44 protein-coding genes, 1 pseudogene and 1 other annotated feature (1 of these 46 running past the window's edge) are annotated in these 57671 nt (G+C 51.1%); of the genes and pseudogenes, 12 read left to right on the plus strand and 33 right to left on the minus strand.

Annotation, left to right across the window (positions count from 1 at the left end; all coding sequences use genetic code 11):
• Positions 1-232: pseudogene (locus tag F456_RS24670) on the plus strand (IS110 family RNA-guided transposase); the annotation flags it as partial.
• Between the two features lie 620 nt (positions 233-852).
• Here the strand turns inward: F456_RS24670 and F456_RS0112370 are convergent.
• The 9 genes from F456_RS0112370 to murB form a co-directional block, all read right to left on the minus strand.
• On the minus strand, positions 853-1614 hold the full coding sequence (locus F456_RS0112370; RefSeq protein ID WP_018977351.1) for a hypothetical protein: 762 nt from the start codon (positions 1612-1614) through the stop codon (positions 853-855).
• Between the two features lie 178 nt (positions 1615-1792).
• Positions 1793-2911 carry a hypothetical protein gene (locus tag F456_RS0112375; RefSeq protein ID WP_018977352.1) on the minus strand — a complete coding sequence of 373 codons (1119 nt, stop codon included), beginning with the start codon at positions 2909-2911 and terminating at the stop codon, positions 1793-1795.
• The gene (locus F456_RS0112380) at positions 2904-4355 is read right to left on the minus strand and encodes a DUF5677 domain-containing protein (RefSeq protein ID WP_018977353.1); all 1452 of its coding nucleotides are present in this window, start codon (positions 4353-4355) and stop codon (positions 2904-2906) included. Before F456_RS0112380 ends, F456_RS0112375 begins: the two co-directional genes overlap by 8 nt.
• 391 nt (positions 4356-4746) lie before the next feature.
• Positions 4747-6384 (minus strand): GGDEF domain-containing protein, encoded by a 1638-nt coding sequence (locus tag F456_RS0112385; RefSeq protein WP_018977354.1) that lies wholly within the window; start codon positions 6382-6384, stop codon positions 4747-4749.
• Positions 6385-6571: 187 nt separating this feature from the next.
• Positions 6572-7336, minus strand: coding sequence for a GTP pyrophosphokinase (locus F456_RS0112390; RefSeq protein WP_018977355.1), 765 nt, complete (start codon positions 7334-7336; stop codon positions 6572-6574).
• 332 nt (positions 7337-7668) lie between these two features.
• Positions 7669-8796, minus strand: coding sequence for a hypothetical protein (locus tag F456_RS0112395; protein WP_018977356.1), 1128 nt, complete (start codon positions 8794-8796; stop codon positions 7669-7671).
• A gap of 60 nt (positions 8797-8856) precedes the next feature.
• Positions 8857-9849: a hypothetical protein gene (locus F456_RS23640; protein ID WP_018977357.1), complete on the minus strand. Its 993-nt coding sequence runs from the start codon at positions 9847-9849 to the stop codon at positions 8857-8859.
• A 253-nt stretch (positions 9850-10102) separates the two neighbouring features.
• Positions 10103-13069 carry a chitinase N-terminal domain-containing protein gene (locus F456_RS0112405; RefSeq protein WP_018977358.1) on the minus strand — a complete coding sequence of 989 codons (2967 nt, stop codon included), beginning with the start codon at positions 13067-13069 and terminating at the stop codon, positions 10103-10105.
• A gap of 157 nt (positions 13070-13226) precedes the next feature.
• Complete coding sequence (gene murB, locus F456_RS0112410) at positions 13227-14249, minus strand: UDP-N-acetylmuramate dehydrogenase (RefSeq protein WP_018977359.1); 1023 nt, start codon at positions 14247-14249, stop codon at positions 13227-13229.
• Positions 14250-14414: 165 nt separating this feature from the next.
• Here murB and trhO point away from each other — a divergent pair, with 165 nt between their 5' ends.
• Entirely contained in the window at positions 14415-15296 is an 882-nt protein-coding gene (trhO, locus tag F456_RS0112415; RefSeq protein ID WP_018977360.1) for an oxygen-dependent tRNA uridine(34) hydroxylase TrhO, read from the plus strand.
• A 324-nt stretch (positions 15297-15620) separates the two neighbouring features.
• On the opposite strand, the gene F456_RS0112420 is transcribed toward trhO, so the two are convergent.
• The 3 genes from F456_RS0112420 to F456_RS0112430 all read right to left on the minus strand — a co-directional run bounded on the left by F456_RS0112420 (position 15621) and on the right by F456_RS0112430 (position 18260).
• A complete protein-coding gene (locus tag F456_RS0112420; RefSeq protein WP_018977361.1) occupies positions 15621-15872 on the minus strand; it encodes a YolD-like family protein in 252 nt (83 codons plus the stop codon).
• A 243-nt stretch (positions 15873-16115) separates the two neighbouring features.
• The gene (locus F456_RS0112425; RefSeq protein WP_018977362.1) at positions 16116-17180 is read right to left on the minus strand and encodes an LLM class flavin-dependent oxidoreductase; all 1065 of its coding nucleotides are present in this window, start codon (positions 17178-17180) and stop codon (positions 16116-16118) included.
• A 60-nt stretch (positions 17181-17240) separates the two neighbouring features.
• Positions 17241-18260: an acyltransferase family protein gene (locus F456_RS0112430; RefSeq protein WP_018977363.1), complete on the minus strand. Its 1020-nt coding sequence runs from the start codon at positions 18258-18260 to the stop codon at positions 17241-17243.
• Between the two features lie 384 nt (positions 18261-18644).
• On the opposite strand from F456_RS0112430, the gene F456_RS0112435 reads away from it, so the two are divergent.
• On the plus strand, positions 18645-20762 hold the full coding sequence (locus tag F456_RS0112435) for a sigma-70 family RNA polymerase sigma factor (protein ID WP_018977364.1): 2118 nt from the start codon (positions 18645-18647) through the stop codon (positions 20760-20762).
• A gap of 802 nt (positions 20763-21564) precedes the next feature.
• Here F456_RS0112435 and F456_RS0112445 read toward each other — a convergent pair.
• From F456_RS0112445 to tyrS, 4 genes are all read right to left on the minus strand, one after another.
• Positions 21565-22092, minus strand: coding sequence for a DinB family protein (locus tag F456_RS0112445; RefSeq protein WP_018977366.1), 528 nt, complete (start codon positions 22090-22092; stop codon positions 21565-21567).
• 25 nt (positions 22093-22117) lie between these two features.
• Positions 22118-23086, minus strand: a complete 969-nt coding sequence (cysK, locus tag F456_RS0112450; protein WP_018977367.1) for a cysteine synthase A — start codon at positions 23084-23086, stop codon at positions 22118-22120.
• Positions 23087-23211: 125 nt separating this feature from the next.
• Entirely contained in the window at positions 23212-26331 is a 3120-nt protein-coding gene (lacZ, locus tag F456_RS0112455; protein WP_018977368.1) for a beta-galactosidase, LacZ type, read from the minus strand.
• A gap of 388 nt (positions 26332-26719) precedes the next feature.
• Complete coding sequence (gene tyrS, locus F456_RS0112460) at positions 26720-28018, minus strand: tyrosine--tRNA ligase (protein WP_018977369.1); 1299 nt, start codon at positions 28016-28018, stop codon at positions 26720-26722.
• A 57-nt stretch (positions 28019-28075) separates the two neighbouring features.
• Positions 28076-28325 (minus strand) — a binding site (T-box leader).
• Between the two features lie 182 nt (positions 28326-28507).
• On the opposite strand from tyrS, the gene F456_RS0112465 reads away from it, so the two are divergent.
• Positions 28508-30667, plus strand: a complete 2160-nt coding sequence (locus F456_RS0112465) for a 5'-nucleotidase C-terminal domain-containing protein (protein ID WP_018977370.1) — start codon at positions 28508-28510, stop codon at positions 30665-30667.
• A 389-nt stretch (positions 30668-31056) separates the two neighbouring features.
• On the opposite strand, the gene F456_RS0112470 is transcribed toward F456_RS0112465, so the two are convergent.
• Both F456_RS0112470 and F456_RS0112475 read right to left on the minus strand, forming a co-directional pair.
• Positions 31057-32037, minus strand: coding sequence for an aldo/keto reductase (locus F456_RS0112470; RefSeq protein ID WP_018977371.1), 981 nt, complete (start codon positions 32035-32037; stop codon positions 31057-31059).
• 57 nt (positions 32038-32094) lie between these two features.
• Positions 32095-32673 (minus strand): class I SAM-dependent methyltransferase, encoded by a 579-nt coding sequence (locus F456_RS0112475; RefSeq protein ID WP_018977372.1) that lies wholly within the window; start codon positions 32671-32673, stop codon positions 32095-32097.
• Between the two features lie 180 nt (positions 32674-32853).
• Here F456_RS0112475 and F456_RS0112480 point away from each other — a divergent pair, with 180 nt between their 5' ends.
• Positions 32854-33588 (plus strand): YoaK family protein, encoded by a 735-nt coding sequence (locus F456_RS0112480; protein ID WP_040925215.1) that lies wholly within the window; start codon positions 32854-32856, stop codon positions 33586-33588.
• A gap of 64 nt (positions 33589-33652) precedes the next feature.
• Here F456_RS0112480 and F456_RS0112485 read toward each other — a convergent pair whose 3' ends face one another.
• Positions 33653-34639 (minus strand): ABC transporter substrate-binding protein, encoded by a 987-nt coding sequence (locus F456_RS0112485; RefSeq protein WP_018977374.1) that lies wholly within the window; start codon positions 34637-34639, stop codon positions 33653-33655.
• A gap of 430 nt (positions 34640-35069) precedes the next feature.
• On the opposite strand from F456_RS0112485, the gene F456_RS22510 reads away from it, so the two are divergent.
• Positions 35070-36275, plus strand: coding sequence for an amidohydrolase (locus F456_RS22510; protein WP_018977376.1), 1206 nt, complete (start codon positions 35070-35072; stop codon positions 36273-36275).
• 170 nt (positions 36276-36445) lie between these two features.
• On the opposite strand, the gene F456_RS0112500 is transcribed toward F456_RS22510, so the two are convergent.
• Positions 36446-37225 carry a response regulator transcription factor gene (locus F456_RS0112500; protein WP_018977377.1) on the minus strand — a complete coding sequence of 260 codons (780 nt, stop codon included), beginning with the start codon at positions 37223-37225 and terminating at the stop codon, positions 36446-36448.
• 81 nt (positions 37226-37306) lie between these two features.
• Positions 37307-39127: a cache domain-containing sensor histidine kinase gene (locus F456_RS0112505; protein WP_169577843.1), complete on the minus strand. Its 1821-nt coding sequence runs from the start codon at positions 39125-39127 to the stop codon at positions 37307-37309.
• Positions 39128-39372: 245 nt separating this feature from the next.
• Here F456_RS0112505 and F456_RS0112515 point away from each other — a divergent pair, with 245 nt between their 5' ends.
• From F456_RS0112515 to F456_RS0112540, 6 genes are all read left to right on the plus strand, one after another.
• Positions 39373-40401, plus strand: coding sequence for an ABC transporter ATP-binding protein (locus tag F456_RS0112515; protein WP_018977380.1), 1029 nt, complete (start codon positions 39373-39375; stop codon positions 40399-40401).
• On the plus strand, positions 40398-41417 hold the full coding sequence (locus F456_RS0112520) for an ABC transporter ATP-binding protein (RefSeq protein WP_018977381.1): 1020 nt from the start codon (positions 40398-40400) through the stop codon (positions 41415-41417). The genes F456_RS0112515 and F456_RS0112520 overlap by 4 nt, the downstream gene beginning before the upstream one ends.
• Positions 41418-41456: 39 nt before the next feature.
• Positions 41457-42407 (plus strand): ABC transporter permease, encoded by a 951-nt coding sequence (locus F456_RS0112525; protein WP_018977382.1) that lies wholly within the window; start codon positions 41457-41459, stop codon positions 42405-42407.
• Between the two features lie 63 nt (positions 42408-42470).
• On the plus strand, positions 42471-43382 hold the full coding sequence (gene opp4C / locus F456_RS0112530) for an oligopeptide ABC transporter permease (protein ID WP_018977383.1): 912 nt from the start codon (positions 42471-42473) through the stop codon (positions 43380-43382).
• A gap of 74 nt (positions 43383-43456) precedes the next feature.
• Positions 43457-45094: an ABC transporter substrate-binding protein gene (locus F456_RS0112535; protein WP_018977384.1), complete on the plus strand. Its 1638-nt coding sequence runs from the start codon at positions 43457-43459 to the stop codon at positions 45092-45094.
• A 69-nt stretch (positions 45095-45163) separates the two neighbouring features.
• Positions 45164-46624 carry a M20 family metallopeptidase gene (locus F456_RS0112540; protein WP_018977385.1) on the plus strand — a complete coding sequence of 487 codons (1461 nt, stop codon included), beginning with the start codon at positions 45164-45166 and terminating at the stop codon, positions 46622-46624.
• Positions 46625-46682: 58 nt separating this feature from the next.
• On the opposite strand, the gene F456_RS24310 is transcribed toward F456_RS0112540, so the two are convergent.
• From F456_RS24310 to F456_RS0112605, 12 genes are all read right to left on the minus strand, one after another.
• Complete coding sequence (locus F456_RS24310) at positions 46683-46847, minus strand: hypothetical protein (RefSeq protein ID WP_018977386.1); 165 nt, start codon at positions 46845-46847, stop codon at positions 46683-46685.
• 38 nt (positions 46848-46885) lie between these two features.
• Positions 46886-47086 carry a hypothetical protein gene (locus F456_RS0112550; RefSeq protein ID WP_018977387.1) on the minus strand — a complete coding sequence of 67 codons (201 nt, stop codon included), beginning with the start codon at positions 47084-47086 and terminating at the stop codon, positions 46886-46888.
• Between the two features lie 45 nt (positions 47087-47131).
• Positions 47132-47743 carry an alpha/beta hydrolase gene (locus F456_RS0112555; protein ID WP_018977388.1) on the minus strand — a complete coding sequence of 204 codons (612 nt, stop codon included), beginning with the start codon at positions 47741-47743 and terminating at the stop codon, positions 47132-47134.
• Positions 47744-47820: 77 nt separating this feature from the next.
• Positions 47821-48774 carry a ring-cleaving dioxygenase gene (locus F456_RS0112560; protein WP_018977389.1) on the minus strand — a complete coding sequence of 318 codons (954 nt, stop codon included), beginning with the start codon at positions 48772-48774 and terminating at the stop codon, positions 47821-47823.
• Between the two features lie 105 nt (positions 48775-48879).
• The gene (locus F456_RS0112565; RefSeq protein WP_026293858.1) at positions 48880-49326 is read right to left on the minus strand and encodes a MarR family winged helix-turn-helix transcriptional regulator; all 447 of its coding nucleotides are present in this window, start codon (positions 49324-49326) and stop codon (positions 48880-48882) included.
• 420 nt (positions 49327-49746) lie between these two features.
• The gene (locus F456_RS0112575; protein WP_018977392.1) at positions 49747-52149 is read right to left on the minus strand and encodes an ABC transporter ATP-binding protein/permease; all 2403 of its coding nucleotides are present in this window, start codon (positions 52147-52149) and stop codon (positions 49747-49749) included.
• 133 nt (positions 52150-52282) lie between these two features.
• Entirely contained in the window at positions 52283-53341 is a 1059-nt protein-coding gene (locus F456_RS0112580; RefSeq protein WP_018977393.1) for a GGDEF domain-containing protein, read from the minus strand.
• 163 nt (positions 53342-53504) lie between these two features.
• Positions 53505-53795 (minus strand): DUF6509 family protein, encoded by a 291-nt coding sequence (locus F456_RS0112585; RefSeq protein WP_018977394.1) that lies wholly within the window; start codon positions 53793-53795, stop codon positions 53505-53507.
• A gap of 1 nt (position 53796) precedes the next feature.
• Complete coding sequence (locus tag F456_RS0112590; protein WP_040925216.1) at positions 53797-55749, minus strand: ATP-dependent DNA helicase; 1953 nt, start codon at positions 55747-55749, stop codon at positions 53797-53799.
• A gap of 176 nt (positions 55750-55925) precedes the next feature.
• Positions 55926-56516 carry a hypothetical protein gene (locus F456_RS0112595; RefSeq protein WP_018977396.1) on the minus strand — a complete coding sequence of 197 codons (591 nt, stop codon included), beginning with the start codon at positions 56514-56516 and terminating at the stop codon, positions 55926-55928.
• A 35-nt stretch (positions 56517-56551) separates the two neighbouring features.
• Positions 56552-57388, minus strand: a complete 837-nt coding sequence (locus F456_RS0112600; protein WP_018977397.1) for an ABC transporter permease — start codon at positions 57386-57388, stop codon at positions 56552-56554.
• A protein-coding gene (locus F456_RS0112605; protein ID WP_026293859.1) for an ABC transporter ATP-binding protein crosses the window boundary here: on the minus strand, positions 57385-57671 show its final stretch. 679 nt of this gene lie beyond the right edge of the window; the window shows 287 of its 966 coding nt (coding positions 680-966); its start codon lies beyond the right edge, outside the window — the gene reads right to left on this strand; it ends in the stop codon at positions 57385-57387. Before F456_RS0112605 ends, F456_RS0112600 begins: the two co-directional genes overlap by 4 nt.

Raw genomic sequence — 57671 nt, forward strand, 5'->3', positions numbered from 1 at the left:
TCGAATATCGAAACGGGGCTCTTCGTACCTGCGAACGGCGCTTTATCAAGCGACCGTAGCCGGCATTTCCAAGCAGATTCACGGTCCGCGAAATTCGATTCTTTTTCAATTTTATCAGCAAAAACGGGACGAAGGCAAACCGGCAAAAGTCGCGATTGTTGCAGCTTCGCATAAGCTTTTACGCATTATTTTTGGTATGTGGAACTCCGGATCGGCCTTTCAAGCTCATTAAGTACTGAAATTGGATATAGAATCCATTTTTATCTACCTTCCAAGGTAGGTTTATTTCAGTATGTTCCATTTGGACAGCTCAATGATTGTTTTATGAAAGGCTTGACTTTGATTAGCTGGTTTATGTGTTGCTTCTGTCTTCCTGCGTTACCCTCAAAGGTTCCTTCATCGCCGGGCATACTCCGGTTCCGAGTCCACTTCGTCTGCTTTACTCACCGCCGGGCGTGCTTCGGTTCCGAATCTGCTTCGTTTGCTCTACTCACCGCCGGGCGTGCTTCGATTCCGAATCTGCTTCGTTTGCTCTACTCACCGCCGGGCGTGCTTCGATTCCGAATCTACTTCGTCTGCTTTACTCACAGCCGGGCGTGCTTCGGTTCCGAATTTGCTTCGTTTGCTTTACTCTCGCTGGGCGCGCTTCGATTCCGAATCTGCTACATTAGTTTGATCAGCTCTTTAACAATTCTCAGCTTTTAAATTGCTCTTAAATCTGCCCTTAGAAGTTACACATAACGTTCCTGTATTCACGACTCGACGTATGTCGAGTGTCCGGCGTATGCCGGACCCAGGGCGTATGCCCGCAGCGTGAATATTATGTTATGTGAAGTCATTTCTTTATCTCCGCTATACTTCTTCAGTAATAAATATCGGATAGGCTAATAAATCATTAACTCTTGCTTCTTTATTGTTAAAGATGAAGCATTGCTCATTTGTAATATAACGTTTTCTATATAGGCAAGTAATCTTTTTAGTCGCCCCTCGTTTTGCTCCTAAGCCAACCAACTTATCTATCGGATGTCGTTTATCGCTACGTCCGAATTTCTCTTCTCCCGCATGCAATATGGTATTTAAAATCGGTCTTCCTTCTAAAAAGTTCACAATGGATTGGAGTGCAGAGCATCCTGAATACATATGCGAGTATTTTCCATTGTCCAACCACATTTGTGTTATATACAAAAAAGTCCCTGTGTAGTTATAGATCAAGTTGCCTTGCTGTATATCATCTGTATTAGGATCAGATATCCAAAGAGCAAAACCATCAAGGTAAGGTGTATCTATCAATGATTCTTTAGGAAAAAATATTTGAGTTGCTTTGGTTGTTTCAAGTACAAAAGCTTTTCTATTCGGGTTGAAACCATCGTGCATGTCCTTAGGCCTGCTTAAATCTAATTGTTCATTTTCTCTTAAATACTTAAGCAACAAATCGATCTTCTGAGTTTTATTCATCTCTAATTTGAAATCTTCTTCACTAATGTCTGTTCTAACTCCGGTAATACCAAACGATATTAATTTTTTCCTTCTATATTCTTTAGGAAAATATTTCTTAGGAAGTTGCTCCAAATATTCATTTAGTAATTCTTCATTAACAAAAGTATAATGTCTCATTGCTTATAATCCACCTCGTGTATATGATTTCACATAACGTTCCTGTATTCACGACCCGACGCATGTCGGGTGTCTGGCGTATGCCAGACCCAGGGCGTATGCCCGCAGCGTGAATATTATGTTATACGACGGAATCTCCTTCACTGATTAGCTAGACCCTTTCTTTTTACCTAAGCTTTTAATCAACAACAAACGTATCAGTTGTTGATTTTTCCTCATCGAAAAATCCTGCTACAAATTTCTCGAAATTGTTGTCTATTATTTCTACCAATTTTTTGAGTTTCATGTTTGTAAAGTTCAAATTTTCCTTTTTCAATTCTTCAAATATTTTATTTTCTAAATCATACTTTTTAATGGCCTCGTAATAACTCTTAAAGGCAACATCGTGTACTTTTGATTCATCAAAATTCCTATAAAAAACATGAGCAATTGCACATTTTAATAACATACTTGAAACTTCTTCATTCTCTCCAAAATTCGATGAAATTTTAAATATATATTTGAACGCGACTTCGAATCGTATATAAGGTATCAACTTATATTCCACGCTTAAAAGCAAAGTATCAAAGGCTTGAGCTAGGTAACCGAAAATAGTAAGATAAAAAACTTCCGCATCCGTAGCATCTTTTGAAATAGGTAAAATAGCTGAGGCTCTATAGGCCTCAAATCTATTTATAAGACTTAAATCACTCTCCTCTTTTTCTGAAAAAATAATGCTTTCTGCAATCCCATCCGATAGTACATTTTTAACTTCTTCAATCGTGCTCAAATTCTTATAAGTTTCTTTATTTATGTTTTCTTTAAACATGCTGAAAAACGCTTGATCCGCTGCCTCATAAACAAACTGGTTAGTTTCATTTAATAGTCGAAAAGGCAAGATATAAATGATCCCAAAAGCTTGCTTTATAATTTTCATATTATCTTTAAGGGTAGCAATAATTTGATTTTTCATCTTTTTCTCAAAATCCAAATTTATATTGTTGCTCCTAACCATTGTTACATACTTATATATAGGATCATCCCAAAGGTGATATTTCCCTAATGATACAAATGGAAAGTGTTCACCATCATCTATATCTAAAATTGTTGCTGATGTAAAAACATATGCACTATAAGGAGGAAATAAAAAGTGTAAAATATTTTGAAGAATTTTCTTATTACGTTCCCAAAATACTAAAATCTCATCAATTACTGCTTCTGAATCCTTCACATATATATTGTTCACTGCATTTTTCAGAACTTTATTGTATTCAAGCTGAATAGAATTCAACTCTTCTTCAAGCATGTTATTATTCATTATCATTCCTCCCTAATGCAAGATGTGTGGGAAGTCCATATATCCCCTCCAAAACAGAGAGTGTTTTATTCATTACTCCTACACAATCATCCCAAACACTTTTCAATTTTTGATTGTTCTCTATGTCTGGTATGCAATGATACTGGTGTGAAGGAGAGTTACATTTTACTAAAGAGCTTTCTCTGATAGCTCCCCATAACCCATGTTCAAAGGCAGAATCATAATCGTAGTAGTAATTAAAAAGATCTTGCTCGTCTACATCTTTAGCTTTTAACCGAACATTTTGTTTATTAAAATAAGATGTGTCCATATCGATAAAATCTTTGTTTTTGTATTCGCTGACTAACATATCCATATACTCATAAGAAACATGACTCGATGGTAACTCAACTCCTGATTGTCTATATCTTTCCACAATTAATTTGTATTGACCTATCCCATAGTATTGATACTCGGTCCAAATATCACGGTGTGAAGCTTCATGCTTGAGTAAATACTTCATCATTATATAATCCTCAATTAAAACACGAGTAATACTTCTGCCTGAAATAGTATGAAAAAGGTTATGCTCAACTAATTCTAATAATCTTTTGTACGAATAAGTTACTATCCCTAAGAGTACTAACATTTTATTATCAAGAGGATTTATTGAGGTGAGTAAGCTTGTATAGTATTCTAAAATCCTTTTTACCTGACCCATATAAATTTTACTATCAGGCGGGCTTTCGGTAAGATCAATATAATACAGTTCGCAATCACTCATTCTACTCACTGCCTCCCAAAAATAATCTAAATATTTAGCATCAAAATTTTCAAGTTCTAATAGTATTAACTCAGTTGCACGAACACGTGGACGAATGCTTCTCATTTCTTCATCTTCATGAGATAAGTGGGGATATTCAAGAATCGCTTCAATCGACGCAGAAGGCATTTTTAATTTCCCAGATATTAAATGAAAGTAAAGAACCATAAAACGAATATCAGTAGAAAAGTTTGTCTGATGATCACTTGCTTCTTCCATTAAAGAATTAATACATTTAACCCTCTCTTCAACTGATGCAGAAGACTGAAATTCACTTGAAAATATTGGATATTCTGTATAAGTAAAAATCGCAGTAAGTGGAGCTAACACTTGCTGATCTATGATCGTTAACATATCTTCAAATAAATATTTTTGAATGCTTATATCTAGATTCAATATCATTGAAAATCTAGGAGCTTCTAATTCAGGTGCTTTTTCTCTCAATATTTTGAAAATAGCATTGCATTTTTGCAAGCCCTCCCTTCTACCATAAAATCTTATAATTAGACCTATCCAAAAGTATTCTGGCAATCTGCCATGAAACCAAGAGTTCTCTCTGGTAACTTCGCTCAACAACTCATTCCATGGCGTAATGAATTTCCCTTTTCTAAAAGTGTGATCGGAAAGTTTGCTTTTCTCCATATGTATCCTCCTAATTCAAATTTTAAAATTGAATTTTGTAGTTTTTTATTAGTAGTTAAATGATTTCTCTATAAGATTCTGTCGTATAACGTCTTATTTACGAACTTCGTAAATCCCTTTCATCCTACGATATTCCCGAACTTCGTAAAATCTACTTTTCGCTGGGTATTCCCGAACCTTCTTTCTTCGCCTGCTCACTCAGTATATCAGTTGATGGAAAATTTGGAAATCCATATTGAACGACAAAAAGTCCGCCTCTCGTCATTCGAGAAAGCGGACTTCAGTTCATATATAGGGCAGATAAAATGTATGACTGACCGTACTTTTTAGAAAACTTGCGGAAGATATAGTCAAACAGCTTGATAAGTCACAAAATACCGAAAATAGGCTTCTATTCGTAACAGTCGCTGAATACAACCCGATCTTTGCCGCTCCGTTTAGCCATGTACAGTCGACGGTCAGCAATTTCGAGCAGTTCCGTAGAGCCGATCGATCCGCCGAAAATGGTGTGTACACCGATACTGGCCGTTACAGGCAGAGTACCGGTAATCGGACTCCAATCTGCGCCCCGGATCGCTCGGCACATCCGTTCAGCTAGCTCGACTCCCTGCTTCTCATCGGTACGTGGGAATATCGCGATAAACTCTTCTCCGCCCATCCGTCCAACGACAGCCGGCTCGGCTGCAGCTACCGACAAGATCTTGGCTACGTTGATCAATACCATATCTCCAACAGCGTGAGATAACGTATCGTTCACTCGTTTGAAGGAATCCAGATCGATAATTGCTAATGTGATCGGATCGCCGGATGTGCGCGCTTGGATCAACAGCTGTTCCAAATATTCGTCGATAAACCGGCGGTTGCGCAGACCGGTAAGCGGATCGCGCAGCGCCATTTCACGGAAAAGTTCGCTGCTCTTGCGCGCTTCTTCCGCCTCGAATACTGCCTGGAAGATGCGCGCTTTTACTTCTCGTTCGGCAGAACGCAGTGCTTCCGAATCAGCATGGTAACGTCTATACTCTTCGTACGCTTCCTTATAGAGATTCGCCGCTGCATACAATTCGGCTTGACGCAGTCTTACCTGTACGGACAACCTTGACAATCCGTGCGCTTCACATAGATGGCGAGCTTCGTCAAGCATTGCCTGAGCTTCGTTCAGCTTGCCTTGAATAAGCTGCGCTTGAGAGACAGTCAGCATGCACTCCGGCAGAGACGCCAACTCGCTTAAACGCCGCTCGGAAGGATCCGTAATAACCGGCAGCAGTGTTTTCTCGGCTTCCTCAGGCCGCCCCAACAAAATTTCCCCTTTGGCGATCGTATCAAGCTGCATCGCAATCAGCGGAAATCCATGACGCTCGGACAATCTGCGGATCTGCTCAATTAACTCTGCCGCTTTTTCAAGATCTCCCAGGTCGTAATAAGTGAACGCCATATTGTTAAAAGCAAACAGCTCAAACTGTACGTCCCCCGTTGCTCTGGCAATCTCCAGCACCTCGTCAAATCGCTCTTTCGCATCTTCGTGTGATCCGGCCTCATCAAGCGACAAAGCCAGCATCATAAGATGATCTGCACGAGTCGCCGGGGCCACGTCGGACGGAAGATGTTTGAGTCCGCGCAGGGCATTCTCGAGCGCACTGTCTTGATCACCCAACCGACGGAAAAAGCCGCCAAGCAGCCGGTGGCTGCGCGCCAAAATATATTCGTGTTCATTCTTCGCCGCCCAAGCATTGATTTCGCGAATCAAACGACCGCTCTCGGCAACTTGTCCTTGACGCCCCAGCACATCGGCATGGATAAGCCGAGCGCGCTGCGTTAGATCTTCGCGTCCAATTCGGGAAGCTGCACGGAGTGCCTGCTGAACCGGTACAATTGCAGAATTGATATCGCGATAAGGCTGTATTTCCAACAAATCGAGGACACGCCCAAAATCTTCCGGTGTACAGCCGTCCGATTCGAATTTGCGGGCGAGTAGGTTCCAGTCCGGCTGCTTGAACTGTGTCCCTTTATGGTACAAATGTTGATCCGGCATGGTGTCTCCCCCTTATAACAACAGCAATTCCGTCCACTCTGCCATATTTTTCCTGAGGCAAGTGTTCAAGTACATTTTATATTAAAGTGATACAGCGTTAAAATCAACATTTTTATGCATAATTTGGACTAGTCTATAGGAAAAAAGACTGAATGGTTCATTTTCCATTTCAGTCTTTTTGCGGATATTATCTTTGCCCCAATATGTCTAACAATGTGCCAGGAATTCGGAATTGCTGTCCATTGATATGAATCGTCTTGAGCATTTCGCTTTCTTCTGTATCATGTGCATCCTTAATTGCCTGCACTTCATGCTGAAGCCGTTCCATTTGCAGATCGAGCGAAGCGGCAGAATCAGCTGCAGCTTTTAATTCAGTCAGCAGCTCTTCCGGTACGTCTTTATTGTATTTATAAAAGATTTTGTGCTCCAAGCTGGCCCAGAAATCCATCGCAATCGTACGGATCTGAAGTTCTACGCAGACCTGTTCCGTCCGATCGGATAGGAAGACCGGTACTTCGATCAATAAATGAAGGCTGCGGTAACCGTTGGACTTGGGTGAGGTAATATAATCTTTGATCTCCAGCACCTTCAGATCGTTTTGTTTCTGAAGCATCTCGCTGACTTTGTAAATATCGGAAATAAACGAACAAGTGATGCGCAGACCCGCAATATCTCGGATATGGTGTTTGATCGATCCCAATGAAATCTCATGCTGTTTGCGAAGCAGCTTGTTGACGATACTTTCCGGCGACTTTAGTCGGGACTTCGTATGCTCAATTGGGCTGTAATCGTGCAGCGTCTGAAACTCCTGTTTCAGAATATCAATCTTTGTCTCCATTTCATCCAATGCAAACTTGTAAGTCATCATAAAACGCGTGACCTCATCGTGAAATGACTTAAGCTGCGCCATCGGAACATTTTTGTTACTCAAATCCAAAGTATTATTTTCCATGACATTCACTTCCGTTCCTCTCTGCAGGGGACAGCAGGACAAGCGTCCGGTTGCCCATCAAATATTCGTGAAGCCGAAGTATCCACGCAAAGGACGAGTCGGTTCCGGCAGGGACATACTCCGAGACCTTCGATTCATCATCGCCCGAATTTCCGAATCACATTCGGTTGACGCACCCGCGAATTTGCGTATATACCTTGAATATCGGTTATTTCAAGTATAGTAATTACCCCGAAGTTTTACAAACTGCCAAGCAGGACAATAAGCCCTGCCGAAAATCTCAACAGGGCTTCCTGACTAGTATGCACAAATTCGCAGTTACACAGGCTTCTTTATTCGGGCGTCAGAAGGAACTGTCGGAACTCTTCCAAACTTTTGAATTTCCGAATCTCGATGTCCCGGCCGCGCAAATAACGCTCAAGCGAGATTTCCAGCCAATGTGCCGCCGACTGCAGCGGGATCAGATTCGCTGGATCAAGCAGCGGAACAAGTGCAGGAAGTTTCGCCCGTTCAGCAATTGCCCGTCCTTCCTGCGCAGCTTCTTCTCCGGACTTCCGCTGCCCGGTTTCATAGAAAACGAGAAAACGATTCAATTCACTCTCTGCATGTACTGCTGCGAAGAATGCCCATTCGTAATCTTTTCGCTCGCAGGCAGTCTGCACTTTATCCAGCATTCCCTTAAACTCTTCAAAAAATCCGCTTCCGCGTTCCAGGTTCTCTGGCACTTCCGAATTCAGCTTACTGCTCTGCTGGGAGATTAATCGTTTGACGGAGTCAGTGAGTTCTTCGCAGGCTGCGACAATTTCCCTCGAATCGGCGCTGCGAAGAATTTGATTCAATATTCCTTCTAGATCCACAGGACGAATCGCAAGATCGTAGAGCTGCGTCAGGTTTTTGCCCCAACCTTTCAGAAGATAAGTGCGATTAAGAAGCACAATCGCTTCAAAAACAGGCATCATGATCTCAAAAGCCTGCAGTCGATAATAAGCCAGAGACTGCCCTGTTCCTGCACGCTTCAGTTCATAAAGTACGGGATAAATCTCCTGCAGCCGCTCCTCTGCACGGCGAATAAACACATCGTCTCCTTCAAAAGAGCGTATGTCCTTGATTTGCATCTTAAGATTATTGAATCGTTCCAAGTCTTCATCAGAGCGGACATAAAGCAGCTTGCAGTCGGCCAGTATACCGGCTTGCCCATCTTCCAGCCTTGCCATCTTCTCCGCCCTTTTCCAACTGATTGGCCAGAAATCGAAGCTGATCCCATTCAGTATAAAGGTCAGCCCTGCCCGGCAACCGTTCGGATTCGCCGGAATGAAGAAAAAGTCGAGATCGGAACGTTCTGTCGCTGTTCCATCAAGATACGAACCGTAATAAGCGGCTATCGCCACATCTTCAGCATAATCTCGCCGAATCCGCTCTATCAATGCCGAAGAAACATCAAATACATTCAATTTGTCCATGTTCCCTTATCCCCCGCCTCTCCGTTGTAGCCACCTGAATATTCAATTCCGTACTCCCTTTTATTTCGCAGATACCGTCATAGCTAATGCTTCGAGCGGCACTCGCTGCGTCTCGAGCGTATAGACAACGCTGCCTTGGTTCCAGGATATCCTATTTTGCACGGTATTGCCGCCCTGCTGATAATTAACTTGAACTCGGCCTTCATCGTCAGGAACAGGAAGCGAGTGACTTTCCAAATAGTTCACCATCTTTTTCGCAATACCGGCCTGGTCCATCTTATCTACACTTAGGGATTGGATTTGGAGTGCCCAACGGCCCTCTTTCCAGGTCAGATACTGGGTACCGGCAGCACCTTCCTTCATGCCCCCAATGCCGTGTCCCAGATCGACAGACATCTCGCTTGGAATGTTGGCCATATTGGGAGTATCGAAAAAAATATCTTCCTGATTCAGCGGATCTTCGTAAGTTTCAGCGTTCAGAACCGCAACAATTGGTGTTTCACCGGTGGGAGCCAAGGATTCGTCGCCGACCGGTACGGCTTCTTCTGTTTCGTAAAAGACGACATTGAATGCACGGTCCTCATTCTTCTCGATCGATGCAGTGAGATAATGCTCGTTTTCAATTTCAAATTTTGTCGGCAGTAACGCCTTAGTAAACTTCAGCTCTGCCCGCACCTGATCGATTACGCCTGCTTGATCCGGAATGTTTGTATCTTTCGGCTCGTTTTCGGGCTTTGATTGTTCAGTCTGGCCTGCTGTTTCATTTTCTTCCATCTCGCTGCCGGAATTAGTGTCCGTTGTTCCAGAGCTTTCTCCGAATGCATTTCCATCCGTTGCCGTACCGGTTCCGGGCAGAACGCCCGCACCTCCGTCTGCCGCCGCAGCCTCAGCCGGAGCATTCGCTTCGTTCGGTGCATGGTTCGACGAATTGGTGCAGCCGCCGAGTGTGAGCGCCGCGATAAGCACGACGGGTCCCGGCTTGATCAGTCTGCGGAAGCATGGCATCTGTATTCGGCGCTCACCGGTTTGCTGTCTGTACGGTCTTTGATTCATTATCATCGCCTCCTTGTTTCGTAACTTTTATTACCCGTAGGCAAAGACGGCGAAAAATACTCTTAGCTCAGAGCCCCTGCTGCCGAATCGTTATTGATCTGCAAACTGTAAACTTGTTCCTCGGCGTAGGGGACCTTACTGTTCGGCTGCACTTGGCGAAGAGATCAATTTTCATAAAAAAAGGTTCCTCGCTCCATCTTACGGAGCGAGGAACCTTTTGCATGTCGCGAATCCAAAACAGTTTCTTCACTGCTTAGGCTGCTTTGTTACCTTTATTGCCGTTACCGTTGCCATTTCCGTTACCATTGTTGCCATTGCCGTTTCCGTTGTTGCCATTTTTTCCGTTATTCTTCTTGGCGCCTTCCGTTACTTCAACTGTGATGTTCTGAGTCGAAGTCTCGCCTGCGGCATTTTTCAATACGGCTTGATATTCGTAGGTACCGACAGCTTTATCGGTAATCTTCGTTACCGCGCTCTGCGCGCCCGGCGAAGCCGCATTCAGGCTCTGGGTATCAATCAGTTGGCCGTTCTCGTACAGCTCGTACGAAGAAGCGTTCGTGCCCCACCAGAGGTTCATCGTAATGTTGTAACTGCCGTCGCGATCCCAGTTGTCATGGGACAGTACAGCTTTGGCAGGGGAAGCATCCGTAACATTAACCATCAGCGCATTGCTTTTTGTCGTGCCGAAGCGGTTCGTAAGTTCCAGTTCATACACGTACGTGCCATTCTTCTTGTCGCTTACCGGGAAAGTCAATTTCTGCGCACTTGGCGTTGCATCGGTCAGCAGACCGCTGTCGATCAGTGCACCGTTCTCGTACAGCTTGTACGAAGAACCGTTATTACCCCACCACAAGTTCATCGTTACCGTATAATTTCCATTGCGAAGTCCTGTATGACCGCTGTCGGAAGTCAGAGTCGGAGTTCCCGGAGCGGCTGTTGCCGGACCATAAACTGGAGGCTCTTCGACTGGCGGCTCTTCTACCGGAGGTTCTTCGACTGGTGGTTCTTCCACCGGTGGTTCTTCAACTGGCGGTTCTTCCGTTACTGTAGTAGGTACAACATCGGCTGCGCCGCGCGGCTTCAGCTGATAGCTGCCGCGGAAGATCGACGCTACACCTGTAATATCCAGCTTATCGCCTTCTGCATAAGCGAAATCGCTCTGCGTCAGACCGGTACGACCGTCTACGCGGATAAGTGTCTTCTGACCGCTTTCCGATACGGCATCAAATTCGAACGAGCCTGCCGGCGAAGCCGATACGATGTTCGATACTGTTACGTTCTTTAACTGGATCAGCTGACCCTGATTGGCGTCTGTTACAGTGTCGGCTGCAGCCGGCTGCGGCAGCTCGGCCGTTCCCGTCTTCTCGATTGATACGGGATCAATCAGTTCAAGCTCTGTGTTGTACAGTGCCAGCGGCGCTGTCACGCGAATCGTGTCGCCCTGCTGAAAACCGCTTTGGCTTTGGTAGACATAAATACCGCCCGTTGTGTCCTGCAGATAGAATGCCTGTCCGCCAAAAGCACCCGGCTGCGTCGTGACGACGCCTTCCAGCGTCACAACCGTACCTTCAGCCTGCGTACGAGCGGAAGCAATCGTGCTCAGCTCGGGAATCTGACTGCCCGGCTCTTCAATTGCGGGAAGAGGCTCTGCCGGTACATTGGCAAGGGTTACGCTTTTCGTCAGCAGATTGCTGCCGTTCTGACGCAGACGCAGGTTGGCTGCTCCTGATGTACCCGGCTTGATACGCACGGTCAGATCTTTATAAGCAACGCCATTGTCATCGGCCGTTGCGCCAAATGTCTGGCTGTAGCCGTAAGAGGTCGGCCAAGTGCCGTCTGCATTCTGGACCATGGCAACTTGTGTACCACCCGCCACATAGATTCCGGCACTGAATCCCGACACTGTCGAATTAGGCGCCAGGTTACCGATTCGCACGCGAATCTGGAATTCCTGTGCATTCGGCAGCTGATCCTGATGGATCAGGCTGTATTCAGGCTGAGTAACCGTGACGGACGAACCGTAAGAACCTGGCTTGAATGTGGAAGCATCCCACCATTTATAGCCGGCTGCAGGAGCGGACCAAGGTTCCTGCTGCGGTTCAGTTGAAGCCGCAGGCTCTTCGAACGGCAGCAGTGCCGTCGGCTGATCAAGCGTCAGATTTTCTACTTGTGTCAGGCTGGTGTAGTTCTCCTGCTCCGCAAGCCAGTCGATAATATTAAGCAGAAGGGTTGCATCGTCGGCTTCTTTGAAGCCGTCATATGTTGTCTTCTTCGTGCCCGTTTCTTCGCGCAGATATTTTGGCGAAGCGTCTTCGACCGGCGAAGAGTCACCAATGAATGCCGCTTTGCCCAGACCGACTTTCGAAACGGCTACGTAAGGCCCTTCCTCAACGCCGCCACCGTTGTATACGCCTTGGTCTACCGCATTGCCCCAAGCCGCGTTAGTTTTTGGCAGATACACAATACCTTTGGCTTTCTCAGGATCGATAATGGCCAGCGTCGAGCCCGCGTGCATCGCGACGCTCTGTACGCCTTCCGTAATACCGAACGACTGATCGGGAGCAACAATATTCGTCGCATCAATATTGCCCAGTGCATTGTAGCGAATACGCACGCCGAAATTCTCTCCCAGCCAGTCGGAACTGACGACATCCTGCATAGCCGCAGAGTTCCGCTCTTCTTCGCTCATTCCTTTGGCCGGATCTTCCCAAGCACCGCGGCGATAGCCGTTGATAGCCTCCGATCCGTCCCAACGGTTTTTGTTGCGATCCGCATTATAATGATCGGCGATGAAGAAAATGCTGCCTCCGTCTTCTACGTACTTAAGCATGGCATCCTGCTCGCTCGACTTGAATGGAATATTCGGTTCTGCTGTAACGAAGACATCATATTCCGCCAGATCCGCATATGTAATCGGCGTTGTTTTGCGCAGTTCTTTGACATAATAGCCGTTACCCGCGATTCCGTTGCCGAAGTCCGAGAAACCACCGTCAATAACCCAGTCTGCCGCTCCTGCCGTCTGTGCATGCGTATTGTCGAACAGTACTTTTTTGCCCGCATTGTCGTTAACGACCTTCGCTTCGATAAACGGTGCAGGGTCGCTGGCCGATTCAGCCGATACTGAAGATGCCGAGAACAATCCCGTCTCCATCGTTGCAATCACCGAAAGCGCCAACATCGCTTTTAACCCTTTAGACTTGAACAGCGAAAACTTTCCCACTTAACCGCCTCCTGTTTGGATCTGGTTTGAACACATTTTTTCGTACGTCCTGATTTTGGTATCAATCTGTCCGCTACTCATTTTAGCATGTGTCCGAATGGGAAAGTTCATTGCTGCGTAAAAGATTGAAGCAGAAGTGTAAAAGTCTCGTAAAACATTAAACGATAACGAGTTCCGGTTCCGGTACAAATCCGAACTCGCCTTCCACCTTCTCCTGAACAAGCTTCACGAGATCGGTTACGTCGCTCGCTTTTGCCCCGCCGCGGTTCTGAATGATGTTGCCGTGGTGATCGGAAATCATTGCTCCGCCGCGTACGGTTCCGCGCAGTCCCAGCCGATCCACCAGCTTGCCCATCGGTTCTCCAATCGTATAATTATTTTTAAATACGGAACCGCAGGAGGGATAGTCAAAATGTAGTTTGCCCGAACGATCCGCAATGACATCAAGCAGTTCCTGACGCACATGAAATCCTTGTTTTGCCGCGACATTCAGCTCGTTTGTATAATGGCGGAAATAATCGGGAAGCATGGAAGAAGGCAAGTTTTTCGAACGAAGCTTGGCGAACAGCTCGTTCGTTTGTTCAGATGTCAGCTTCGGATCTTCCGGCAGTTTGAGATCGGCGCCGACGACAATCCACGGTCTGCGCATGAAGATCGACGTCTTATAACCGTACTCGCAGCTGCTCAGCGGAACGGAAATGATGCCTTTTTCCGGATGTTCCTTATCGATGACATAAGCCGTTTCCAGCACATCGCTGATCTGATGGTTGAAATATTTCGCATTCATGTAAATCCCCGCTCCAAGCGTTCCCGGCAGCAGGAAAGTGAAATCGAACGAATCGATGCCCGTGTACAATCCGAACAGCGACAGCAGCGTCATCGACGTTCCTGCGGATACGAACAGGCGCCCCGGGAGCAGCTTGAACTCGATATGCTCCTTCAGCGAGAAAAACAGCATTTCGTCGTCAGGATGATCCGGGAACAGCGTATTGGAGCCCATTCCGAACAGGAAAGGGTTCAGCCCTTTGGACTTAGCGCCTTCCAGCATGGCCGCCACTTCCTCCAAGGTATGCGGAAGAGCCAGATGCCGGGCCTCTCCTCCAATCTCATATGTCGAATAGTCCGCCAAGTTCACGCGGCTGCGGCACAAGCGATCGAATAACTGGTTTTGCGAAGTCATATTTCTTAACTCTCCTTCTCGAATTTCCCAATTTCGGAATTCCTCTATGAATAATCAGCGTTTCGCATTGACGAAAGCCGATAAAACGTCTAAAATTTTAAGTTGCACGCAAGCATCCTACAGGAAGCTGCGGCAAAAATCAATGAAATCTCGGGTGATAAAATAATGGAAACACAGCCTTATCGCATTTTGCTTTTTTATAAATTCGTTCAGATCGACGATCCGGAAACGTTCACGGCCCAACATTTGCAGTACTGCAAAGACCTTGGTGTCAAAGGACGCATCCTGATCGCCGGCGAAGGAATTAACGGCACCCTGTCCGGTACGTATGAACAAACCGAGCAGTATATGAAAGATCTTCTGTCCGACGCGCGTTTCGAAGGTACTGTATTCAAGATCGACGAATCGGAAGAGCATGCATTCAAAAAACTGTTCGTGCGCCACAAAGAAGAATTGGTCACTTTCCGTTACGAAAAGGAACTCGATCCGAATGTGTTGTCCGGCAAACGGCTGTCTCCAAAAGAATTCCACGAGCAGCTTCAGCGGGACGACGTAATCGTGCTTGACGGACGCACGGATTACGAATACGATCTGGGCCATTTCCGGGGCGCGATTCGTCCGGATATCGATTCGTTCCGCGAGTTTCCGGAATGGATTCGTCAGAACATGGCCGAACACAAAGACAAAACGATCCTCACTTACTGCACAGGCGGTATCCGCTGCGAGAAATTGACCGGCTTTATGCTGGAAGAAGGCTTCGCGGACGTTGCACAGCTGGAAGGCGGTATCGTCACATACGGCAAGGACGAAGAAGTTCAGGGTGACCTGTTCGACGGAAAATGTTATGTATTCGACGAACGCATTTCGGTTCCGATCAACCATGTGGCTCCGAGCGTCGTCGGCAAATGCTATCATTGCGACGAACCGACCGACGTTTACGTTAACTGCCCGGTATGCAATCTGCAGCATTTGGTATGCGAATCCTGCGCGGACGAGCACAGCCATTACTGCTCGGACGAGTGCAAAGAATCCGTAGCGGCGGTGTAAAAGTTTCGCGGGGACGCTTGGAGACGCTGCGAGGCGGGGGAGCTTTCGATCGCTGTCAAAATCGGATTTCCTCTATTGAATTAGACGAGTCTAAGGTGGGAAATCCGATTTTAAAGGCGAACGCTACGCTACTCCAACTTCCCCCGCCCCTCCGCTGCGTATACGCGTCTCTGCTCTCTTTTGTTAAAATCTATAAGAAGCGGGCACATAGAACTCCCGCTGCTCAGAAAAAAAGGCTCTATCCGAGATGATCGGGCAGAGCTTTTTTTATTTCGCAGACTTGTTCTTCCGCGGTGCAGGGCACCTGCAAGATGAATCTAACCGTCAGTCGCGCGGATAGTTCACAGCCATAATGTCCATAAAAGGAACTTTTTGCGTTTCTTCTTCCTTCTCAACGTGCACTCTTCCGGTTCTTGAATCGAGCTTAACAATCATGCCTCGAACCGCCTCTTGTACTCCCCAGACCGTCAATTCCACAACGGATTTTTCCTGGTAGGCCTCAGTCAGTTGATTCCCTATTTCTTCCAGAACAAATTCGTCGCGGGTCGGCCGCTTTGCTACTTTTCCTTTTGCCAAACCGCTGCCTCCTTGCCTTACGCGTGATTTATTAATTATAACATCTTTATTCGTCAAAATCGCGTAAAAAAACGAATTTGATTGAACATTTTGCGTACATATGTTCCCCGTTGGTGTTCAAGCGAAATCCACTAAGCGGTACATGCGAATTAAAAAAGCCCCAGCCTCACCGAGCCGTTCAAAAGCAGGCTCCCGACTCAGCAAGCTGGGACTAAAATCGCTGCAAACCCTATCGCTAATTGGCTACAGCGCCGATTGGCCTGAAGGAATAGCGATATCCGCCAAAATTTCGTAAGAATGCAAACGCTCATTGTGATCATAAATACCGCTGGTTACAATCAGCTCATCGGCCTGCGTACGGGCCATCAGTTCGTGCAGGCGACGCTCGACCGTCTCTCGGTCACCGACGATCGAAGATTCCATTCGCTTGCGCACAGCGGTCAGCTCAAGCGGATCAAGCTGCAGCGACAAATCTGCAGGAGGCTGGATTTTGCCGGGACGACCTCGGGTCAGCGCAACGACCTGCTGCTGCATCGTTGTGGACAGCATTTCCGCTCTCTCCTGCGTATCCGCGGCAATTACCGAAACCCCTAACATGACATAAGGCTTGTCCAGCGTATCCGAGGGAGTAAATGTGTTCCGATATACGTTTAGCGCCCGGTCCAGGTAATCCGGCGAAAAGTGTCCCGCGAATGAGAATGGCAGCCCTAAACTGCCGGCAAGCCGCGCACTAAAATCGCTGGAGCCCAGCAGCCAGATCGGAATATTCAGGCCTTCGCCCGGCACGGCGCGGATCGGTGCATGATACGACGTCTTCGAAGTGTCGAAATAATTCCGAAGCTCTTCCAGCAGCTGCGGAAAATCTTCTCCGCTGTTAATATCGCGCCGCAGCGCGAGCGACGTCCGCCGGTCACTGCCGGGCGCACGGCCAAGACCCAGATCGATCCGGCCCGGATACATCGATTCCAGTGTGCCGAACTGCTCGGCAATCACGAGCGGTGCATGGTTCGGCAGCATAATGCCGCCTGCTCCGACGCGAATGGTCGACGTGCCCGCCGCCAGATAGCCGATCACCACTGAAGTAGCCGAACTCGCCACCCCCGGCATATTGTGATGCTCCGCTACCCAGTAACGATGATATCCCCACTTCTCGGCATGCTGCGCCAAATCCAGACTATCCCGGAAAGCATCGGCTGCAGTATGCCCTTCCAGCACTTGGGACAGATCAAGTACAGAAATCGGAATCTCTCCAAGCTTCTTTTCTGTATTTTCCTGTTCCCGATTTATCGGTTCATTCGATTGACTCATATTGATCTCTCCTTGTTCCTTCAAAATGTATAAGGTCGCTTCGCGATCAGGACTGCATATTTAACGTTGGACTTCCGCACCCTCGTCGGCGTCTTGCTTTTTGTACAAGCGGTCCAGCTTGGGTTCGAGCAGCCAGCGGAAGCGGCTGCGAATGAAACCGGAAGACAGCAGAGCCGTCAGCAGAATCCCGAACGGAATCAGCAGCAGCATCCATCGGGTATCGCCGTACACTTCATAAAATCCGGTCGCAATCAATCCTCTGACCAGAAACCCGTGCAGCAGGTACGCATACAGCGTATTGCGACCCAACCTCGATAACCCTCGAATATTCCGGCCCGTCATCAGAATCATTATTGCGCCGCCGATCAAGACTGCTGCTGCATAAGCCGCAAGACGGTAAATACCGGCACTCCATTCGGGATGCCCCAGATCGCGGTACGGCAAACTGCCGTAAAACCATTCGGTGCGAAACCCGTTCCCATAGTTTATCATAATGACGGCCGCCATACCCAATATAACCGCCGCAATTCCTTTCATCAGAGGTGTTCGCAGCCGGTCGACATCCGCTTTATCCAGATAATATCCGGCCAGGAAAAACGGGAAAAAGACAATCGTACGCGAAATGCTCGCATAGTATTCCGCATCCGCCGCATAACCGGCCAAAATTGCGATCGCAAACGAAATGGGCAGCGCCCAGCGGATCTTCACCGCGTACGGCAGCAGCATTTTCCAAATGATCATGCTGAAGATGAACCACATCAGCCAATACGGCGTAAAATACGAGAATCGCAATTTCTGCGCGCCCAACACGTAATAATCAAACAGCGAATAGAGCGTTTCGAAAATCAGATAAGGTACAATCAGCGAACCGACTACTTTAATTCGGTAATCGCCGCTCGTGATTCTTTTGCAGAAAAATCCTGAAATCAGCACGAACAGCGGAATATGGAACGAATAAATGAACAGATACAGCGGGCGAAAAATCTCGCTGCCGCTCAACGGTTCGATCAGATGGCCGACCACAACCAGCGCAATCAGCAGAACTTTTATATTGTCGAAATAAGCGTCTCTTTGCTGCATTTCATCTTCTCCTTCCCTTAGGCGAAAAGCCTATGCAGGGCGGCGGTATTTGGATCTGAATGGTTTGGAGACCTTATACCCGGAGCATTTGTGAATGAACCTCTATGTATGCCGTAAGCGGCGGGGAACGCTAAGCGAAAACGTCTCTCTATAAAGTGGTAAGCATCCATTCGTCGAAAGCGTTCATTCAATGAAGCAGCTCTGTTAATGGCCATATTTATCAGGAATAATGCTGGAGAGTCATCTTTTAAATCATGAGGACAGGTTACGGACAAAATGGACAAAGACATCAATTCGCATACCGAAAAAAGTTCGACGCCTAAAACTTTTTAAGACTTTGAACGGTCCAATGAACGTAAGACGCTTTGAAAGGAGAGGAAGATCTTGAATCCCTTTGAACTTGAAGCTGCGGTCAAAGCTGCCGCAGACGGGGACGCTTCGGCTTTTGCACAGCTGATCGAAGCCGAACGGACGCAAATGCTGCGAGTAGCCGGTTATTACGTCCGCAATCACATCGATGCCGAAGACGCTGTACAGGAAGCAATCTGCCGGGCTTTTACCGCGCTGCCGACACTCCGTGAACCCAAGTATTTTCGCACCTGGCTGACACGTATCGTAATCAACACTTCGATGAGCCTGCTTGAACGCAGCCGTAAAACGATTCCGACAGGTGGTGCAGAAGCGGAATACCTGACGGCCTCACACAAAGATACGGATGGGACGCTTGATCTGCTGCAGGCTGTGTCGGCGCTGCCGCCCAAAGTCCGTAGAGTGATCCTGTTGAAGTATATGCACGATCTCCGCTTAAAAGACATTGCGGAACTGCTGGAACTGCCGCTGGGCACTGTCAAAACCTATCAAAACAAAGGACTAAACCTACTGAGAACGTATTACCGGGAGGAGATTGAAGAGCGCAGACGCGCCGTAGAACCAATCGCTGCCGATTCGGCCGCATGGGAGGGAAAAGATATGGAGTCCGAACTGTCCGAAATGCTGCATCGATCGAGAGAACGTGCAAAAACACTGTTTGAGAATCAATCGGCAGTCGCGAGCGCGGAGCTGAAGCCTTTTATCGAAGATGTTTTCCGTCACGGAGATCAGGTACGCGAGCTGCTGTTTATCTGGACAAAGCCCGGCACTGAGATCGGAATATCCGTAACGCTGAGTCCTGACGGAGACCTCATCGATTACTCGGTCGATATGGAACTGTATACCGAACAAGAGAAATGTCTGCATCTGCCGCCAGAAGAACTGTTTGCCATCGGCGAGCGTTTTGTACGCGATCATTATCCCGATGCTCCAGATCAATTCAGTGCGCTGGAAATCGAAGACCGCGGCGATCGCGTCTTTTTCAGCTGTTCTCAATATGCGTCCGGCATGCCTCTGCCCCGTTCGGGCTTCTGGATTGACCTGCACCGTTCAGGGTTCGTCACTGCCTTCAAATATTTCGGATCCAAGCCAGAGCCGGTCATGCCGGATCATATACTGACGCCGGAGGAACTGCTGGAAGAGGTTGCGAAAGATCTCAGCATGAAACTGTACTTTATGAGACTGCACGAATCCGTTCATTCGCAGGGCGACGATCGGCTCCATCTGGTTTATATGCCCCAACCTTATCTGATCAATCGACCCGCGGTACCAGAATCCGGCGAATCGAAAAAAAACGCTCAAGCAAAAGACGACTACGATCCGTGCGCAGGTGCGAACGAGCCGATCTTGGAGGTGCTGCGCCGAAACGAACCAGGTGTACCGGCAGATCCCGAAACACTGCTTGAATCGTTGGGCATCAGCGAAGCCGAATACGAGGTTTTGCGCGAAGTCGACATGGGGAGCGAACGGGGCGTCGTCTACCGGCGCAGAGAGGCTGTTCCCGCAGCGGAAGCGGTAGATTCCACAGATCCTTACACGCTGTACCGATATATGCAGGCACGAAACGAAGAAACAGTTAAGGTCCGGTTTGATCGTGACAGCGGGCGAATCAGCAGCTTCATCGATTTTCGTGAAGAAACCGGCATCCTGCAGCTCGATGATCGTGCTTGCCTGGAGATTGCGCTGAATCTGCTGCATACGGCGGATCCGTTTGTTTTTCCCCATCTGCGGTTGAATCTGGAGGAAGAAGAGGACAAAGAAACGGAGCAGCCGAGCCGACAGAACGCAGGGTTTAACTTCTCGGTATGCAAAGACAGTGTTCCCGGATTTTCACATCATGTATCGGTTTCCGTCAATCGGACGACAGGACGTATCAACCATTATATGAGCGCAGATCTGGGCATGGAAGAACTGGAGAAGTTGTCGTTGGTTCCTTCCTTGCCGCTGGAAGAAGCGAAACGCCGGCTGATTGCAGCTCTCGAACCGCGTTTGATATGGGAACTCGATTATTCCGATGACCGCTCCGGCGATGGGCATTATATGCTTCGTTATAAGCTGGTCGAACGAGAATCGGGACTCAGCGTTCGCATGATTGAAGCTCATACGGGGCAGATTGTAACTGATAATTTTTAACGATTGTTGATGCTTAAGATTATTTATGTGCTTAAGATCGTTTATGTACTTAAGATCGTTTATGTGCTTAAGATCGTTAATATTCAGCTATTGTCGAAAGCTTATAGTGCATTTAAAGCTGCGGAAAAGTTCGTGTTCAAGAATTATATTCAAAATTTCATGTTCTATGTTCTATGTTCTATGTTCTATGTTCTATGTTCTATGTTCTATGTTCTATGTTCTATGTTCTATGCTCTATGCTCTATGCTCTATGCTCTATGCTCTATGCTCTATGCGCCAACCTATCTCAGCCAGATCCGAAAGAGTCTATTGCAGATGTAAGAGTGGAAAAAAGAAAAATAAATGCGCATATACACTTATTTTTCTCAAATTTTTGACTTTCGCTGAAATAAGTGCTCTCATACACTTATTTTAGCGTTTTTGCGTTTCTAACCATACTTCCCTGTTGAATAGTTGTACCGGTGCACTTATTGTACGATTTGGCGAGCTTTTCCGGAAAATAATTGCATATAAGCACTTATTGGACTTTACGTCGAATCTTATTAATTAAATCTTGTTAATTAAGTCTTATTAGTCGCATCTTATGTATCATTCCTTATTGAACACGTCCTATTACGGCGTATGCGCAAACCAATAATCGACTTCGTATTTTATGTTCAACGGCTTCATTTAAATTGGAAAACCGGACCTCTAGGCGTTAAAAGCATCTTCTATTCGAAAAAGTTGATGAGTTTGCGTACACGTCCTAGTCAAACAGCCCGTCCTCTTCGCGAAGGCGGGCTGTTTACAACAAAGTTCGATTTTAACGTCTGCGCAGTGTACCGAGTATCCGGAAGATTTGTCCGCGATGATGGGCTTCGTGTTCGATCAGATGATAGACGATCCATTCCGGAGTCACATCGTATTCGCCCGGCAAACTGCGGAACGTTCGCCAATCCTCCAGATCGACTGACCGGAGTTTTTCCAGAAAATCGCTTCTCACGACACTCAGCCGATTCAGATGATCTTCCAGACTTTCGCCTGGAGGAGAATAGATTTCTCCGGATTCGCTGCGCGCTGACCGGGGAAACCAAGGTTCGATATGGGGGGCCAACTTCTTCTGTTCCAGCAGATCGAAATACAGCCAGCTCGTTTCTACTTCGGCGATATGATAGAGCAGCGAAGCAATCGTTGAAAGGTTGTCATCAAGCGGCGTATCCAATTCTTCCTGCGTAACATCTTGAAGCTTGTGCAGCAGATCGCGGCGTACATCTTCCATCATCCACAGCTGACGTCCGATCTCTTCCGGATAGTCCGGCAAAGCGGAGATATACAGCTTTTTTTGTTCCATTCCTTGTCTCTCCTCTGCTCTTTGTTCAGTCGAAAATTCCCATGCTTAAGTAGCGTTCGCCGGTATCGGGTGCAATGCAGACCACTCGTTTGCCCGGACCGAGACGTTTCGCTACCTGCATCGCCGCATAGACTGATGCTCCGGAAGACGGACCGAGCAGCATGCCTTCAAGCCGGGCCAGATCGCGCATCGTACCGAGCGCTTCGTCGTCCTGAATCCGAATGATTTCATCGTACACGTCCGTATTGAGGATTGACGGCACGAACCCGGGACTTGTGCCCACAAGCTTATGCGGTCCAGGCACGCCGCCGGACAGCACTGGTGATCCCTCCGGCTCGACGACCGATATGTGCAGGTCTGGCAGTACACTTCTCAGCATCTCGCCGGTTCCGGTAATAGTGCCTCCGGTTCCCGCCGTCGCGACAAAAGCATCCAGCCGTCCTTCCATCTGCTCCAAAATCTCCATAGCCGTCGTCCCCCGATGGGCATCCGGATTGGCCTGGTTCTCGAACTGCTGCGGAATGAAGCTTCCCGGGATCGAAGTCTGCAGCTCAAGCGCTTTGGCGATTGCACCCGGCATCCGCTCGGTGCTGGGCGTGAGCACCACTTCGGCTCCGTATGCCTTGAGCAGATTGATCCGCTCGCGCGACATATTGTCCGGCATGATCAGAATCGCCCGATAGCCGCGTGCCGCCGCGATCATGGCCAAGCCGATGCCGGTATTGCCGCTCGTCGGTTCGATGATTGTGCTGCCCGACGCAAGTCTGCCGTCTCGCTCTGCCGCTTCGATCAATCCGCGTGCGGCGCGGTCTTTAACGCTGCCGGACGGATTGAAATATTCCAGCTTCACATAAATTTCCGCCGCGTTTGCCGGAGCCGTTCGTCCGAGACGAACCAGCGGCGTACCGCCGATCAGGTCGACGATACTGTCGTAGACTTTCGGATTCGGTGTGCCTCCAATTGATCCGTCAGTGGATGATTTTTCTCTTTTCATGACAGTTCCCCCTTCCTGCTTCATCCTATTGTACAACGCAGCGGCACAACATAGTATTACGTAAAAAGGAGCGGCCGAGGCCGCTCCTTTGTAAACGATCAAATGGTTCGACCTCAGTCGAATCCTTACCGCCCCGAAGACAAACCGCGCAGCGAAAATCCGTACGTATACGTCGTATTTGCAGGAAGCGTAAACTCTTCATGCGTCTTCGCCTGCCAGCTGTCGTCGCCGCCAACGCCCATTTGCCGGTGATTGATCCGCAGAATGGTCCGGTCTGACTTCGGCAGTTTGTAACTGTGGTCGCAGGCCTCTAATGTTGCCGGCGTGTAAGGCAGTGCGTTCAATTCGATTTCCGGCAAACCTTCCACACGCAATCCGAGTCCGTTCTCGCCGGTCAATTCCGCCCAACGTACGCCTGTTTTGTTGCCGGCTTCCTGCGGTCGCAGGTACGGAGTGAGCTGCTGGGAAACGAGTCCCGAATAGATGCCCAGACGCGCTCCCGTATGACGATCCCAGTAGTTCTCATGCGGTCCGCGGCCGTACCATTTCAACTGTTCCAGCGTTCCGTCCAGCTCCAGCAGCACGCCGATTTCCGGAATCTCCGGCAGACCCGCTCCCGGTTTCAGCGTCAGCGATACGCCGACCTCGCCCGAAGACTGAACTTCATAGCGCATTACCGCTTCGGATACCGGCACAGTCGGCAGTTCCAGCAGAGCTTCTACCGTCACGCCATTTTCCGCACCGGACACATCGAGGCTGCGCAGCTTGCGCTTGCTTCCCGCTTCGCGCCAGATGCCGCTGCGTTCTTCAAGCTTGTTCCCCCGGTCGTTATCGGTCAGCGCACGCCAGAAGTTAGGCCGTACCGGAGCCAGCAGCAGTTCCTGCCCGTTTAGAAGCAGCGAAGACAGATCACCACTTTGCTTATTGAACGTGACTGCAAATCCATCGCCCGATACAGTCAACGACATGCCATCGTCTTCCGACTTGAGCGGTGTTCCCGCAGCAGTGCCCGAAGCGGATACAAACGAAGCTTCTTCGACTTTTTGCGCCGGAAGCACAAACTGTCCGAATGCGACTTCATGTCCTTTTGCCGCCCAGAAACGATCTTCCCGCTCTGTGAAACTCAACGTCAGCGTATGCTCGCCCTGCTGCGTCGGCACTGTAAACGGCACTTCCACTTCCGCCGATTCCCCTGCGGCCAACTGTAAAGGCAGCGTTCCGCGCTCGACGACTTCGCCTTCTCGTGCAATTTCCCAGTTCAGTTGATAACGGTCCAGATCCGTAAACAGGAAATCGTTTAGAATACGAACTGTGCCTTTTTCCAAATTCACCGCTTCGAAGCGTACATTCTGGTAACAAGCTTTAAGCTCGTCCAATTTCGGCGAAACCTTACGATCTGCAAAGATTAAGCCATCGCCGCAGAACGTGCCGTCATGAGGCGATTCGCCGAAATCTCCGCCGTAGGCCAGATACTCGACGCCGTCCGCGGTTTTCGTGCGAATGGCTTGGTCAATCCAATCCCAGATGAATCCGCCCTGCAGCACCGGGTATTTGTATGTCAGATCCGTGTACTTGAACAGGTTTCCGCAGGAATTGCCCATAGCGTGGCTATATTCGCACAGGATGAACGGCTTTTTCGGATCGTTCTGCGCGTACTTCTCCACGTTCTGAGGCGTCGTATACATATGGCTCTCGATATCCGTCGCATCTTCCCATTTGCGCGCATGGAACGTTCCTTCGTAATGCACGAGACGGGTCTTGTCGACGGCGCGGAAGAAGTTCGCCATATGCAGGAAGTTGTCCCCGCCCCACGACTCGTTGCCGAGCGACCAGATAATGATCGAAGGATGGTTTTTGTCGCGCTGATACATGGAGTTGGCCCGGTCGAGTACGTTGGCGCGCCAGTGCGGCTTGCTGCCCGGCACCGTGCGCTCGACTTCTTCGGTCTGCCCGTATTCCCAGCTGCCATGCGTCTCCAGATTCGTTTCGTCGATCACATACAGCCCGTATTCGTCGCACAGTTCGTACCAGCGTGTCTGGTTCGGATAGTGGGATGTCCGCACTGCATTGACATTATAGGCTTTCATCAGTTTAATATCGGCGATCATTTCTTCTTCGGTCACCGCACGGCCTCTGTCGGCGCTGAATTCGTGACGATTGACGCCTTTGAATACAATTCTTCTGCCGTTAATTTTCATTACACCGTCTTCAATCGCGAAATGCCGGAAACCTACCCGAAGTTTAACCGCTTCGACTTCGCCCTGTTCATCGGATAAGGTCAGCACAATTGTGTACAGGTTCGGAGATTCAGCCGACCACTGCGCCGGCTTCGGTACGGATGTCGACAGGTCGGCGGCATACAGCGTATCTTTGAGAATTTCGATCTCGCTTGACATACGCTCTACCACTTCGCTGCCCGAAGCGTCGAGCAGACGGGCTTCGATCCGGTAGACGCCGGCTTTCTTGCCCAGCGGGTTACCGATCTGTACACCCAACTGCAGGTATCCGTTCTCGAAGCGATCATCCAGCTCGGCTGCTGCCAGCACGTCTGCGATCTGAACTTTCGGTTTGCTGTACAGATACACGTCGCGGAAAATGCCGCTCATCCGCCAGAAATCCTGATCCTCCAGCCAGCTTGCGTCGCACCAATGATAAACCTGCACCGCCAGCTTGTTTTCCCCTTTTTGCAAATACGGAGTCAGCAGGAATTCGGCCGGTGTAAAGGTGTCTTCGCTGTAACCGACCAAATCTCCGTTCACCCATACATAGAAGCAGGACTCGACGCCCTGAAAGCTGATGTAGACCGGATCTTCTTCCCAATTCTCCGGTACGGTGAACGTCCGCACGTAAGAACCGACGGGATTGAATTCGGTCGGCGCGAATGGAGGTTCAATCTTCTCCCGTTCTTCCCACGGATAACGGACGTTGGTGTAATGAGGATAATCGTAGCCGTGCAGCTGCCAGTGGGCAGGAACCGGAATATCCGCCCAATCCGACGTATCGTAACCGGTTTCATAAAAGTTTTCGGGACGATCGGCTGGCTTGTCCACATGATGGAACTTCCAAGTTCCGTTAAGCGATTGAATGCGGCTGGAGCCTTTCTCGGCGCGCAGTGCTTCTTCCGATGTCGCGTAAGGAATCAAGCTCGCATGAGCATCCAGTCGATTAAGTTGAAAAATTTCGGGATTATTGTTCCATTCCGGATAACCATTTTCGGGAGCTGTGTACTTATATTTTTTGAACATTCCTCTTCACCTCGCCTGCAAAATGAAAGCCTTTTCCTGATGACTGAAACTGTGTCTTAGGCTTAGTGTACACTGTCTTCGAACAAAAAGAAAAGCTCTGTCTTAAAGCTGCGTTTCACGCACTTTTACGAAAACGTAATCGGATAAAAAAGTTGGACATAAATTTCCGTATTCTTATATGTCTATCAAAAAATAAAGATTAAATCTTGTTAAAAAGGCGCTTGTGTAATTGTACAAATTATAGATTTCGGTAATTTTTTTATGCTTTTTTAATGTGATAGTCTTCTTAAAATGAGTTCCCCTTTTTCTCGGTGATGAAAAAAGAGCATAGAAAAAGCGGATAAGGCGCTGCTGCGCCCTACCCGCTTATAGTTAAACTTTTATTCAATCAGTCTTCGAATTTGACGACGAAGTAATTCTTTTTGCCGCGGCGCAGAACCAATGTCTTGCCGTGCAAACGATCCTCGGAAGTAATGACCGTTTCGATCGAAGTGCGCTTCTCGCCGTTAACGGAGATTGCACCGCTCTGAATATCTTTGCGCGCTTGTCCTTTGGATGGAGCGGCTCCAGCTTCGACCAGCAGGTCGATCAGCAGCGGCTCGCTCGATGCGGCAGCAGAAGTTGTCGGCATATCGGCCAAAGCTTCGTTCAAATCGACTTCGTTCAATTCAGCGAAGCTTCCGGAGAACAATGCTGCCGTAATTTTCTCCGCGCTTTCCACCGCTTCGTCGCCATGAACCAAGCTCGTTACGCGTCGTGCGAGTTCGCGCTGTGCAATCCGCTTTTCCGGTGCTTCCAGATGCTGTGATTCCAATGCTTCGATCTCTTCACGATTCAGGAAAGTGAAGTACTTCAGGAACTTGATTACATCAGCATCATCCGTATTGATCCAGAACTGGTAGAACGCGTATGCGCTTGTCTTGCTGCGGTCCAGCCAGATCGCGCCGGACTCGGACTTGCCGAACTTTTTGCCGTCGCTTTTCGTCACGAGCGGCATTGTCATACCGAACACGTCTCCGCCGCCTGTCTTGCTAATCAGGTCGAGGCCTGCCGTAATATTGCCCCACTGGTCGCTTCCGCCGAGCTGCAGCTTGCAGTTCTCTTCCTTATTCAAGCGCTGGAAGTCGTAAGCCTGCAGAATCATGTAGGAAAATTCGGTAAACGTAATACCGTTCGCCAGACGGGAGTCGACAGAATCTTTGGCCAGCATGTAGTTGACCGTGAAGTTTTTGCCTACATCGCGCAGGAAGTCGATGAATGTGATTGGACCGAGCCAGTCGTAGTTGCTGACCATCTTCGCCGGCACCTTTGCGTCGCCTGTGCCGAAGTCCAGGAAGCGCGACAGCTGGTTTTGCAGCTTTTTCGTCCAGTCTGCGACTGTCTCTGCCGTGTTCAGCGAACGTTCAACCGAACGGCCGCTCGGATCGCCGATCATTCCCGTACCGCCGCCTACTAGAGCGATTGCCCGGTGTCCGGCGAGTTGAAAGCGTCTCATTGTCAGTACAGGCAGCAGGTGACCGATATGCAGGCTGTCCGCCGTCGGATCAAAGCCGTTGTACAGCGTTACCGACTCTTCGTTCAGCGTTTTCTGCAGTTCCTCGCGGTGTGTAACCTGGTAGATCAGTCCTCTATACTCCAGATCGTCCATCAGCGCATTGGCTTCGATCGGGTTTTGTTCATTTGTCATGTTCGGTTCCTCCTTCGGAATGTGGAAAAATAAAAAAGACCCGGCCTGCTGCATTTCTGCAGGGACGAGTCTTAATCGCGGTACCACCCTTAATTGGAAAGGCGCTTGCATTTGGAGCATCTGCGCGTTTCCCACTTTGAGGTCCGATAACGTGGACAATTCCGTCCCGTTCCTTCCGCTCTCGCGGTTTCGGAAACGGGAAGCTCCGGGACGTAATTCATATTCATTCGTCTACCGACTCGCACCAACCGCCGGCTCTCTGAAAGTACAGATCTGAATACTACTGGATTCCCTTCAATGCTTATTATGGCGCTCCGCAGGCCGGGCGCTTGCTGATTCCTTTTATAACACGACTGCATCAAATCTGTCAAACTCATTCCTCCAAAACAATTTAAAATATATTTAACATAGCGTTTACACAATCTTCGATTTCAAAAAATTTCATGTGATACAATGTGACGGCACGAATTCATAATCTGGGAGGAATACATGTTCATGAATTGGAAAAATTGGAGAAAGCCCTCTGTTGGCCTTGCAGCGGCTGCACTGCTGTCGGCACAGCTGTTCGGGACTGCAAGCACCGTATCGGCGGCTCCCGGCGATGTAGAAGTTCACCTGCTCGGCATCAACGATTTGCACGGCCAGCTTGATACGACTTCCACTGTTGCTGACAAACCGGCAGGTACAGCGGCCATTCTCGCTACATATTTGAAAGAGGCTCAGGCCAAATACGAACATTCACTTCTGTTCCATAACGGCGACTCGGTAGGTGCCTCCGCTCCGGTCTCTTCGCTTGAGCGCGACGAACCGACCATTGAATGGATGAACATGATGGGCTTCGACGTCGGCTCCCTGGGCAACCATGAATTCGACCATGGGATTGCAGCACTCAAGGCTCAGCTGAACGGCGGACTCGATCCGAAAGACGGCAAAGTTATGCACGGGGGTTCGAAATTCCCTTATGTAAACGCCAATGCGATTGAAGAAGCTACAGGCAAACCTCTAGTCGATCCTTACGTAATCAAAGAAGTCGGCGGCGTGAAGATTGGCTTTATCGGTCTCGTCACAAAGCAAACACCTTCCAAGGTTTCGCCTGCAGGTACGGCCGGCGTACGCTTCCTGAGCGCAGCTGAAGAAGTCGCTGCCGTCAATAAATATGCGAAAGAACTGCAGGAGCAAGGCGTAGAAACAATCGTTATCCTCGCACACGATCCGGCTTCCACCAAGGAAGGCGTAACGACAGGCGAAGCTGCGGATCTCGCAAAAGCTCTTCCGTCAGACACTCCGGTCGACGTAATCGTGGCAGGCGACAATCACGCTATGGCCAATGGCGAAGTCAACGGTATTCTGATCGTACAAGCGTACTCTTACGGTACGGCTTTCGAAGATATCAAACTGTTGATCGATCCGAATACAGGCGATGTAACGGAAAAGTCGGCAACTGTGACTACCACTTTCCAGGAAGGTGTAAAGCCTGACGCGGATACGGTTGCTCTCGTTAAAAAGTACCTCGATAAGCACCCGGAACTGACCAAGCCGGTCGGCACAACGGACGGTTCGGTAACACGGACAGATGCTTACAACAATGAAGCTGCACTTGGCAACCTGATTGCCGATGCCATGCGTTCAGCCGACTTTGGCGATAACGCGGAAGATGCTGACTTTGCTTTCATGAACCCGGGCGGTATTCGTGCGGACATGCCGAAAGGCGATATCACATTCGCCGATCTGGCGAAGATCCAACCTTTCGGCAATACGCTGGTAAAACTGACGCTGACAGGCGACCAAGTGAAGCAGCTGCTGCAGCAGCAGTGGGGCACTAACGCTGACGGCACGCCGAATACGAAGACGCTGCAAATTTCGGGACTGAAATACAGCGCCGACATGAACAAGCCGGTCGCTCAGCGTATCACCTCGCTTACGCTGGCTGATGGCACACCGATCGATCCGAAGAAGTCGTATACAGCAGTCGTGAACAACTTCATGGCAGGCGGCGGCGACAACTATAAGGTCCTGACCGAAGCAAGCGAGTCTCTTGCGGGCCCAACAGACCTTGACGTATTCTATTCGTACATCGTGGATACGTTCAAAGGCGGCGCCATTACGGCAGCAGTTGAAGGACGCATCACTAACACACCTGCAGCCGGCGAAGAAAAGCCGGACGCCGACGGTCCTGCAACAGGACGCCCTGCGACACCGACAAGCGAGTCTATCTCCCGTGCGGACTTTGTGTCCATGCTGGTCGAATCGCTTGGACTGAACCAAGCTTCCACATCCGCAGTATTCACCGACGTAGCGGCTGATGCTCCTTACGCCGATGCAATTGCCGAAGCGGTTAACGCCGGATTCATCAAAGGCTACGGCGCAGGCAAATTCCATCCGGATCGCTCGATCACTCGCGAAGAGATGGCGACAATTCTTGCCGCTGTTCTGAAGCAGCAGCTTCCGACTGTTAATGCGACATCCGTATTGGGTACGTTCGAAGACGCTTCGACAGTAGCGGCTTACGCTAAAACTCCGGTTGCCCAGCTTGTACAAATGGGTATTCTGGACGCAGCCGAGCCAGGTAGCTTCCTGCCGAAAAATGCGGTTCTGTCCACTGAAGCAGAATCCGTAATCGAACAGGTTCTGGCGGCTTCCGCTTCGTAATTTAGATTCATAATTCGAATTCGTAATTCGGAACATGTAATAAGAATGTCGGAATTCCAATTGGCTGCCGGATCTGCCGTAAGCCCATAGAGTACGATCATCCGACGAAAAAACGTCCCGCTCCATTCCCTTTCGAGGGAAGAGGAGCCGGGACGTTTTTTCTTGTATGCGTCCATCCTGCTTCTTACTACAGCGCTCTATAAGTTTTACAGCTGGCTGCAAAACTTATAAAGGCTCTCTAGAAGTTTTACAGCTGGCTGCAAAACTTATAAAGGCTCTCTAGAAGTTTTACAGCTGGCTGCAAAGCTTATAAAGGCTCTCTAGAAGCTTTTAGAAGCTCTCTACAGGAGTTCTACAGGCACTCTGCAGGCTTTTTGTGAGCTGTTCATCTATCTATGCCCGATTACCGAATGAGGCACATAGGGTTCCTCCAGCCGCCGGATCTCTTCGTCTGTCAGTTTGACCGACAGTGCGGCCGCAGCATCCTCCAGATGATGAGGCTTGGTTGCGCCGACAATCGGAGCCGTAATCGGCCGCTTCTGCAGCACCCAAGCGAGCGCAATCTGTGCACGCGGTACGCCGCGTTCTTCAGCCACTTCGGCTACAGCTTCGACAACGCGGCGATCGGCATCCGCCGTCTTGTCATACAGCGTCTTGCCGAACTCATCCGTCTCGGAACGGGCACTGCTCTCTTCCCAGTCCCGTGTCAATCTGCCGCGTGCAAGCGGACTCCAAGGGATAACGCCGACGCCCTCCGCTTCGCATAACGGCAGCATTTCACGCTCCTCTTCACGGTAGAGCAGATTGACGTAATTCTGCATGCTGACGAACTTGGTCCATCCTTGCCGTTCAGCCGTATGCTGTGCTTTCAGAAACTGCCAAGCATACATCGATGAAGCGCCGATATAACGAACCTTGCCGGATTTGACCACATCATGCAGCGCCTCCATTGTTTCTTCGATCGGTGTATTGGGGTCCCAGCGATGAATTTGATATAAGTCGACATAGTCCATACCGAGCCGGCGCAGACTGTGATCGATCTCCGCCATAATGACTTTACGCGACAGCCCTCCGCCATTCGGTCCCTTGCGCATAATGCCATGCACTTTGGTCGCCACTACGACTTCGTCTCGATTCGCAAAATCCTTCAACGCACGGCCGACAATTTCTTCGCTAGTACCATCCGAATATACATTCGCCGTATCGAAAAAGTTAATGCCCAGTTCAAGCGCTTTTTTAATGAACGGACGACTCTCTTCCTCGCCCAATGTCCACGCATGTGATCCACGATCAGGCTCTCCATAGCTCATGCAGCCGAGACATAACCTTGAGACATCAAGCCCTGTTTGACCCAATTTGACATATTCCATTGATTAATCGCTCCTTTGGTTTGAACATCATTGGATAATCTCCTGCAGCTGAACCTCTTATACCCGCACATCCAATGGATGCCGGTTGACTCTATACACATACACTTTGGTTCGGTTCATATCGCCGCATACCTCCACTGATTCCGGCTCCCAGTCTTCCAGAGCAAAAAATACACTCACAATTCGCGATCCGTCCTTCGCCCGCTCTTTAAGCACCGGGGTCAAACGACGCATTGCCGCAGGATGCAGGTAGCAGACGACCAAATCCGCTTCTTCGTACGGATACTGAAAAAGGTCGCCGCGCCTAAATTGCAGCCGCGACTGCGGAAGCCGATTCGCCCATTGAAGCAGACGTGATGCCAGCAGCGGGACGAGCGAATTTTCGATTCCGGTTACCCGGCACATAGGGAATCTCCGCGATAGATTAAGTGCCAGTGTACCGAAACCCGAACCGGCTTCGACGATCTCGCTGCGATCTGCCAATATTCCGATCTCACGCATAACGGTTCGACGTACCGGCCGACTCGTTGGCATCGGCGTAATTCCGTTGCGTATGCTCGAACCTACAATGAGAAGCAGAAGCAGCAGAACGATAGCGGCAAGTGTCCAGCTCAGAATCAGATACAATTCATGCAAAAGCAAGCCTCCCTTCCGACATCCAGACACCTTGTGCTCTTTTTTGGTTCTCTCTAAATCATAACCCTTTTTGCTCCAATTGCCTTCCTTTCGAATTCTTTTACTTTCTTTTCTGTATTTTCTTGAATTCCTGACGTTTTCTTGCGAAAATCGGATAGGGGTTCAAAAGATCGGAAAGGAATGAATATATTGCACGTCAAAACTTGGCGCAGCGGCATTCTTATGCTGCTGTGCATGTCGGCCGGCATCGTCGACGTTATCGGCTACATTCATCTGGGCCGCGTCTTCACAGCAAACATGACCGGCAACATTGTCATTCTGGGCATGTCTTTCGCCCACGTAGCTGAACTCTCCTTCCTACGTGCGGCATTGGCCTGCCTCGGCTTTATCGCAGGCAACGCTGCCGCAGCCATGCTGCTTAGCGGGAACAAAGCCAAAGGATTTTGGCCGGCACGAATTACATTGATTCTGCTGATTGAGTTAGTGTTCTACCTCCTCTTCGCATGGCTGGCGGGTCCAGTTATGAGCGAAACGCTGCTGCATGTGCTGATTATCCTGCTTAGCAGTGCGATGGGCATGCAGACGACCGCAGCCCGCAAGCTCGGTATCGCAGGAATTTCCACAACCGTACTGACTAACAATTTGGCGAGCGTAATCGAAGATATTGTCGCCTACTTCCGCAAACGCTTCGGCGCTTCGGAGAAAACGGTCAAGATCAGCGGCGATACTTGGCTTCGCTTTATCGCCGTCCTTATTTACTGCTTAGGTGCTCTAGTCGCCGGTGTTGCTGAAGTTACCCTCGCTTTCAGCGCAATCTGGATTCCAATTCTGGTGATGGTGATCATCCTGATTATTGCCCTGAAGCTGTTCCGCGGTCTTGATGAGAACGGGGACCGTATTCCTCCTCATTCCTGACCTAACAAAAAGACGAAGCCACAAGGCTTCGTCTTTTTGTTGTTCGTCTAAATATTCGATTCTGTTATTTCGACTCTCCCAGGAACCCTTTTTCAAAAATACCGAGCAGGTTCTCAAGTGTTGTCGGATCACTGTAGGAAGCGGCTCTCGTTTCAAATTCGATCACGTGGCCTTCTTTGACAGCAGGAATTTGTTTCCAGACTTCGGAGTTCATCATTTCGCTGTCCATATCCAATCTGCGGCTGACCGCGATGAAATCTCCCATATATTCAGGCAGCACTTCGAGCGACAATGCATAGTATCCGTCCGCCGATACAGCTTTACTTACCGGCTCAGGCATCTTCAGATCCATGGCCTGATACAAAATCTCTGTACCGCGGGCCCAACTGTCACCCATTACATAAGCGCTTTTTCCATCGACTTCGATAACAGATACGGTTACATCATCGCCATACTTGGCTTTGACCTTATCGCCAATATCCGCGGCTCTCTTCGAGAAATCATCCACCCATTGACGGGCTTCCTCTTCCTTGCCCAAGAGCTTACCAATTTCCACCTGCTGCTCCAGATAATCCAGTTTGCCCCAAGTGTATACGACCGTAGGTGCAATTTTGTTCAACTGATCCAGATTCTTAGTCGTCGAACCGGCAATGATCAGATCGGGAGTCTGAGCAGCTATGCTCTCCGGCTCTTCTTCCGATACGACTGCCACGTCTTTGAGCATATCCGTGAACAGCGGATTGGCACCCGTCCACTGATCGACACCGACCAGAGGAACGCCCAACGACAGTACGTTAGGCGCACTGCTCAACGCTACGATCCGAGTCGGATTGGCTGGGATTTCGACCGGGCCTGTCTCGGACTCGTAAGTAACGGTTCCCGACTGCTCGGCTGCGGCATCTTTGTTCGTCGATCCTGTCGAAGCCGATGCTTCCGTACCCGTTTCCGTGGATGCTGTGTTTGTTCCATTCTGCGCAGCACTGCCGCAGGCGCTCAGGACGAGCATGAACAGCAGCACAAAAGCTGCCGCCAAGTAAGATTTCTTTTTCATTAGCAGGATGTCCCCCCAAAATTTTGACTGTATGTATCTGAAGCGATGATAATGATTATCACATTCACTAGAAGTTTAGACTTCCCGGTGTCTAATGTCAATAAAGAAACAAAAAAGAGCATCTATGTGGTGTCTTATGTATTGAAATGAACCGTCAGCCAAACAAGACTTTTACAGGTTCCTCTTTTATGTCAATCACACACCCCTTTTCCAAATCATTCACCCCCTCTACTTTCGCTTTCGCAAAATCACAACAATCAAGGACACGAAACTCAAGCAAAAGCTATTTCGTCTTCCTCCCGCTGCTTTTACACTAGAGTCATGGAAGCCTTCGGTTTTCCGATCCAGACTCTATGTATCGATTTGAATGGTACATGAACCTGTAGGAACCGGCGGCCGAACCATCCAACTTGGTGGAAAGGGTGATCTCATGGAAAAATGGAACGCAAGACTGGCCGAGCTGGAAGAAACGATGATCGAATGGAGACGTCATCTGCACCGCAATCCGGAAATCTCGTTCCACGAAACGGCGACCGCCGCTTTCGTCGCGGAAACGCTGAACGGCTTCGGCGGCATCGAAGTCCGGACGGGCGTCGGCGGAAATGGAGTCGTCGGTACGATCCGCGGCGCCAAGCCGGGACGTACCATCGCCCTGCGCGCCGATTTCGACGCCCTGCCGATTCAAGACGAGAAGGACGTGCCGTATAAGTCGACGGCTCCCGGCGTCATGCACGCCTGCGGACACGACGGCCACACAGCCGCGCTGCTCGCGGTCGCCAAAGTGCTGAGCGAGCATCGGGACGACCTCGAAGGCAATGTGGTGCTGCTGCATCAGCATGCGGAAGAAGCCCCTCCGGGAGGCGCCAAAGCGATGATCGAGGACGGCTGCCTTGACGGCGTGGACGAAGTGTACGGCATCCATCTCGCTTCGCTGCAGCCTTACGGCACGATCGGCTATAAGCACGGTTACCTGACGGCCAGCGCGGATCTGTTCGAAATTCTTATTCAAGGCAAGGGCGGCCACGGCGCTTCGCCGCATCAGACGATCGATGCGGTCGCGCTCGGCGCCCAGCTGATTACCGAACTGCAGCTGCTCGTCAGCCGCAGGGTCGATCCGATTCATCCAGCCGTACTCACCGTCGGCTCGTTCCATGCCGGTTCGGCGCACAACGTAATCGCCGATCAGGCCAAGATGACCGGAACGGTCCGCACCTTCCAGGAAGAAGCCCGCGACACGATCGAACAGGGGATCCGCGCGCTGTCCGAAGGACTATGCGGCGCTTTCGGGGCCAGCTGCGAAGTGGCATATATGAGAGGCTATCCGGCAACTTTCAATCATCAAAAAGAGACGGACGAGTTCATTCGCATCTTGAGCGAACGTCAGATCGGTAAGCTGATCGAACTTCCGGCCATGATGGGCGGCGAAGACTTCTCGTATTATCTGCAGCACAAACCGGGCTCTTTCATTATGGTCGGAGCCGGATTCGACGACCGGGAGAACTTCCCTCATCATCATCCAAAGTTCGACTTCGACGAGCGCGCACTCATGGTATCCGCAAGGGCTTTCCTTGCCCTCGTAGATGAACGCTTAAGCGCGGAGTACGCGCCAGAAGAAGCCGAAGCGGCTTCGGTATAATAACGGAGAACCTGCCGGCAGCGGCCGCATAATCGAATTCTTTATTGAACGCGCAGCGGCCTAACTTTAACGCAAAAAAACCGGGACATCTTATGTCCTGGTTTTTTGCATCATTGAAGATAGATAAGCTTCTGTCAATAGATGGATAAGCTTCTGTCAATTCTTCTTGCTTACCTTTTCAGCTCGAGGCTCAAATCCTGACGAAATTCCCGCGGTGTCTTGCCGAAGCGGCGCTTAAACGAACGGGTGAAATTTTTCGGATTCTGGTAGCCGACCGCCTCGCTCACTTCATACGTGCGGCAGTCGCCCTGCTCCAGCATCCCTGCCGCCCGCAGCATTCGCACGTCGTTCAGATATTCCGAAAAGTTAATTCCTGTTTTCTGTTTGAAATATTTGCTTACGTAAGTCGGATTCATCCGTACGGTCAAGGCCGAGCCTTCCAGCGTCGCTTCCGGGCAGTTCTCCTCAATATAGCGTACGATCCGCATGATGATCGGGTCGGCCGCCCCTTCCCTCAGAGGAAATACCGGTCCGTTTTCTCGCACAGGCTCTTCTGCAGCCCCCGATTTTAGCTCCCGGTCCATCGTTTCTTTGAGCGTCGTGAAAATATCCTTCAGTTCCTGATACCTCGTCGGCTTGAGTATGTAGCTGCGCACTCCAAATTCCATCGCCCGGCAGGCCGCGTCGAAATCCCGGTGCGCGCTTAAAAAGATGATCCGCGTAGGAGATTTTTGTTTATGCAAGTATTTGGCCACCTCGATTCCGGTCATGACCGGCATCATCACATCACACAGCAGTACGTCGACCGAATGGCAGCCGATATACTCCAATGCTTCGAGCCCGTTCTGCGCGAATCCGTCTACTTCGAACCCCAGCTCTCCCCATGGAAAGTAATTTCCCAATCCATGTCTGATTTCTGCTTCGTCATCCGCAATTAGCAGCTTATACATGCATCAACCTCCCTTTTTTGAGAGATTATATAACACCGTTAACAATTCTTCAATAACTCCATATGAAAATTACAGAAAAATTTACACAGCCTTTTCACCTTGATCCTTTTTATTCCCTGTCCTCCCTTCCTCTACTCGGCCTGCTGCGGGAATTTCGACTTTGACCAACGTTCCTACCCCCGGCTTGCTGTAAACGCGCAGTCCCGAACCCGGCCCGTAAGCCAAAAGCAGCCTTTTATGCGTATTGAATACGCCGATATGCGCCGACTGGCCGAACGGACCGTTTAGATTGCCGCGAAGCTCTTCCAGGCGTTGAAGGGACATGCCCTTTCCGTTATCGGAAACCGATAAGCAGAGCCGGCCTTCCCGTTCGTAAATTTTAATCTTGATCAATCCGTCGCGTCGTCCGTGAAGTCCGTGGACAAGACTGTTTTCAATCAGAGGCTGCAGCAGCAGCTTCAGGATGCGAATCTCCTTTCCCTGCGCCCGGCAATCCCAGCGGACGTCGAATGCTTCCCCGATCCGCATGCGCTGAATAGCAATATAAGATTCGGTATACCGGATTTCTTCTTCTACAGTAATATACTTTTCCTCCAGATCGAGTGCGCCTCTCAGAATACTGCCCAGCTGCTCGATCATTTCCGTCAGGTCGTTGTCCATTCCTCCCGCCAGTGCCGCGGCTTTCCATTTGATCGACTCCAGCGTATTCAGCAGAAAATGAGGATTCAACTGCGACTGCAGCGCGCTCAGCTCCATCAACTCGTTCAAAGCCTGCCGCCTGTCGAGCTGCGTTTTTAAGTACTTTTTTTCCAAGAAATTCGCCAGAATCTGCTGCACGATATAGCCGTTTACGTCGTCCTTGCCTGCACGCGCCGCCGGTTCCGTCCCCTGCTCGGCGTCATGCAGCATATCCACGATATGCCGGATGCTTCGAACGTTGCGCCGGGCGAAATGCAGGCTGACGCTTACCGCCGCCAGAATCGAGAGCACCGATGCCAGTACCATGTAAAGCGCCAGCCGGATTGGCAGTTCGTACAGCGCCTTGTTCGGCGTGACCGATACGAAGCGAAGACCATAGTCCGCCGACCGCAGTTCGCTGACATCGTACCCGAGCACCGATTCGCCGTAAAGCAGCTCCGGGCGCTTTGGATCAAACGCCGCCCGCCCTGCGCCGGAATTGGCCAGCCCTTCTTCCTGCGCGATGATCCGCCCGTCCAAACCCGCGATCAACAGATGCTGGTCCGTCGAAGTCGGCAGCAGCGCCAATTTTTCCTTCAAATAATCGAGGCGAACATTAAGCACAATGACCGAGTCGTTTTCCCCCTCGATGTCAAGCATCTGATACAGCGAAATGATGTCCGTGCGGAAGCTGGGCAGCCCGTACTTGTCAAAAGAACGGGATTCGGTCCACTGCTTCTCGCCGGTGCCGCCGCGATGCGCCGCATAGCTTTCGTACCAGCCTGCATCATAGGTATCTTCGAATGCCATCATGCCTCCGGTCGTAGAAGAAATAAAGCGTCCGCGCCCGTTTTCCACATACACGTAAATCGATTCGATATAAGGACGGGCAATGGCGGGCGAATCGATGAAATTTTTGAAAGAAGCCAACTTGCGGTAGTCTTCGGCTTCGGGCAGCGGCTCGTTCAGCATCTTCCTTAGCCGGTCGAATTCCAGCGCGCTCGATACCGCATGCATATGGAGCGTATCCAGCTCTTCAAACAGCAGCTCCACATCGGCCTGCATACGGTTCAGCACGTTCCGATTGGCGGACTGCGCTTCAATGCCTACATATCGCTGAATAATGCCGATCGACAAGCCGCCCAACATGACGAGCGGGATCAAAACCGGAAGCATGAATGACGAAAGGTTGCGAATAAAAAAAGTTCTGTAAATTTTCTTCACATAAACCTCACCTTTCATTTGTCGTTTCATGACGCTTTAAGTCGATTATATCTGCTTGCGCTGTAACGTTAAAGGATAAAAAACGATCCTTTTCTAAAGAAACGAACCCTTTTTCCACGATTTCTTTCATATCCTCTGCAAACCAGGACCCAAAAACCAATCCAAATCACTTTCAGAAAAGATCATCTCTCCTTACAATGAGGACAACAACGAAAGCTATCCTGACATAAGAGAGGAGCAACCCGATGAACGATCTGCTTGAAGTGGACGGTATTGAAACGGTATTTCGTACGGAGCGAGGAGAAGTAACGTCCGTCGACGGCGTCAGCTTTCGGCTGAAAGCGGGCGAAACGCTCGGCATCGTCGGCGAATCCGGCTGCGGCAAAAGCGTGACCTCGCTTTCCATCATGCGGCTGCTGGGCAAAAACGGCTCGATTCGCAAAGGCGAAATTCGACTGAACGGCCGCAGCATCACCGGGCTTGCCGAATCGGCCATGCGACGCATCCGCGGCAGCGAGGTATCGATGATCTTCCAGGATCCGATGACGTCGCTCAATCCCGTCTATACGATCGGCAGCCAGCTGACGGAGTCCATCGCGCTTCATCTCAAGCTAAAGGGCAAGGAAGCTCGGAAACACGCCGTCGACATGCTGCGCAAGGTAGGCATCTCGCGGCCTGAAGAAATTATGAACGAATATCCGCACAAGCTGTCCGGCGGCATGCGGCAGCGGGTGATGATTGCCATTGCTCTCTCCTGCAAGCCGAAGCTGCTGATTGCCGACGAGCCGACGACGGCGCTCGACGTAACGATCCAAGCGCAGATTCTCGACCTGATGAAAAAGCTGCGCGAAGAGACCGGCACCGCAATCATGCTCATCACCCATGATTTAGGTGTCGTCGCCGAAATGGCCGACCGGGTCATCGTCATGTACGCCGGCCAGGTCGTCGAAGAAGCGGACGTATTTACGCTGTTTGACAAACCGCTGCACCCGTACACGATAGGACTCATGGGATCGATTCCTCATCTGGATGCGGACGACGAGGAGGCGCTGTCTTCGATCCCGGGTACCGTTCCTCCGCTGCAGAACATGCCGCCGGGCTGCCGCTTTCATACCCGCTGTCCGCTGGCAAACGAGAAATGCGCGGCCGAACGGCCGCCCTTGATGGAGCTGGCGCCGGGACACCAGGTACGCTGCTGGGCCGCGCAGAGCGACATCGGATCGGCCGCGCCGTACGCAGCCTTAAATCTGGAAACGAGAGGAGCGACGACATGATCGAATTCGACGAACTTCCTATCAAGGCCCCGCTTCCCGAAACGGCCAGCACGCTGCTGCAATTGGATAATCTCAAGACCTATTATCCGATCCGCAAGGGGCTGCTTGCGCGTACCAAAGGATACGTGAAAGCGGTCGACGGCGTCAGCCTCGATATTCGCGAAGGCGAAACGCTCGGCCTGGTTGGCGAGTCCGGGTGCGGCAAGTCGACAATCGGACGAACTATTCTGCGGCTGGAGGAGTCGACCGGAGGCGCGATCCGCTATCGTGGCGAAAACATTACCTCCTACCCGATCGCAAAAATGCGTCCGCTGCGCACGGAAATGCAGATGATTTTCCAAGATCCCTTTTCTTCGCTCAATCCGTGGATGCGGGTCAAAGATATTCTTAAAGAACCGATGCTCGCACACGGAAAAGCGACGAACGCCACGGCGGAAGCCGAAGTGGACCGGCTGCTCGACGCCGTCGGTATTCCCCGTTCATACAAGGACCGCTTCGCCCACGAATTCTCCGGCGGTCAGCGTCAGCGGATCGGCATTGCCCGGGCCCTGTCGCTGAATCCGAAATTCATCGTATGCGACGAACCGGTATCTGCGCTGGACGTATCGATCCAGGCGCAGGTGCTGAATCTGCTGAAGGAGCTCCAGAAAGAGCTGGGATTGACCTACCTGTTTATCGCCCACGGCCTGGGAGCGGTCAAATACATCAGCACCCGGATCGCGGTCATGTACCTCGGCAAAGTGGTCGAGATCGGAACCCGGGACGAAATCTTCCGCAGCCCGAAGCATCCGTATACCCGGGTGCTGCTGAATGCCTATCCCGTGCCGAATCCGCATCTAAGGGGCAGGGAAAAGATCGTCGTTCAGGGCGACGTTCCTTCGCCGGCCAATCCGCCGTCCGGCTGCCGCTTCCATACCCGCTGCCCCTTCGTGCAGGAACGCTGCCGCGTCGAAGAACCGATGCTCGCGGCGGAAGGAAGCGGCGGCCACGCAGCGGCCTGCCACTTCGCTCTCTGATTCGCGCTTCAAAAATCCGATCCCAAGGAGGTTCCCCGCATGTTGACTTATATCGCGCGCCGACTGCTTATCTTCATTCCCGTGCTGCTCGGCATTACGATCATCAACTTCATTATCGTCAATATGGCGCCTGGCAATCCGGTCGATATGTACATCGATCCGAATATGTCGCCGGAAATCGCCGAAGCGAAGAAGGAGGCGCTTGGCTTGAACGATCCGCTGATTGTCCAATACGGCAAATGGCTCGGCACGCTGCTAACCGGGGATCTCGGCTATTCGATGAGTTCCTACGCGCCGGTAGCGCAGCTGGTCGGCGAACGGATCATGCCGACCGTTACGCTCGGCCTCGCCTCCCTGATTCTCGCGCTCCTGATCGCAGTTCCACTGGGCATTTTGAGCGCGCTGAAGCAGAACACGAAAATCGATTATCTCGTCACCGGATTGTCCTTCATCGGCACTTCGATTCCGAACTTCTTCCTGGGACTCGCGCTTATCTATATCTTCGCCGTTAATCTGGGCGTGCTGCCGACCGGCGGCATGCAGCAGCTCGGCGGTGACGGCGGGCTTCAGGACCGGATTATGCACCTTATTCTGCCGACGATCGTGCTGGCGACAGGCATTGCCGGCCGAAAAGTCCGCTACGTCCGCGCCAGCATGCTCGAAGTGCTGAAGCAGGATTATCTCCGTACCGCCCGTTCCAAAGGAGTCCACGAATTTTGGGTGACGAACAAGCATGCGCTGCGCAATGCCCTGCTGCCGATCATTACCGTCGTCGGCATGGAGATTCCGCTTCTGCTCGGCGGCGCAATCATCACCGAGCAGATCTTCCAGTGGCCCGGCATCGGCCAGCTAACGCTGCAGTCCATGATGTCACGCGATTATCCGACGATCATGGCGCTTAATCTTATCGCTGCCATCGCCGTGCTCGGCTCCAACCTGTTGACGGACATTCTGTACTCCGCGGCCGACCCTCGCATCAAGGTGAGCTGAATTCCGAACCGAAGCCGTGCAGCCCTGTTCCGTTGCTTCGCCCACTCTTTAAGGAGGTGTCCCATGTCCACGACCAAACTTCAAGCGCTTGCGCCGGGCGGCATTCAAACGGCGCCCGAAGCGGATGCCGGACAATCCGAGAGCCGGTTTCGCCAACTGTCCGGCCGCTTCGTCCGCAACAAGATGGCGGTAGCCGGATTGATTTTCTGCATACTGCTGTTCGCCGTCGGCATTTTCGCCCCGCTGCTGCAGCCGTACCCGCCGGATCAGGTGACCGGGGACTTCTCCGCTCCGCCGAGTTCGGCGCATCTGCTAGGAACCGACCAGATCGGCCGCGACGTGCTCAGCCGCCTGATCTCGGCAACCCAGATTTCGCTGCTCGTCGGCTTCGCTACCGTCGCGATTTATGTTGCGTTCGGTACGCTGGTCGGACTGCTGTCCGCCTATTATGGAGGCTGGATCGATACGGTATTCATGCGCATTACCGATATGTTCATGGCTTTTCCGTTTATGATGGTCATTCTGGTCGTCGTCAGCGTCGTCGGGCCAAGCCTGCTGACCATCATCGGCGTGCTCGCCCTGTTCTCCTGGCCGGGCATTGCCCGCCTGGTACGCGGAAGCGTGCTGTCGCTGAAACAGGCCGATCACGTCCGGGCTGCCGTCTCGTTGGGGCTCAAAACGCCGCGCATCATCCGGCAGCATATTTTTCCCGGCGCGCTGGCTCCGATCATCGTCAACGCCACTTTCGGCGTCGCCTCCGCGATTCTGACGGAATCCGGCCTGAGCTTTCTCGGCATGGGCGTCCAGCCGCCGACCGCCAGCTGGGGCAATATGCTCAGCGAAGCGCAGTCGATCTCCGTGCTAAGCGGCCAACCTTGGCTGTGGCTTCCTTCCGGCCTGGCCATCCTGCTGACGGTGCTCGCGATCAACTTCGTCGGCGACGGCCTGCGCGACGCGCTTGATCCGAAACAGTAAGACGCCGCGCAAGCCGTCTCACATAAGTGTCATCCGCATCTCATTACATCCGAATCGCTTAGGGGGCCATAACCATGATGGATAAAAAACGAAAATTCACGGGACTTCTGATGACGACCGCACTTGCACTGGCTTTGTCGGCCTGCGGGGGGGGCGGCGGCTACTCCACAACGAACGAAGCCGCGGCAGACGAACCCTCTTCAAGCGGCGCTTCGGGAAGCGGCACGGCAGTCATCGGCATCGTCAACCCGCCGACAACATTCAACCCGATCAATCCGAACGATACGGCTTCGACACAGGCAATTTCCGTCATGAACGACAGCCTGATGGTCGTAAACGAGCAGTTGGAGCTTGAGCCGAGACTCGCCGAATCCGTTGAAACCGAAGACAATCAGACGTTTACAGTGCATATTCAGGATAAGGCGGTCTGGAACGACGGAACCGACTTCACGTCCAAGGACGTCGAGTACACGCTGAACATGATCGGCAATCCGAGCGTAACGACCAATATCAACCTGTCCTTCATTGAAGGTTTGAACGACTCCGGCAAGCTGGAAGCCGGCCAGGATTCCGTTTCCGGCTTCAAGAGCGTGGACGACAAGACTTTTACCATCACCACCAAGTACCCGGTCGAGATCACTTACTTCAATGACAGCTTCAGCGGCAAAATCCGCTTCCTGCCGGAACACATTCTGAAGGACACGGCTCCCGAAGAACTGGACAAGAGTCCGTACATGCAGAATCCGACCGTTTCGATCGGACAGTTCAGCTTCGTCAAGTTTGCCAAAGACCAGTACGTCCAGTACAAAGCGAACGACAGCTATTACCTGGGCGCGCCCAAGCTGTCCGAACTGTACCTCAAAATCTTGACCGCGCCGAATCTGGTCGCGCAGCTTCAAACGGGAGAAGTCGATGCCAACATGGACCGTACGGGCCTGATTCCGGTCGAAGACTTCGAAAAAGTATCGAACATGACCAACGTTTCCGCCGAGTTCTCTCCGATCAGCACGCCGGTATCTGTCATGTTCAACGTCAATAAAATGACCGATCCCGAAGTGCGCAAGGCACTGGAGTTAGCCGTTAACCGTCCGCAAATCGTCGAAAAGCTGTTGAAAGGCAACGGCGAGATCGTCGACAACATGCTGCCGAGCACCCATCCTTTCTACGACAGCAGCGTCGAGCCGTACGCTTACGATCCGGAAGGCGCCAAGCAGATGCTGGAAGATGCCGGCTGGGACTTCAACCAGACGATCCAACTCTCTGTTCCGGTCGGCAACAAAGTCCGCGAACAGGCCGCTGAGCTGATGGCCGCCGACTGGAAATCGATCGGCCTGCTGGTCGAAATCCAGAAGTTCGACTTCCCGACGCTGCTGCAGAAGCTCGTCTCAAACGACTACGAAGTCGGCCTCGTCACGATCCCGTATACCGCCGATCCAAGCTCGGTCTACAACTTCTTCACGCCGAACAGCGCGATGAATATGACCGGAATCGACGATCCGAAACTGAATTCCCTAATCGAACAAGGAGCCATGGAGACGGATACCGAAGCGCGTAAGGAAGTCTACTCCCAAATCCAGCAGTACTTCCACGAGAACGTTCCGCAGTTCGCCATGTACGTCGACAAGCTGATGATGGTTCGTTCGAACAGCCTGGACGGCGAAGTTGGCCCTGACATGTTGAACCGGCTCTATCTATGGGAAAAGAGTGAATAAACGTTTTGGTTGAACGAAACGCGGGGACCGACTTCAGTCCCCTCCAAATTCGAGAAAGCGGGTGAGCGCATGCGTCTTGCAGAAACGGTATCGGAGTTAGTGGAACGGAAAAAGGAACTTTTCACCGACGCGAGCGATCGGGTATGGGAATTTGCGGAGATTCGTTACGAGGAATTCCGTTCGGCAGAACTGCTGAGCGAACTGCTCGAACGGGAAGGATTCCGGGTGGAGCGGGAAGCCGCCGGCATTCGAACCGCATTTGTCGCCAGCTTCGGCAGCGGCGGCCCGGTAATCGCCTTATTGGGCGAATACGATGCGCTGGCGGGTCTCAGCCAGCAGGCCGGTTCGGACGAGCGCGATCCGCTCGTACCTGGCGGACACGGGCACGGCTGCGGGCACAACCTGCTCGGCACCGGCGCGCTGGCCGCGGCAGTAGCCGTCAAAGATTACATGACCGCCAACAACCTGCCCGGTACCGTGCGCTTCTACGGCTGCCCGGCTGAAGAGAGCGGCGCCGGCAAAACGTTCATGGCCCGCAGCGGCCTGTTTGACGATGTGGACATCGCCGTGACTTGGCATCCCGGCAGCAGCAATGCCGTCATGCAGGTGACGTCGCTGGCGACGACAACCGTGCGCTTCCGCTTCCTCGGCAAAAGCACGCATGCCGCGGCCGATCCGCACTTGGGACGAAGCGCGCTCGATTCGGTGGAATTGATGAACGTGGGCGTCAACTATATGCGCGAGCACATGATCGACCAGGCCCGCATCCATTATGCCGTGATCAACACGGGCGGAAGCGCCCCGAACGTCGTTCAGTCCGAAGCCGAAGTGCTGTATTCCATTCGGGCGCCGAAATCGGCGCAGGTACGCGAACTATTTGAGCGAGTCAAAGACGTCGCCCGCGGCGCTGCGCTGATGAGCGGCACACGCATGGAATTTTCCGTGACCGGCGCCACTTCCGACCTGCTGCCGAATCCCGCTCTGGAGCGGGTTCTACACCGCCATATGGAAGAGATCTCGCCTCCCGTACCGGCGCCTGAAGAAATCGAATTCGCCAAGCGCATCTTCGCTTCGATTCCCGAGCCGGACAAACGGTCCGCTGCCGGCCGAATGAGCCGGGAAAAAACCGAGGCGCTGCAGCATAATCCTCTGCTGCCGTCCCTTGCCCCGCTGATCGAAGGCAGCGTGCCGATGTCGGCCTCGACGGACGTGGGTGACGTCAGTTGGTTGGTGCCGACGGTGCAGTGCACGACGGCTACCTGGGCGTTTGCGACGCCGGGCCATTCTTGGCAGATCGTCGCTCAGGGCCGATCTTCGTACGCGCACAAAGCGATGCTCTATGCTGGCAAAGCGATGGCCGCCACCGCCATCGAAGCGCTGCTTGATCCGGAACTGATCCGGGCGGCGAAGCGCGATCTGGAGCTGCAGCTGGCGGACGATCCATACATTTGTCCGATTCCAGACCATGTCTACCCGCCTCAGCCGGAAAAGCCGCTCGCCCTGCAGGAAGCACTGACGGCTCCGCTGTAAGTTCGCGGCTGCCTGCAGCTCGGTCGCCACATATAAAAGCCCGGAAAACGCGTCCGCTTCAGGCGGAGTCGTTTTCCGGGCTTTCCTGCGTTTCTTGCGCAGGGATCGGACCGATGGGAATGCCGAATTCGCCGCGGAAACGAGCGAAGCTTCCAAATGCTTCGTATCGCTCGGACGATTCCACAGCAGGCCGCCGCTGCCGACCCGGCGCAGCACCTACCATTCGTAATACTCCGCATCCCTGCCTCTCCTGCTTGCCCGTCAGCCCTTGAACATTAGCCGGACCGCCGCCAGCAGCAGGCAGACCGACAGCACGCGCACGACGGCTTTCGCCGGAATTTTCGACGCGATTCGGGCGCCGATTTGTCCGCTGGCTAGCGCTCCGAGCGTGATCGGGCAAGGAACTACGCAGCCCGGCTTGAATTTGCTCGCCATTCCGCTTCCCGTTCTGACTTTTTTCATAAAAAAGAACCCTTCTATCCGAAGGGTTCTGCACATAAATGGGACTCAGCCTGCGAAATGTTCCGCGAACCAGCGGCGCGCACCTTCCGCTTCCGTCCGGGTCAGTTGGTGGCCGAAATGCTCCCAGTTCGCCGTGACGGATGCCCCGGCGCCTTCCAGCAGGCCAATCAATTCTTCCGTATTGACTGCCGGCACCATGCCGTCGTTGCGTCCCGCGCCGACAAAGACCTGAACGCCGCTCATATCCGGCAGCTCAAGGCCGCGCATCGGCACCATAGGATGATGCAGTGCCGCTCCCTTGAACGCGCCGTCAAAATGGAACATCAGGCTTGCAGCAATATTTGCGCCGTTCGAATAGCCGAGCGCCACGAGGTTGGAAACGTCGAAGCCGTACTGCTGCGCCGCCTCGTTCAGAAAATCGCGGACCTCGTTCGTCCGGAAGATCAGATCCTCCTCGTCAAATACGCCTTCCGCTAACCGGCGGAAGAAACGCGCCATGCCGTTCTCCGATACATTGCCTTTCAACGACAGCACCGAAGCTCCCGGAGCGACCATCTCCGCCAACGGAATCAAGTCCCGTTCTGTACCTCCTGTACCATGAAATACGATCACGGTCGGCAGATTGTCATTCGTGCCTTTTTGGAAAATATGCTGCATCTTTATCGTCTCCTCTCAACTCTCTCCGATTTCTTATCAACTTTTTTGTTTTTAATTCCTATTCCTAATTCCTGTTCTTACTTGCCGTTTTTCCAATCCGGTTCTCTCACTGTAATTGGCAGTAGTCCGTTCTCAATCTGCGTACGTTTGCTTTCGTACCACTCCGGCAGCATAAGTGTTTCGCCCAATGCTTCCGGTGCCTCATCCACTGTGAATCCCGGCGGGTCGGTCGCAATTTCGAACAAGATTCCGCCTTCTTCACGGAAGTATACGGCATTGAAGTACTGTCGGTCGACAACCGGAGTCGGTTGGAAACCTCCTCCGCTTACTGCACCGCGCCACATTTCATGCTCTTCAAAGTCTTTCGCACGCCAAGCGATATGGTGCACGGTCCCGGCTCCGCCCGCTCCATGCGGTACTGCGGAAGTTGGAAGATCGATTAAGTTGCCCAGATCTCCCGTCGCTCGGAAGCGGGCAAAGCCCGCGTACTCTCCGATTTTCTCCATGCCAAGTACCGATTCCAATGCATACGCTGTACGCTCCGGATTTACGCTGTACAGTACGGCTCCGCCGAAGCCTTTGATCGCTTTGTCTACCGGGATACCGGCGAACGACCAGGCCGATTGTGCCCCGCTTTCGCGCTCTACCAACTCAAGCTGAAGTCCTTCATGATCTTTGAACTGCAGGTACTGCTCGCCGAATCGTTCCGCTTCCGTAACTGAAATTCCTAAGCTCTGCAGACGGTTTTTCCAGAAGTCCAATGCTCCCTGCGGAATAACATAAGTGGTAAAGCCAACCTGCCCACCGCCGATCCGGCCTCTGCGCGCTCCAGGAAACGGGAAAAATGTAATGATTGTACCCGGCGCTCCCTCTTCGTTGCCGAAATACAGGTGATAGACATCGGGTGCATCAAAGTTAATTGTTTTTTTGACCAATCGAAGTCCCAGTACTCCTGCATAAAAGTCGACATTGGCCTGCGGGTCTCCTGCGAATGCTGTAATGTGGTGAATGCCTGCTGTTTGCAAAGTCATCATAATCTCTCCTTTTGATTTTCTTATTTTCTTATTTATTCATATCCAAAAATCTTTAATTCAAAGTATTTAACGTGCAAGATGCTTTTATTTAGGGAATAAACGCTATTCGCGTTCCATTCCCTTGCCCAGCTTCTTCAGCAGTTCCGAAGCCGTCAGCGTCTCTTCAGCGTTCAAGCCGCTCATAATCTGCTGCACTTCCGCCGCATGTTCAGGGAAAATACGATCGAACAGCTCGCGTCCTTGATCTGTAATCTCTGCGTAAATCACTCGTCGATCACTGGGACTTGGTACTCGCCGCAGCAGCTCACGCTTCTCCAGCTTGTCGATGTTATAGGTTACACTGCCGCTTGTAATCAGAATTTTCTCACCAATCTGCTGCAGTGGGAAGCGTCCTTTGTTATACAGTACTTCAAGGATCGTGAATTCTGATGGCGACAAATTATGTTTCTTCATATCCTTTACCGCACGGTCCATCACATTCTTATAGGCTTTGGAGAGGACAACGAACAGCTTAAGCGCTGCAGCCTCATCGGCCGTATTCTGCGACATATTCCGAATATCTTTTTGGTCTTCTTTGCTTCGTTCCGTCATTAAACTCACCTCTTTGCCTATCGTACCATCTTTCGCATTTCATTTCTTCTTTAATCAAAAAGTCTTTAATTAAAGATAAATCTTTTTTGCGGTTTTGTCAACCTTCCTTTTTTTGATTTTCAACTCCAATAAAAAAAGTCCCTTAAAGGGACTTTACAGCTTTCCGGATCAGTGTTTCTTGCGCATACCTTGGAAAAGACGCATAACCTGTTTGGCGGTGGTAATTACAGTTACGATCGTCCCGACCGTACGCAGCAGCTTTCTCATGGCGCATAACCTCCTTGCAGGGGATGAAGCCGGTTTACGCCGGCTTGCTCTACAGCTTTTTCCCCAAAGAAGCGAAAGACGAAACAGTCTGCTATTTCGAACATTCCGACATCATTCACTGCGCAGTGCAGCAACCGGGTCTTTGCGCGAAGCAAATTTGGCCGGGATAAACCCTCCAAGCATCGTCAACCCGACACTAAGCACGATGAGCATAAGCGCGTGCAGCGGATTGAGCACTGCAACACCCGACAGATCGGTCATCGACTTCAATATGATATTGATTGGAAGGGTCAGCAGATAAGCGATGCCAATTCCAAGCAGTCCCGATGCGGCTCCGATAATAAACGTCTCGGCATTGAATACGCGTGTAATATCTTTTTTACGTGCGCCCAGTGCACGCAGCACACCGATTTCTTTGGTTCGCTCCAGCACAGAGATATAGGTGATAATTCCAATCATAATGAGCGAAACAAATAGCGAGATCGAAGCGAAAGCAATCAATACAACTGTAATGCCGTTCATGATACCGCTCGACAGGCTCGTGACTGTCGCAGCCAGATCCGTGTAAACAATGCTATCTTCAGTACTTTTGCCTTCATTCCAGTCATCAAGATACGCGGTAATTTTTTCTTTGGCATTAAAGTCTTTGGGATACAGCGAGATCGTCGCCGGCTGCGTTAAGGCACCTAGTGCGGCCAGCGCCTGCTCCTGGGTCGTAGCATCGGACGGATCGACGGCAGCACCGGATGAGCCGCCCATCCCTGGTGGACCAAAGCCCGTACTGCCAAACACCGAAAAGACGCCGCTTCGGCTAAAAGGCTGCCCGCTGATCACGTTCACCGCAGAGTTGGCTTCCTGCGCCTGCACCACAGCTGACGATCTGGCGCTTGTGATAAACTGTTCGGTAAGTTCATCGGAGAAGGCAATGCCGGGAGACATGGTTGACATGGGCGAGTCCTGTTTTTGCCGGATGATGCCGGATAAGGTCAGCGTAATCGTCTCTGGATTGTCATAAAGAGCATTCAGGGAAGAGACACCGCCGACACGCTCAAACAACCCTCCTCCTTTGCTCCGGTAAAACAGCTCGTTCGGAATCAGCTTGAACTCCGTGCCGACGATACTGCCGAAGTCGATCGAGGAAGCGTCATAGTCGAAACCGAGTGTCTCAAGCGCGGACGCATCAATTCGATTGTATTCGTCCACTACGAGCACCAGGTCGGTTGGTTCGGCAGGAAATTCCCCTTCTAATACGTCGTATACCTGCTCCAGATAAGTGCCAGTTGTGCCGGCAGGCTTGGACGGGTAGGCCGTAAATCCCGCTTCGTTCAAGTCAACGCTCGATACATTTTCACCCTTTATTCGTTTGAGCACATTGAGGTTAGCTTCACGGGTATAAGAGATCCCATCGAGCAGATCCGGATTGATGTCGTTCAGATAGTCCAGATACTCTTCGGTGATGGTATTCCTATGCAGTACCGTATTTAAAGCCCGATTGTACGGATATACCTGCATCTCCTGCGGAAATTCGGGCATTTCCGTCCGATCGCTGCCTGGAGTGCCCGGCGGTGGCTGGGTAAAATCGATATTCGCTGCCGTTCGGCTGATCGTTACAGGAAAATTGGACAGCGCACCGGATTCGTACTTGCTGATCTGCTTGTCGAAGCCGTTTGACAAGGCAAGAATGAGCGCAATACCGATAATGCCGATACTCGAAGCAAAAGCCGTGAGTGCTGTTCTCCACTTCTTGGTCGCAATGTTGCGTCCGGATAGTTTGAGGGCGGTCAGATAGCTCATGGCCGTCTTTTTCAACCGATAATTCGTCGAAGCGCCTTCTCCATCCAGCGGATTACTGTCCGATACAACCTTTCCGTCTCGAAATTGTACAATTCGGTCAGCGTATCGCTCGGCCAGCTCGGGATTGTGCGTAACCATGATTACCAGCTTGTCTCCCGCAATCTCACGAATTAAATCCAGGATTTGGGCACTCGTAGTCGTATCCAGCGCACCGGTCGGCTCATCGGCGAGAATGATATCGGGATCATTGGCCAATGCTCTGGCGATCGCTACCCGCTGCATCTGTCCACCCGAGAGCTGGCCCGGTTTTTTATACATATGATCTTTCAGTCCGACCCGATCCAGCACTTCCTCCGCTTTCTGTCGTCGAACCGACGATTCTATCCCGCTAAGCGTCATCCCCATTTCGACATTGCCGACGATACTCATGTGAGAGATCAGATTATAACTTTGAAAAACAAACCCGACACTGTTATTGCGGTATGCATCCCAGTCGGAGTCTTTGAACGATCGGGTTGACTGTCCATTGATCAAAAGGTCGCCTTCATCATAACGGTCGAGTCCGCCGATCAAATTAAGGCATGTGGTCTTACCCGAACCGCTAGGACCCAATATGGCAACGAACTCGCTTTCTCGGAATGTCAGGCTGACCTCGTCCAAAGCAGTCTGCGTAAAATCGCCGGTTGTATACCTTTTGGAGATATGTTCAAGATGAAGCATAACCGATCACCCTCTCCTCGCGCAGCGCCGAATTTCTCTTAAAGTCTCCCATTATCGTAGCACGTTCGGGATAAGCATTCATCTCGGGCAAATTTCGGACAAAAAAAGAGAGCCTCCAGAGAGGCTCTCTTCACTACACGGCCATAATCCCGCGGTTGCGACCTTCCTGTTTGGCCCGATACAGCGCTCGGTCTGTCTGTTCAAACAGTTCTGTCTCGGAAAAGCGGGAAGACAAGCCGATACCGACCGAGATCGTCACGTTAATGATTCGTCCGTCCGGCAGCAGAAATGGAGACTGTTCGATCTGTCCGCGCAAATTTTCAGCAAAATCGACAGCCTGTTTTGCATCGCATGGAAGAATAACGGCAAATTCCTCGCCTCCCTTGCGCGAAGCATAACCGGTCTTGCGAACCGAATTCCGGATGATCTTGCCGAGCTGCTTCAATACAGCGTCGCCGGCCGGATGTCCATAGGTGTCGTTCACCTGCTTGAAATGATCGATATCGATCAGCAGCAGCGCAAATGGACTGTTCGAAGCAGCCGCAAGACGGTATCTTGTCTCGAATCCGCGCGAGTTGTAGAGTCCTGTCAGGAAGTCGTGTTCAATCTCCCGCTTCAGCGCTTCCTGCATTTCCCGCGTCATTCGAAGGTAGCGCAGCATCAGGTAGGTGAACACGCATCCGGCTGCCTGAATCATGGACAATGCCAGCACCAACGGAATATCCGAAGTGCCAAGCCCATACAACAGCAGAACGCAAACAAGTACCGTAGCCCCCAACGTAGTGAAAAACCATTTCCGTTCAAACGATCCTTTGACCAGAAAAGCGGGCAGCGTCACAAGATACATTAGCATAATCGCCGCAAGACCGAAAAGCGATTCGGGAGTCAGCCCGCCGGCAATTAGAAGACGTCCTGCTCCCATTACAACCGAAGCAAGCAGAGCTATCCAGGGTCCGCCTATGAACGCCGCTGCCATAATAGACAATTGACGAAAATCAAGGAGAATTCCATTTGGAAGTTCAAAAGTAAACAGCATCTGAAGAACGCCGAAAAACCCTAATACGATGCCGGATAATTGGTTCAGCAGTTTTGGCTTTAATGCGAAGCGAGCCTGCAGCATATTGCGAGCCATGTCTCCGAAAAACAGAAAGGTGGACAGCAAGCAGAAATTGATAAATAAGTCTCGAATCATCGTTTTCTCTCTCCTTGCATGACCACGAATTAAAGTTCTTTCTTATATTATCGGAAAAAATCGTTCTTTTTTAAACAATAAGCTTTCAAAAGCAAACGCCCGGATCTCTTTTTTAAAAAGAAATCCGGGCGCTTTCTTATTCTCCTTCGCCAGTGGACAATCTTTATTCGGCTTCGGTATAATGTGCCGCGCAGAACGCTTCCGTCTCTTCCAACTCGTCGTCTTCAAGATCGAATTCCAGCACTTTTTGCGTAGAACGTTCGATAATCTCGTGCTTGATAATCTTCTTCTCTTCACCGTTCACTGCATAGATCAAGCGCAGCAGCAGTCCGTGCGGCGTATAAAGTTCATCTTCTTCATCCACTTCGAACTCCATGATGAACTCATAACGCTCTCCCTGCACGATCCCGAAGGCATCGCGAATTTTCTCAACCGTATACTCTGTAAATTCCATATTATTTCTCCTTTGCGGCGCTCTGCGGCAGCAAGCTGCTTACACGTTCGCGCACATCCTGTTGTTGTAGAGCTTCTCCAAAAATATCGACTCGCCCACGGTCCCCGCTTGTACGGATCAGTCGGCCAATGCCCTGACGCAGTCTCAGCAGCATGGAAGGCATGTCCACTTCGCCAAACGGATCGGCAGATTCGCGCCGCTTGGCGGCGAATACCGGATCGTTAGGCGGGAACGGAAGCTCCCAGATGATGACATGATTGAGCGAATTGCCGGGAACGTCGAGTCCTTCCCACAGGGTAACGGCGCACAGATTGACGAACGTTCCGTTCTGGAACTCGGAGATTAATCGGCTGATTTCCGCGTCTCCCTCGTACAGCAGCGGGAATTCCGCAAATTCAGGACGGGAATCGGCTTCCATACGGAATCGTTCCATCTCTTCACGCGACGGGAAGAGCAGCAGCGAACCGCCTTCGCGGCGCTGCAGCGCTTCAAGTACGAAGTCGACTTTGGCCGTGATCGAAGTCTCCGTGTGCAGCGAAGCGATCATGCTCTCTTCGTAGTCGTACGGCGAAGCAACGGAGAACGACAGGTAGTCGCTTACTCCAAGACTGTCCGCAATATACTCGAACGACTCATCCGCAGACAATGTCGCCGAAGAGAAGAGGATCGGCATCTTTTTGCCAAAGACACGTTCGTTCAGAATCTCCTTAACCTTCTTCGGCATCAGCACGAGGGTCAGATCGCCGCTGTCTTCCTGCGTCCAGCAGATGAGCTCAGCCGGATTTCCGAAAAGCGCAAGAGCGGTCTGCATCATCTCCAGATGTTCCTCTACAATGCGCAGCTGGTATTCGTCCAGACTGAACATCCCGCTCTCGAACACGATCTCTTCCTCGATCGCATCGACAGCGGATCGGAAATGACGGACAGCGGTCATCAGATCGCCGGACAGCTCCAGCTCGCTGCGGACCGAAGCCGGTACCGGCGAACTGTAGCGAGCCAGCTGCTCGAACAGAATATCGCTGCGTTCAATCGCCGTTTCGACCGCCAAAGCCAGCGATTCGCGGACCTCTCCTTCAAGAAGACGGGTCACGATCGATTCGAATGCGGAATGCTTCAGCTTGTAGGTCAACGCGTTCTGGGCAGCTGTCTCCAGCAGATGACCTTCGTCAAATACGACAGAGCTGTGCTCAGGCAGCAGCGGCAGCTGGCCTTCGCGCTTGCGCGCTTCGAGGGTCCATACATGTTCCATGTAGAAGTCATGCGAGCACACGATCAGATCAGTCGCCTTGCGGTAATAATCGCGCGACAGCGTCTGACCGCAGCGGTGACGCCGCGGACAGATCAGGCAGTCCTGGAACACGTCCCAGCCTACTCGATCCCACTGCTTGTCGTCGAGCTCAGGGTAGTCTTTGCGGCTTCCGTAAGGGTGGAACGCCTGCAGCGTATCCGGGAAATGCACGAATGAAGGAAGCTCTTCGTAAATCTCCTGAAAGACCTGTTCGTCTTCGCCCGGTCCGCGTACTTCTTCCAGCTTGTTCAGACACAGATACTGATCCTGCGACTTGCCAAGCCGAACATCAATGTTCAGGTCAAGATGCCGTGCGATCTTGGCGATATCGCCTTCCGGCTTCACCAACTGCTCGATCAGCGATTCATCGGCGCAGGCAATAACAGCAGGCTTGCGGGTATATCTGGCATGCAGCGCGGCGTACAGCAAATAAACAAGCGTTTTGCCCGTACCGACACCGGCTTCAGCGAAAATGGTTTTCTTTTCTTTATAAGCGCGCTCCAGTTGAAAGGCCATGAAGATCTGCTCGTCACGCGTTTCAAAACCGGCTTCAGGCAAAATATCATAAAAAACGTCCGCGATCCAGTCAGATGCCTGGTCCAGGAACGGCGCGGCAGGATCAAATGCAAACGGATAGGTAGTGGTCAAATCGGTAATAGCCTCCATTGAACTGACGGATTTGGCCGGGATTGCTGCTTGGTTCCCAATAAAACAAGGCCACCCTTCATTATAACCGGAAACAAGAAGTTTGGCGAGCTTTTCGAAAAATAAAAAAACCGCTGCCCTAAACGATAGGGAAAACGGTTGGGTACAGCCGCTTGGGCTGTTAGATTGCTATTATCTTAATGTTTCGAAGGTTTGCGCATAGACTTGTCCGGCTGTTCATCCATCTTTTCTTTGGCCAGCAGCTCGTCGACCGTATCCCAGCGGTGCCGGAACTTCTCCAGCCGCGGGTGAGGGCGCTCAGGTGCGTCATCCAGCACAAGCCGGATACGCACAATCCATTCCTCAAACGTCGCGAAGGAAGCGAACCGGTTGGCGGTATCGGAGGTCAGGTACAGGAACAGCGGCGACGGATACTTCTCATCCATGAATCGAAGTGCGGCTTCGAGCGGCGTATACTTTTTACGTTTGCCGTCCCAATTCTCTACCGTGATATTGCGCATAATCTGCTGATCACGCCGCCATTCGTGCAGCCGGTCGTCCCTCTTATAAAAAGCGCTGGCGGTTTCGCCTGTCAGACGCTTTACGGTTGCTTCATGCAGAGGATACAGCACAAGCTGCGAAAATGAACGGGAAGCTGCGGCCTGCGCGGCCGTTTCCAGCTGTTCATCCGTAATATGTTCAAACGAATCGTAGAAAATCAGCGTTCCTTTGGTCGTCCTTTTTGCGGGTTCGGTCCCGAACGGAATTTGATACGTTTGTCGGCCCATGCTCCATTCCCCTTTTCGATCGGAAATTGTACAGGTTAGAAGTCCTTTCTTCTAAATAACCATAATCCGAGCGCAAAAGCAAAAATCGTGAATATGACCGCATATCCGACAAACAAATTTGACGGCGGACTGCCTCCGGTGAGAAACGGAATCGTCTGGCCGGCCCCCTGCGTCAATATATACTGCATGCGGCGGTTCAATCCGTCAGCAGGCATCAGCAGCGACAGCAGTGCCCCGATCCGCGATAGGGTCTGCTGAACGTCGGGTTCGACAGGCAGCACGCCGCGTACTTTTTCCACCATACCGCCCAGCCAGCCTGCTCCGTACAGCATGGTCATAAAGACGCCGTTGCCGATGCCGGAGAACAGCGTCGAACCGAGCATGGAGGCGCTGATCAGTGCCGGAACAGTTCCCAAGAACAGGAGGAGCGATATGCCAATGTCATGATAATTCCGCGACATGCCGGCGTGAACGCTCGTAATCCATACAATCGCGACAAAGAGAAGCAGCGCGTAGGCCCCGATCAATGACACATAGCCAATCCAGCGTCCAATATACCATTTCCAGCGCGGAATCGGCCGAGTCAGCACGGACTGAAGAACACCCTGTTCCGCTTCGCCGGAAATGACTGAGAACGAACTGAAAATCGCCAAAAACGCTACAACAAATCCCCCGAAAAAGAATCCGAGCGATAGAATAGCGCTTCGACGAACGAATTGACCCAGCAGATCCATACTTCCGCCTTCATCAAGTGCTACCGTATCCGCAATAAACCAGAATACAGCCAGAAACAGCGCAGTCAGCACAAGCGTAATCAGCAGCATTTTGCGGCGCAGCATTTCTTTCCATGTTGCCGTGATGATTGTGTTCATCGCCGTTCCCCCCTCTGATCCCGTCCCGATACGGTCTGCACGAACCAATCTTCAAGTTTCTCCCGCTGCATGGCAGATTCGTACAGCGTCATGCCCTGCTCCACAATCAGCATGTTCAGCCGTCCTGCCTGATCCTCATTTTCCAGTTCCGCTTCCAACCATACCGGCGCATCCCATTCCGCTTCGCTGTCTTTTTCCGGATAGGCAGCTCCAATATTCAAGCCGCTCTCTTCCTGCAGCCATTCCAGCAGAACGGGCGAAAATCCGCCGACTTTGAATCGCC

Origin of the sequence: Saccharibacillus kuerlensis DSM 22868 (genome assembly GCF_000378145.1) — a bacterium.
GTDB lineage: Bacteria > Bacillota > Bacilli > Paenibacillales > Paenibacillaceae > Saccharibacillus > Saccharibacillus kuerlensis.

What these genes read in the sequence shown, in the direction of transcription:
- F456_RS0112390 (WP_018977355.1), bottom strand. Translation starts at nt 7,336, where the DNA reads ATGGAAAATAATACTTTGGATTTGAGTAACAAAAATGTTCCGATGGCG.
- F456_RS0112560 (WP_018977389.1), bottom strand. Translation starts at nt 48,774, where the DNA reads ATGACTTTGCAAACAGCAGGCATTCACCACATTACAGCATTCGCAGGA.
- F456_RS0112580 (WP_018977393.1), bottom strand. Translation starts at nt 53,341, where the DNA reads ATGATTCGAGACTTATTTATCAATTTCTGCTTGCTGTCCACCTTTCTG.
- F456_RS0112375 (WP_018977352.1), bottom strand. Translation starts at nt 2,911, where the DNA reads ATGAATAATAACATGCTTGAAGAAGAGTTGAATTCTATTCAGCTTGAA.
- F456_RS0112525 (WP_018977382.1), top strand. Translation starts at nt 41,457, where the DNA reads ATGTTGACTTATATCGCGCGCCGACTGCTTATCTTCATTCCCGTGCTG.
- F456_RS0112550 (WP_018977387.1), bottom strand. Translation starts at nt 47,086, where the DNA reads ATGAAAAAAGTCAGAACGGGAAGCGGAATGGCGAGCAAATTCAAGCCG.
- F456_RS0112520 (WP_018977381.1), top strand. Translation starts at nt 40,398, where the DNA reads ATGATCGAATTCGACGAACTTCCTATCAAGGCCCCGCTTCCCGAAACG.
- F456_RS0112445 (WP_018977366.1), bottom strand. Translation starts at nt 22,092, where the DNA reads ATGGAACAAAAAAAGCTGTATATCTCCGCTTTGCCGGACTATCCGGAA.
- F456_RS0112430 (WP_018977363.1), bottom strand. Translation starts at nt 18,260, where the DNA reads ATGCAGCAAAGAGACGCTTATTTCGACAATATAAAAGTTCTGCTGATT.
- F456_RS0112535 (WP_018977384.1), top strand. Translation starts at nt 43,457, where the DNA reads ATGATGGATAAAAAACGAAAATTCACGGGACTTCTGATGACGACCGCA.
- F456_RS22510 (WP_018977376.1), top strand. Translation starts at nt 35,070, where the DNA reads ATGGAAAAATGGAACGCAAGACTGGCCGAGCTGGAAGAAACGATGATC.
- F456_RS0112540 (WP_018977385.1), top strand. Translation starts at nt 45,164, where the DNA reads ATGCGTCTTGCAGAAACGGTATCGGAGTTAGTGGAACGGAAAAAGGAA.
- cysK (WP_018977367.1), bottom strand. Translation starts at nt 23,086, where the DNA reads ATGAAAAGAGAAAAATCATCCACTGACGGATCAATTGGAGGCACACCG.
- F456_RS0112395 (WP_018977356.1), bottom strand. Translation starts at nt 8,796, where the DNA reads ATGGACAAATTGAATGTATTTGATGTTTCTTCGGCATTGATAGAGCGG.
- F456_RS0112595 (WP_018977396.1), bottom strand. Translation starts at nt 56,516, where the DNA reads ATGGGCCGACAAACGTATCAAATTCCGTTCGGGACCGAACCCGCAAAA.
- tyrS (WP_018977369.1), bottom strand. Translation starts at nt 28,018, where the DNA reads ATGACAAATGAACAAAACCCGATCGAAGCCAATGCGCTGATGGACGAT.
- F456_RS0112565 (WP_026293858.1), bottom strand. Translation starts at nt 49,326, where the DNA reads ATGTCGCAGAATACGGCCGATGAGGCTGCAGCGCTTAAGCTGTTCGTT.
- trhO (WP_018977360.1), top strand. Translation starts at nt 14,415, where the DNA reads ATGGAAACACAGCCTTATCGCATTTTGCTTTTTTATAAATTCGTTCAG.
- murB (WP_018977359.1), bottom strand. Translation starts at nt 14,249, where the DNA reads ATGACTTCGCAAAACCAGTTATTCGATCGCTTGTGCCGCAGCCGCGTG.
- opp4C (WP_018977383.1), top strand. Translation starts at nt 42,471, where the DNA reads ATGTCCACGACCAAACTTCAAGCGCTTGCGCCGGGCGGCATTCAAACG.
- F456_RS0112480 (WP_040925215.1), top strand. Translation starts at nt 32,854, where the DNA reads ATGAATATATTGCACGTCAAAACTTGGCGCAGCGGCATTCTTATGCTG.
- F456_RS0112590 (WP_040925216.1), bottom strand. Translation starts at nt 55,749, where the DNA reads ATGGAGGCTATTACCGATTTGACCACTACCTATCCGTTTGCATTTGAT.
- F456_RS0112385 (WP_018977354.1), bottom strand. Translation starts at nt 6,384, where the DNA reads ATGCCGGATCAACATTTGTACCATAAAGGGACACAGTTCAAGCAGCCG.
- F456_RS0112380 (WP_018977353.1), bottom strand. Translation starts at nt 4,355, where the DNA reads ATGGAGAAAAGCAAACTTTCCGATCACACTTTTAGAAAAGGGAAATTC.
- F456_RS0112370 (WP_018977351.1), bottom strand. Translation starts at nt 1,614, where the DNA reads ATGAGACATTATACTTTTGTTAATGAAGAATTACTAAATGAATATTTG.
- F456_RS23640 (WP_018977357.1), bottom strand. Translation starts at nt 9,849, where the DNA reads ATGAATCAAAGACCGTACAGACAGCAAACCGGTGAGCGCCGAATACAG.
- F456_RS0112515 (WP_018977380.1), top strand. Translation starts at nt 39,373, where the DNA reads ATGAACGATCTGCTTGAAGTGGACGGTATTGAAACGGTATTTCGTACG.
- F456_RS24310 (WP_018977386.1), bottom strand. Translation starts at nt 46,847, where the DNA reads ATGGTAGGTGCTGCGCCGGGTCGGCAGCGGCGGCCTGCTGTGGAATCG.
- F456_RS0112600 (WP_018977397.1), bottom strand. Translation starts at nt 57,388, where the DNA reads ATGAACACAATCATCACGGCAACATGGAAAGAAATGCTGCGCCGCAAA.
- F456_RS0112465 (WP_018977370.1), top strand. Translation starts at nt 28,508, where the DNA reads ATGTTCATGAATTGGAAAAATTGGAGAAAGCCCTCTGTTGGCCTTGCA.
- F456_RS0112425 (WP_018977362.1), bottom strand. Translation starts at nt 17,180, where the DNA reads ATGAGTCAATCGAATGAACCGATAAATCGGGAACAGGAAAATACAGAA.
- F456_RS0112585 (WP_018977394.1), bottom strand. Translation starts at nt 53,795, where the DNA reads ATGGAATTTACAGAGTATACGGTTGAGAAAATTCGCGATGCCTTCGGG.
- F456_RS0112575 (WP_018977392.1), bottom strand. Translation starts at nt 52,149, where the DNA reads ATGCTTCATCTTGAACATATCTCCAAAAGGTATACAACCGGCGATTTT.
- lacZ (WP_018977368.1), bottom strand. Translation starts at nt 26,331, where the DNA reads ATGTTCAAAAAATATAAGTACACAGCTCCCGAAAATGGTTATCCGGAA.
- F456_RS0112555 (WP_018977388.1), bottom strand. Translation starts at nt 47,743, where the DNA reads ATGCAGCATATTTTCCAAAAAGGCACGAATGACAATCTGCCGACCGTG.
- F456_RS0112470 (WP_018977371.1), bottom strand. Translation starts at nt 32,037, where the DNA reads ATGGAATATGTCAAATTGGGTCAAACAGGGCTTGATGTCTCAAGGTTA.
- F456_RS0112485 (WP_018977374.1), bottom strand. Translation starts at nt 34,639, where the DNA reads ATGAAAAAGAAATCTTACTTGGCGGCAGCTTTTGTGCTGCTGTTCATG.
- F456_RS0112500 (WP_018977377.1), bottom strand. Translation starts at nt 37,225, where the DNA reads ATGTATAAGCTGCTAATTGCGGATGACGAAGCAGAAATCAGACATGGA.